The organism is Ponticoccus sp. (in: a-proteobacteria) (genome assembly GCF_048381735.1).
Genome location: NZ_JBLXGL010000002.1, coordinates 564,932 through 607,820 on the forward strand (window position 1 = coordinate 564,932; position 42,889 = coordinate 607,820).

The 42,889-nt window shown below is 67.0% G+C and carries 37 protein-coding genes (1 of these 37 only partly in view); 13 read left to right on the forward strand and 24 right to left on the reverse strand.

The features are described 5' to 3' along the window. Positions 1-884, forward strand: the 3' portion of a protein-coding gene (locus ACN5KJ_RS06875) for a phytanoyl-CoA dioxygenase family protein (RefSeq protein ID WP_418592866.1). Its footprint begins 7 nt before the window's first position; the window shows 884 of its 891 coding nt (coding positions 8-891); the start codon falls outside the window, past its left edge; it ends in the stop codon at positions 882-884. A 263-nt stretch (positions 885-1,147) separates the two neighbouring features. Here the strand turns inward: ACN5KJ_RS06875 and ACN5KJ_RS06880 are convergent, their stop codons facing one another. From ACN5KJ_RS06880 to ACN5KJ_RS06895, 4 genes are read right to left on the reverse strand one after another with little or no spacing between them, the layout of a single operon-like run. Then, positions 1,148-1,840: an RraA family protein gene (locus ACN5KJ_RS06880; protein WP_418592868.1), complete on the reverse strand. Its 693-nt coding sequence runs from the start codon at positions 1,838-1,840 to the stop codon at positions 1,148-1,150. Positions 1,841-1,853: 13 nt separating this feature from the next. Beyond that, positions 1,854-2,183 carry an AzlD domain-containing protein gene (locus ACN5KJ_RS06885; protein ID WP_418592869.1) on the reverse strand — a complete coding sequence of 110 codons (330 nt, stop codon included), beginning with the start codon at positions 2,181-2,183 and terminating at the stop codon, positions 1,854-1,856. Then, on the reverse strand, positions 2,180-2,893 hold the full coding sequence (locus ACN5KJ_RS06890; RefSeq protein WP_418592871.1) for an AzlC family ABC transporter permease: 714 nt from the start codon (positions 2,891-2,893) through the stop codon (positions 2,180-2,182). Before ACN5KJ_RS06890 ends, ACN5KJ_RS06885 begins: the two co-directional genes overlap by 4 nt. Continuing rightward, entirely contained in the window at positions 2,894-3,358 is a 465-nt protein-coding gene (locus ACN5KJ_RS06895; protein ID WP_418592873.1) for a hypothetical protein, read from the reverse strand. Positions 3,359-3,464: 106 nt separating this feature from the next. Between ACN5KJ_RS06895 and ACN5KJ_RS06900 the strand changes: the two genes are divergently transcribed. Continuing rightward, positions 3,465-5,246, forward strand: coding sequence for an IlvD/Edd family dehydratase (locus ACN5KJ_RS06900; RefSeq protein ID WP_418592874.1), 1,782 nt, complete (start codon positions 3,465-3,467; stop codon positions 5,244-5,246). A 108-nt stretch (positions 5,247-5,354) separates the two neighbouring features. Then, on the forward strand, positions 5,355-6,092 hold the full coding sequence (locus ACN5KJ_RS06905; RefSeq protein WP_418592876.1) for an SDR family oxidoreductase: 738 nt from the start codon (positions 5,355-5,357) through the stop codon (positions 6,090-6,092). A 51-nt stretch (positions 6,093-6,143) separates the two neighbouring features. Here the strand turns inward: ACN5KJ_RS06905 and ACN5KJ_RS06910 are convergent, their stop codons facing one another. The 9 genes from ACN5KJ_RS06910 to ACN5KJ_RS06950 all read right to left on the reverse strand — a co-directional run bounded on the left by ACN5KJ_RS06910 (position 6,144) and on the right by ACN5KJ_RS06950 (position 16,660). Next, entirely contained in the window at positions 6,144-7,058 is a 915-nt protein-coding gene (locus ACN5KJ_RS06910) for a DMT family transporter (protein ID WP_418592878.1), read from the reverse strand. A gap of 81 nt (positions 7,059-7,139) precedes the next feature. Next, positions 7,140-7,865, reverse strand: a complete 726-nt coding sequence (locus ACN5KJ_RS06915) for an SDR family oxidoreductase (protein WP_418592880.1) — start codon at positions 7,863-7,865, stop codon at positions 7,140-7,142. Next, entirely contained in the window at positions 7,862-8,752 is an 891-nt protein-coding gene (locus tag ACN5KJ_RS06920; protein ID WP_418592882.1) for an NAD(P)-dependent oxidoreductase, read from the reverse strand. The genes ACN5KJ_RS06915 and ACN5KJ_RS06920 overlap by 4 nt, the downstream gene beginning before the upstream one ends. Before the next feature lie 12 nt (positions 8,753-8,764). Continuing rightward, complete coding sequence (locus tag ACN5KJ_RS06925; protein WP_418592883.1) at positions 8,765-9,826, reverse strand: Gfo/Idh/MocA family protein; 1,062 nt, start codon at positions 9,824-9,826, stop codon at positions 8,765-8,767. 180 nt (positions 9,827-10,006) lie between these two features. Further along, on the reverse strand, positions 10,007-11,497 hold the full coding sequence (locus ACN5KJ_RS06930; protein WP_418592885.1) for a UxaA family hydrolase: 1,491 nt from the start codon (positions 11,495-11,497) through the stop codon (positions 10,007-10,009). A 121-nt stretch (positions 11,498-11,618) separates the two neighbouring features. Beyond that, positions 11,619-12,569: a phytanoyl-CoA dioxygenase family protein gene (locus ACN5KJ_RS06935; protein ID WP_347166496.1), complete on the reverse strand. Its 951-nt coding sequence runs from the start codon at positions 12,567-12,569 to the stop codon at positions 11,619-11,621. A gap of 556 nt (positions 12,570-13,125) precedes the next feature. Next, positions 13,126-14,721: a TRAP transporter large permease gene (locus ACN5KJ_RS06940; protein ID WP_418592887.1), complete on the reverse strand. Its 1,596-nt coding sequence runs from the start codon at positions 14,719-14,721 to the stop codon at positions 13,126-13,128. Beyond that, positions 14,721-15,536 (reverse strand): TRAP transporter small permease subunit, encoded by an 816-nt coding sequence (locus ACN5KJ_RS06945; protein ID WP_418592889.1) that lies wholly within the window; start codon positions 15,534-15,536, stop codon positions 14,721-14,723. The genes ACN5KJ_RS06940 and ACN5KJ_RS06945 overlap by 1 nt, the downstream gene beginning before the upstream one ends. Positions 15,537-15,646: 110 nt before the next feature. Next, complete coding sequence (locus ACN5KJ_RS06950) at positions 15,647-16,660, reverse strand: TRAP transporter substrate-binding protein (protein WP_418592891.1); 1,014 nt, start codon at positions 16,658-16,660, stop codon at positions 15,647-15,649. 193 nt (positions 16,661-16,853) lie between these two features. Between ACN5KJ_RS06950 and ACN5KJ_RS06955 the strand changes: the two genes are divergently transcribed. Continuing rightward, positions 16,854-17,525: a GntR family transcriptional regulator gene (locus ACN5KJ_RS06955; protein WP_347166499.1), complete on the forward strand. Its 672-nt coding sequence runs from the start codon at positions 16,854-16,856 to the stop codon at positions 17,523-17,525. A 57-nt stretch (positions 17,526-17,582) separates the two neighbouring features. After that, positions 17,583-18,428: a fumarylacetoacetate hydrolase family protein gene (locus tag ACN5KJ_RS06960; RefSeq protein WP_418592893.1), complete on the forward strand. Its 846-nt coding sequence runs from the start codon at positions 17,583-17,585 to the stop codon at positions 18,426-18,428. Positions 18,429-18,562: 134 nt separating this feature from the next. Here the strand turns inward: ACN5KJ_RS06960 and ACN5KJ_RS06965 are convergent, their stop codons facing one another. From ACN5KJ_RS06965 to ACN5KJ_RS06975, 3 genes are all read right to left on the reverse strand, one after another. Next, positions 18,563-19,318: an SDR family NAD(P)-dependent oxidoreductase gene (locus tag ACN5KJ_RS06965; RefSeq protein WP_418592895.1), complete on the reverse strand. Its 756-nt coding sequence runs from the start codon at positions 19,316-19,318 to the stop codon at positions 18,563-18,565. A gap of 100 nt (positions 19,319-19,418) precedes the next feature. Next, a complete protein-coding gene (locus ACN5KJ_RS06970) occupies positions 19,419-20,465 on the reverse strand; it encodes a transketolase family protein (RefSeq protein WP_418592897.1) in 1,047 nt (348 codons plus the stop codon). A gap of 86 nt (positions 20,466-20,551) precedes the next feature. After that, complete coding sequence (locus ACN5KJ_RS06975; protein ID WP_418592899.1) at positions 20,552-21,403, reverse strand: transketolase; 852 nt, start codon at positions 21,401-21,403, stop codon at positions 20,552-20,554. A 159-nt stretch (positions 21,404-21,562) separates the two neighbouring features. On the opposite strand from ACN5KJ_RS06975, the gene ACN5KJ_RS06980 reads away from it, so the two are divergent. The 3 genes from ACN5KJ_RS06980 (at position 21,563) to ACN5KJ_RS06990 (ending at position 26,130) form a co-directional block, all read left to right on the forward strand. Continuing rightward, complete coding sequence (locus tag ACN5KJ_RS06980) at positions 21,563-22,903, forward strand: NAD(P)H-dependent oxidoreductase (protein ID WP_418592900.1); 1,341 nt, start codon at positions 21,563-21,565, stop codon at positions 22,901-22,903. Positions 22,904-23,088: 185 nt separating this feature from the next. Beyond that, positions 23,089-24,072: a LysR family transcriptional regulator gene (locus ACN5KJ_RS06985; protein ID WP_347166503.1), complete on the forward strand. Its 984-nt coding sequence runs from the start codon at positions 23,089-23,091 to the stop codon at positions 24,070-24,072. Positions 24,073-24,171: 99 nt separating this feature from the next. Continuing rightward, the gene (locus ACN5KJ_RS06990; RefSeq protein ID WP_418592902.1) at positions 24,172-26,130 is read left to right on the forward strand and encodes a transketolase family protein; all 1,959 of its coding nucleotides are present in this window, start codon (positions 24,172-24,174) and stop codon (positions 26,128-26,130) included. A 2-nt stretch (positions 26,131-26,132) separates the two neighbouring features. Here ACN5KJ_RS06990 and ACN5KJ_RS06995 read toward each other — a convergent pair whose 3' ends face one another. Beyond that, positions 26,133-27,104, reverse strand: coding sequence for a GGDEF domain-containing protein (locus tag ACN5KJ_RS06995; RefSeq protein ID WP_418592904.1), 972 nt, complete (start codon positions 27,102-27,104; stop codon positions 26,133-26,135). A gap of 381 nt (positions 27,105-27,485) precedes the next feature. Here ACN5KJ_RS06995 and ACN5KJ_RS07000 point away from each other — a divergent pair, with 381 nt between their 5' ends. From ACN5KJ_RS07000 to ACN5KJ_RS07010, 3 genes are all read left to right on the forward strand, one after another. Further along, on the forward strand, positions 27,486-29,690 hold the full coding sequence (locus tag ACN5KJ_RS07000) for an NADP-dependent isocitrate dehydrogenase (protein WP_418592905.1): 2,205 nt from the start codon (positions 27,486-27,488) through the stop codon (positions 29,688-29,690). 548 nt (positions 29,691-30,238) lie between these two features. After that, the gene (locus ACN5KJ_RS07005) at positions 30,239-31,330 is read left to right on the forward strand and encodes a carboxynorspermidine decarboxylase (protein WP_418592907.1); all 1,092 of its coding nucleotides are present in this window, start codon (positions 30,239-30,241) and stop codon (positions 31,328-31,330) included. Positions 31,331-31,380: 50 nt separating this feature from the next. Continuing rightward, positions 31,381-32,628, forward strand: coding sequence for a saccharopine dehydrogenase NADP-binding domain-containing protein (locus ACN5KJ_RS07010; protein WP_418592909.1), 1,248 nt, complete (start codon positions 31,381-31,383; stop codon positions 32,626-32,628). A 218-nt stretch (positions 32,629-32,846) separates the two neighbouring features. Here ACN5KJ_RS07010 and ACN5KJ_RS07015 read toward each other — a convergent pair whose 3' ends face one another. From ACN5KJ_RS07015 to glpD, 7 genes are all read right to left on the reverse strand, one after another. Continuing rightward, positions 32,847-34,568: an ABC transporter substrate-binding protein gene (locus ACN5KJ_RS07015; protein ID WP_347166510.1), complete on the reverse strand. Its 1,722-nt coding sequence runs from the start codon at positions 34,566-34,568 to the stop codon at positions 32,847-32,849. A 69-nt stretch (positions 34,569-34,637) separates the two neighbouring features. Then, positions 34,638-34,913 (reverse strand): DUF2160 domain-containing protein, encoded by a 276-nt coding sequence (locus ACN5KJ_RS07020; RefSeq protein ID WP_418592911.1) that lies wholly within the window; start codon positions 34,911-34,913, stop codon positions 34,638-34,640. Between the two features lie 223 nt (positions 34,914-35,136). After that, the gene (locus ACN5KJ_RS07025) at positions 35,137-35,994 is read right to left on the reverse strand and encodes a carbohydrate ABC transporter permease (protein ID WP_418592912.1); all 858 of its coding nucleotides are present in this window, start codon (positions 35,992-35,994) and stop codon (positions 35,137-35,139) included. Between the two features lies 1 nt (position 35,995). Continuing rightward, on the reverse strand, positions 35,996-36,865 hold the full coding sequence (locus ACN5KJ_RS07030) for a sugar ABC transporter permease (RefSeq protein ID WP_347166512.1): 870 nt from the start codon (positions 36,863-36,865) through the stop codon (positions 35,996-35,998). Positions 36,866-37,193: 328 nt separating this feature from the next. Beyond that, complete coding sequence (locus tag ACN5KJ_RS07035) at positions 37,194-38,270, reverse strand: ABC transporter ATP-binding protein (protein WP_418592913.1); 1,077 nt, start codon at positions 38,268-38,270, stop codon at positions 37,194-37,196. Between the two features lie 10 nt (positions 38,271-38,280). After that, positions 38,281-39,369: an ABC transporter ATP-binding protein gene (locus ACN5KJ_RS07040; protein WP_418592915.1), complete on the reverse strand. Its 1,089-nt coding sequence runs from the start codon at positions 39,367-39,369 to the stop codon at positions 38,281-38,283. Positions 39,370-39,382: 13 nt separating this feature from the next. Continuing rightward, a complete protein-coding gene (gene glpD, locus ACN5KJ_RS07045; RefSeq protein ID WP_418592916.1) occupies positions 39,383-40,975 on the reverse strand; it encodes a glycerol-3-phosphate dehydrogenase in 1,593 nt (530 codons plus the stop codon). Positions 40,976-41,206: 231 nt separating this feature from the next. On the opposite strand from glpD, the gene ACN5KJ_RS07050 reads away from it, so the two are divergent. Together ACN5KJ_RS07050 and tsaA are read left to right on the forward strand one after the other, a co-directional pair. Beyond that, positions 41,207-41,971, forward strand: a complete 765-nt coding sequence (locus ACN5KJ_RS07050) for a DeoR family transcriptional regulator (protein ID WP_206563038.1) — start codon at positions 41,207-41,209, stop codon at positions 41,969-41,971. Between the two features lie 443 nt (positions 41,972-42,414). Continuing rightward, positions 42,415-42,889, forward strand: a 475-nt coding sequence (gene tsaA / locus ACN5KJ_RS07055; protein ID WP_418592918.1) for a tRNA (N6-threonylcarbamoyladenosine(37)-N6)-methyltransferase TrmO, incomplete at its 3' end; no start/stop codon positions are given.

Sequence of the window (42,889 nt, forward strand, 5' to 3'; positions counted from 1 at the left end):
CGCAGGACCAGAAAGACTTCTACGCGGAAAACGGCTATCTCAAGGTCGAGGGCGCGGTGACCGGCGCATTGCTCTCGCGCCTTCAGGAGGTGACGAACCGGCTGATCGAGGCCTCGCGCGAGGTGACCGACAGCAACGATGTCTACGATCTCGACACCGGCCATACGGCAGAGGCGCCACGCCTGACCCGGATCAAGCTGCCGCACAAGCAGGACCCGGTGTTCTGGGAGGCGCTGACCCAGTCGGGCGTGACCGAGGTGCTGACCGATCTCCTGGGGCCGGACACCTATATCAACACCTCGAAGCTGAACACCAAGGCGCCGGGCGGCGGGGCGGCGGTGGAATGGCACCAGGACTGGGCCTTCTACCCGCATACCAACGACGACCTGCTGGCCTTCGGCCTGATGCTGGAGGATGTGGACGAGGCCAACGGCCCGCTGAAGGTGATCCCCGGCACCCACAAGGGCCCGGTGCTGTCGCACCACGCGGGCGGCGTGTTCTGCGGAGCGGTCGACCCGGAGGATCCGCTGTTCGAACAGGACAAGGCGGTGACCCTGACCGGCAAGGCGGGCGACATGACCATCCACCACGTCCGCACGCTGCACGGCTCTGCGCCGAATCGGTCCGACCGGGCACGCAAGATCCTGTTCTACGAACTGGCCCGCGCCGACGCCTGGCCGATCCTCGGAGCCTCGAGCTATATCCATGCCCTGGGGCAGCGTGGCTTCTGGGCCGACCTGCAGGACCGTGTCGTGACCGGCGCCCCCTGCCTGACGCTACGGCTGGCAAACGTGCCGGTCACGATGCCGCTGCCGCCCGCCAAGGACAACACCTCGATCTTCAAGACCCAGGCCTCGGGTGGGGCCCGAAGCGCCTTTGCCTGAACCGGGTGCCGGGAGGCGCGGTTGGCCGGGGTGAGGATCTGGACAGGGAAGAAGGCAGAGGCGCGCGCTCGGGGACACTGCCCTGAGAACAGATGCAAGTACGGCCGGGGGCGCGCCTTTTCGACGGTGCCACGTTTGGCGCGCATGTCTTTAAGGTATTTGGGCCAAGAAGAAACCCGGGTCTGTGCGAAAGAGCCGGCTTGGGTTTCTTCTTGGAGATAAATACCTGAGAGCGCCGGCGGTCACCGGCGCCCGGGGTCTGTTCAGGCTTTCACGGCGCGGCCTTCGGCCAGCATCTTCTGGATGTCCACCGGGGTGCAGAAGCCTTCGTTGCGGACCTTTGCCTCGAGCCCGTCTTCCAGCGCCTTCACCTCTGCCACGCGGGCGATGACCGCGTCGATGCGGGCATGGGGGATGACCACGACGCCGTTGCGGTCGGCGACGATCAGGTCTCCGCTGCTGACGCTGACGCCGCCCACCACGGCGGTGCCGCCGACCGTACCCGGGCCGCTGCCGTAGGGCGAGTTCGGGTTCAGCCCGGTGCACCATGCCGGCAGGCCGACCTCGACGATGCCTTCGTAGTCGCGCATCGGGCCGTCGGTGACGAAACCCGCGGCGCCGCGGTTCTTCAGCATGCCCATGACCTGATCGCCGGAGGCGGAGCAGCCCTGGTGGCCCGCGACCGAGGCAACCACGATGTCGCCCGCCTGCGCGACCTCGATGGCGGCGAGGGTGGCGAGGATATCGGCGGCGCCGTTGTCCGCGACCAGCGCCGGGCCCACGGCCACGCAGTCGATGTCGGGGCCGATGGGGGCGATCTGGGTCGCCAGCGAGCCGAGGCCGTTCATCGCGTCGCAGACAAATCCGGTGGGGATGCCCTTCAGCGCGTCGATCTGGGCCTGGGTCGGGCGCGGGAAGCCCTCGATCAGGGTGAGGACGGGCGGTTCTTCGATCATTGCTGTGGTCCTTTCAGAAAGAGCCTGTGAGAAATTGCAATCCGTAGAGCGCCGCCATCCCCGCGAGGATCGTGGCGATGACATTGCCGCGCAGGCCCACGGCAAAGGCGATCAGTGCGGCCAGCAGGCGGGGCAGGTCGGGGGTGCCGCCCGTCGCCTCGGGCCAGAGCACCAGCGGTGCGACCAGCGCGGGAAAGACCGCGACGCCCACGTATTTCAGGTGCAGCAGTGCCCAGTCCGGCAATTGCCTGCCCCCCAGCAGTCCGAGGAAGGAGAAGCGGATCAGGAAGGTGCCGATCCCCAGCCCGGCGGTCAGCAGCCAGAAGGCGGTATCCGAGATCATGCGACACTCCTTTCAGCCCGGCGCTTCAACCAGAGTTCCGCCTGTGCGCCCGTCACCATGGCCAGCGCCGCCGCGACCAGGAGCCCCAGGCTCCAGGGCACCCAGGCGAAGGCCAGCGCCGCAATGGCCGAAACCCCGGCGGCCAGCATGTGCGGCAGGGTCCGGAGCAGCGGCGCGGCGAGGGCGATGAAGCAGACCGGGACGGCGAAATCCAGCGAGAGGCTGGCCGGGATCGCCTGTCCGACCAGCGCGCCGGTCAGCGTGAAGCCGTACCAGATCGGGCAGATCAGCATCATGCAGCCGAAGTAATAGGCGACCTTGGCCGCTTTGGGCATCTGCGGATTGTCCTCGTAGGTGCGCACCGCCACGGCAAAGGCCTGATCGACCATCAGGTAGGCCATCAGCGCCCGTGTCCCCAGGCGTGCATGGCCCAGATGCGGCACCAGCGCCGCCGAATACATTGCCATGCGCAGGTTGACCGCCAGCGCGGTCAGCAGCGCGATGAAGACCGGGGCCTGATCCTGCAAGAGCGCCAGCGCGGTGAACTGCGAGGCCCCCGCGATGACCAGAACCGCCATGGCCATGGCCTGAAGCACGTCGAGGCCAGCGTCCCGGGCCACGACGCCGAACAGCATCGAGTAGGGGGCCACGATCACGATGAAGGGGGCGCAGTCACGATAGCCGCGCCAGAAAGCCTGTGTTGGGGTCATCTACAGATCCTTTGCGCTGATGAGCAGCCGCACAAAGGTCAGTCCGGTCGCGGCGGCGGCGCAGCGGGCCTTGTCGCGCTGGATCGCCTGCGCATCGCCCTCGCCGATCAGCGCAAGCGCTTCCAGGCGGTCGCATTGCATCAGCTTGCCGAGCAGGTCGTATTTCACCTCGACCGAGGTCAGGGCCGCGATCTGCTGGGATGCCGTCGCGCGGACCTCTGCCATGCGGGCGGCGAGGCCGTCGCCCCAGCCGTCCTGCGCCTTCTGGTAGCAGAGCATGGCAACGGCGGGCATGTCCGAAGGTTCGCTGTCGCAGGCCGACAGGCCTTCTGCCACACAGGCGCCGGGGCGGCTGCCCTGATCGAGCCGTGCCGCGACGCACTCTGTCAACTCCTGTGCCGCGGCGGGCAGGGCCGCGGACAGGACAAACGCCACCAAGGCCGACGCAACCGGGACTGCTTTCATGACCCCTCCTCCCAAAGCGGTATGACTCCTCTTGCATTTGGTATACCAAAATGAAAGTTTGCCACAAGGGCGCAGCCACATCAGCCAAGGCGCCGGAGGAGAAGACATGAGTGACACGCGCGCGAACAAGCGGTTCCGCTCGCAAGAGTGGTTCGACAATCCGAACAACCCGGGGATGACGGCGCTTTACGTCGAACGCTACCAGAACAGCACCTTCACCCGCGAAGAGATCCAGGGCGGGCGGCCGGTCATCGGCATTGCCAACTCGGGCAGCGACATCGCGCCGTGCAACAAGATCCATGTCTTCCTGATGGACCGCATCAAGGCGGGCATCCGCGAGGCCGGCGGCGTGCCGATGGAGTTCCCGGTCCACCCGATCCAGGAGACCGGCAAGCGGCCCACCGCCGCGCTGGACCGCAACCTGACCTATCTCGGCCTCGTCGAGGTGCTGCACGGCTATCCGCTGGACGGCGTCGTGCTGACCACCGGCTGCGACAAGACCACGCCCGCCATGCTGATGGGTGCGGCCACGGTCGACATTCCCGCCATCGCGCTGAACGGCGGCCCGATGCTGGACGGCTGGTGGAAGGGCAAGCGCGCCGGGTCCGGCACCATCGTCTGGGAAAGCCGCCGCCTGCTGGCCGAGGGCAAGATCGACTACGAGGAATTCATGTCCCGGGTCTGTTCCTCGGCGCCCTCGCTGGGGCATTGCAACACCATGGGCACGGCCTCGACGATGAACGCCATGGCCGAGGCGCTGGGGATGTCGCTGACCGGCAACTCGGCCATTCCGGCGCCCTTCCGCGAGCGCATGGCCATGGCCTACGAGACCGGCAAGCGCATCGTGCAGATGGTGCTGGACGACCTGAAGCCCTCGGACATCCTGACCCGCGAGGCCTTCGAGAACGCCATCGTGGTGAACTCTGCCATCGGCGGCTCGACCAACGCGCCGCCGCATCTGCAGGCCGTGGCGCGGCATGCGGGCGTCGAGCTGAACGTCAAGGACTGGGAGACCATCGGCTTCGACGTGCCGCTGCTGGTGAACATGCAGCCCGCGGGTGAGTACCTGGGCGAATCCTTCTTCCGCGCCGGCGGGGTGCCCGCGGTCATGGGCGAACTGATGAAGGCGGGGCACATCCGCGAGGGCGCGATGACGGCGACCGGCAACAGCATGGGCGCGAACCTGGCCGGCTGCGAGAGCATGGACGAGGACGTGGTCAAGACCTGTGCCGCGCCGATGCGCCGGAACGCGGGCTTCAAGGTCCTGTCCGGCAACCTCTTCGATTCGGCGCTGATGAAGACCAGCGTGATCTCGGAGGATTTCCAGAAACGCTTCCTGTCGCAGCCCGGCAACGAGGGCGTGCTGGAGGCGCGGGCCGTGGTCTTCGAAGGCCCCGAGGATTACCACGACCGGATCAACGATCCCGATCTGAAGATCGACGAACACTGCATCCTGTTCATCCGCAACGTCGGCTGCGTCGGCTATCCCGGTTCCGCCGAGGTGGTGAACATGCAGCCGCCGGATGCGCTGATCAGGCAGGGCATCGCCCATCTGCCCACCGTGGGCGACGGGCGGCAGTCCGGCACCTCGGAATCGCCGTCGATCCTGAACGCCTCTCCCGAGGCGGTGGTCGGTGGCGGGCTGGCCTATCTGCAGACCGGGGACACCGTGCGTCTGGACCTGAACGCCAGCCGCATGGACGCTCTGGTCGACGAGGCCGAGTGGGCCGCCCGCCAGGAGGCCTGGGAGGCGCCCGAGATCGTCAACCAGACCCCGTGGCAGGAGATCTACCGCCGCCACGTGGGCCAGCTGGGCGAGGGCGGTTGCCTGGAACTGGCGACGGCCTACCAGAAGGTCGCCCGCGTGCTGCCGCGCGACAACCACTGACGGCACCTGTCGGGGGGCGTTTCAGGGGGCTCTGCCCCCGCGCTGCGCGCCCCCCGGGATATTTGAGGACAGAAGAACCATCGGGCGCTTGCCCGGGATGGAGGGGACATGACACAGACAATCATCATCACCGGCGGCGCGCGCGGGATCGGCAAGGCCTGCGCCGAGGCCTTCCTTGCGGCGGGCTGGAAGGTCGGCATCGTCGGCCGCACCGAGGCGACGGTGGCCGAGATGGCCGACAGCCACGAGAACGCGCTGGCGCTGCCCTGCGACGTGGTCAACGAGGCCGAGGTCGACGCCGCCTTCGACAAGGCGCTGGCCGAGTGGGGGCGGATCGACTGCCTGTTCAACAATGCCGGGATCTCGGTCATGGGCGGCACCATCGACGAGCTGTCGGTGGAGGACTGGCGCCGCTGCATGGACATCAACACCACCGGGTCGTTCATCTGCGCGCGCGCGGCCTTTGCCCGGATGCGGGCACAGGACCCGCAGGGCGGGCGGATCATCAACAACGGCTCTGTCTCGTCGGATGTGCCGCGCTGGGGCTCTGCTGCCTATACGGCGTCGAAACACGCGGTGACGGGGCTGACGCGGTCCATTTCGCTGGACGGACGGCCCTACAACATCGCCTGCGGGCAGATCAACATCGGCAACGCGCTGACCGACATGGCGGCGAAGATGACCACGGGTGTGCCGCAGGCCGACGGTTCCATCGCGGTCGAGCCGGTCATGGACGTGGCGCATGTGGCCTCTTCGGTGCTGCACATGGCCTCGTTGCCGCTGGAGGCGAACGTGCAGTTCATCACCGTGATGGCCAGCGCGATGCCCTATATCGGGCGCGGCTGAGCGGGTTCGGCATTGTGGAAAAGGGGCGCGGGAGACCGCGCCCCTTTTGCGTCAGCGGGTGGCGGGCACCGGCTTGCGCACGCCCCCCTTGCGGACCATGCGCTCGCGTTGCCAGATGTAGAGGCCCGAGGCGATGATGATGCTGCCCCCGGCCAGCGTCCAGAGCGTCGGCCATGTATCGAAAAGCAGGATGCTGGCGATGGCGGCCAGGAAGAGCTGGATGTAGATCACCGGCGCCAGGATCGAGGCATCGGCCCAGCGGTGCGCCGTGGTCGCGGCGATATGGCCGAGCGCGCCGAAGCAGCCGATCAGCAGGAAGGCGATCCAGTCGACGCCGCTGGGCCATGTCCAGCCCTTGAGCACGAAGGGAAAGAGCGCCGCCGCCGCGATGCCGGCGGACCAGATCTGCGAGACCGCGTTGCCTTCGACCCCCGCGAGCAGGCGGGTCATGATGAAATACATCGAGGCCATGCAGAGCGCGCCGAGCGTCAGCAGCATGGCCGGGTGGAATTCGGCGCCCCAGGGCTGCATCACCACCAGCACGCCCACGAAGCCCACGCAGACGGCGACGATGCGGCGCAGGCCGACCTGTTCTCCAAGGATCGGGATCGCCAGCAGGGTCACCACGATGGGGCCCGCGAACATGATCGTCGTCGTCACCGTGATCGGCAGGTATTGCAGCGCGGTGAAGTTGAGCGTTGTGCTGCCCAGCAGGAACAGCGACCGCAAGAGCTGCTTGAACGGCGCGTTGGAGCGGAAGGCCGCAAGCCCCTCTTGCGGGGCAAAGGTGGCGATGGCCACCAGCGTGTGCCCGAGGTAGCGGACAAAGACCACCTGCAGCGCCGGGATGCCGCCGAGGATCAGCCATTTGGCGGAACTGTCGATGCAGGTGAACCATGTGACGGCGAGCGCCATCAGCAGCACGCCTGCACCGGTGCGGTCTTCCCTGGGTTTTGTATCTGACACGGGTGTTCTCCTTCAGGCGATGGCGCATTCCGGCACGGAATGCGGGCCGGTTTCTTTCGAAGAAACCGGCCCTCTCCGGGATCAGCCGACCGCCCAGCCGCCGTCGATCACATGTGCCTGTCCGGTGGTGAAGGCGCTTTCCTCGGACCCGAGGTAGACCGCGAGATGCGCGATCTCTTCCGCCGTGCCGATCCGGCCCATGGGCTGGCGCGCCTCGAAGGCGCGGCGGGCCTCGTCGTAGTCGCCCATGGCCCGAAGCCGGTCATGCAGCGAGGGGCTGTCCACCGTGCCCGGGCAGATGCAGTTCACGCGGATGCCCTTGGTCACGAAGTCCAGCGCCACCGACTTGGTCAGCCCGATCACCGCCGCCTTGGACGCCCCGTAGATGCAGCGGTTGGGGGCCGCCACGATGCTGCCCGCCACCGAGGCGATATTGACGATGGAGCCGCCGCCGCGTTCGATCATGCCGGGCAGGGCGGCCTGCATGGTGTGGAACTGCGACCGGACGTTCAGGGTGAAGGCAAAGTCGAAGTCCGCGTCCGTGGCCTCCAGAATGGTGCCGCCGTGCACGAAGCCCGCGCAGTTGACCAGCACGTCAGGCGCGGCACTCTGGATCGCTTCCGTCACCGCGTCCTTGTCGGTCACGTCCAGCGCAAAGCAGGTCGCGCCCTCCAGCCCCTCCAGCAGCTCCGCCTTCAGGTCGGTCGCCGTGACCGTGGCGCCCTCGCGCAGGTAGGCCTCGGCGATGGCGCGGCCGATGCCCTGACCCGCCGCCGTCACGAAGGCCGACTTGCCCTCCAGCCTCATGCCATGTCTCCGAGGTGTTTCGTCATCCAGTCGACCATTTCGGGGATCATCAGCCCGCCGTCGCCGGTGCCCTTGGCCTCTTCCAGAACCGCCACGGTGCTTCGGGACATGCGGCTGTCGCGGCCCAGATCGTCCGCCATGGTGCCGTAGTAGCCCACGTCCTTGGCGCCGTTCTCGACCGAGAAGGCAAGGTCGATCTTGCCGTCGACGGCGTAGTTGCGGATGAATTCCATCATGCCGGAGCGGTTCGGCCCCGCCGCCATCACGTCAAACAGCGCGGTGCGGTCGATCCCCGCCGCATCGGCCATGGCAAAGGCCTCGGACATCGCCATCGCGGTGGTCATGGCGAAGAAGTTGTTGATCAGCTTGATCGTGTGGCCATTACCCGTCTTGCCAAGGTGAAAGACGTTCTCGCCCAGCACGTCGAGCACCGGCTTGACCTTCTGGTAGGCCGCCTCGTCCCCGGCGCACATGATGTTCAGCTTGCCTTCCTTGGCATGCGCGGGCGTGCGGCCCAGCGGCGCGTCGAGGTAGATCGCGCCCTTCGCCGCCATGTCAGCGGCGATCTTCTGGGTCGAGCCGGGCAAAGAGGTGCCGAAGTCGATCACCACGGTGCCGTCCGTCACACCGGCCAGCACGCCGTCGTCGCCGTAGATGCGCCCCTCGACCTGCGCCGAGGTCGAGACGCAGAGCATCACGATATCGCTGGCCTCGGCCAGCGCCCTGGCGCTCGCGGCCTCGGTGCCACCGCGCGCGACGGCCTCCTCGACGCCGGTGCGGTCGCGGTTGCCGAGGACGGTCAGGCTGTAGCCCGCGTCCTGCAGGCAGCCCACCATGGCGCGGCCCATCAGGCCCAGTCCGATGAATCCGATACGGGGTTTGGTCATGGTCTTCTCCTCTCAGGAACCGTTGAAATCGCCGGGCAGGGCACCGCGCGCCACCGGCTTGCCGGTCCGCGCCGAGAGCGCGGCGGCCAAAGTCATCTCCAGCGCCGCAAGCCCCTGCGCGCCGGTGCAGAGCACGTCGTCGCTGCCGCCTTCGACGACTGCGGCAAAGCGGTCGATCTGCACCCGCAGGGGGTCCACGCGGTCGAAGGGCGCTCCGGGCACCCGGGCAAGCGGCTTCGACCACTCGATCTCACCGGGCTGGCCGGCCTGCCAGAGCGTCAGCGACGGGAAAGCCAGCGCCCCTTTGGTGCCGGTGAAGCGCATGTAGTCCTCGGTCGACGGCGCGATGGCCGGGTTCTCGCCGGTCGCCGCCTCGAAGGCCCAGGGCGAGGCGCCCGCGTCCGAAATCAGGATCGACCCGAGCGCGCCGCTCTCGAAGCGCAGCGCCAGCGCGGCGCTGTCCTCGATGGCCAGGCCGCGCACGGCGGAAGAGGTCAAGGCCGTGACCTCGATGGCCTCGCCGTAGAAGAAGGACAAGAGGTCGATCTCGTGGCTGAGGTTGGTCATCAGCGGCCCGGCCCCGGGCGACCGCCGCCACTCGGGTCCGTAATAGCTGTCGTGCTTGCGCAGGGACCACAGGGCCTGCACCCCCACGGGGGCGCCGATCCGCTGCAGGGCCGCGCGCGCGGCGGTGGAAAAGGGATGGCAACGCCGGTGATGGCCGCAATAGAGCGGCAGCCCTTTCGCCTCGGCAAAGGCCAGCAGCGCCCGGCCCTCGTCCAGCGTGCCGGTCAGGGGCTTTTCGACCAGCACCGCCCAACCCCGTTCAAGTGCGGCCCGCGCGGCGGGCGCATGGGACGGGGTGGGCGTTGCCACCACGGCGGCGCGCACATGGCCCGGCACCTCCGAGACATCGGCCACCATCGGCAGCCCCCGCGCCGCCAAAGCCGTCCGCAGGCCCTCGTCCGGCTCCACGACCGCGACCAGTTCCACCCGCTCCGAGAGCCCCGCCACCTCGATATGGCGCTGCCCGATGGACCCGGCGCCCACGATACAGATCGGCAGCGCCGTCATGCCCTGTCGCCCTCAGGCGTCCCACGTCGATCCGTCATACCGTCCCCTTGGTCTTCTTCTGTCTTCAAATATCCCGGGGTCGTCATTGTCGCGCCATTGGTCCGAGAGACAATGACGACGGCAGAGCCCCGGTCCGCCGGTTGTTCAGGGCGTCCCGCGTCACCGCGGATCGCCCGCCCGTCACATCACCGCGCCGATCTGCCAGGGCACGAACTCGTAGTCGCCAAGACCCTGAAGTTCCGACTTGGTCTTCTCGCCGCTGGCCATGCGCAGCCACATCTCGTAGATCTCGCGGCCGACCTCCTCGACCGTCTTGCCGTCTGACAGGATGGTGCCCGCGTTCACGTCCATGTCCTCGTGAAGCCGCCCGTACATCTCGGAGTTGGTGGCCACTTTCATGCAGGGGCTGGGCTTCGACCCGAAGGCCGACCCGCGCCCGGTGGTGAAGCACACGAGGTTGCATCCGCTCGCGATCATGCCCGTGACCGAGGCCGGGTCGTAGCCCGGGCTGTCCATGAAGACGAAGCCCCTGGCGGTCACCGGTTCGGCATATTTGAAGACGCCCATCAGCGGTGTCGTGCCCCCCTTGGCGGAGGCGCCCAGCGATTTTTCGAGGATCGTGGTCAGCCCGCCCTTCTTGTTGCCGGGCGAGGGGTTGTTGTCCATCGAGCCGCCCGCATTGGCGGTATAGCGCTCCCACCAGTGGATCAGATCGATCAGCTTGTCGCCGACCTCGCGCGAGGCGGCGCGGGCCGTCAGCATGTGCTCGGCGCCGTAGATCTCGGGGGTTTCGGACAGCACCCCGGTGCCGCCCTGCGCCACCAGCAGGTCGCAGGCATAGCCCACGGCGGGGTTGGCGGTGATGCCCGACCAGGCGTCGGAGCCGCCGCATTCGAGACCCACCATCAGCTCCGAGGCGGGGCATTCCTCGCGCTGCGCCTCGTTGACCAGGGGCAGCATCTTCTCGATCTTCGCGATGCCCATCTCGACCGTCTTGCGCAGCCCGCCCACGTCCTGGATGTTCATGGTCTGGAAGAGCGGGCCGGGGGTCAGGCCATAGGCCTCGATCAGCCAGTCGATCTGCATCATCTCGCAGCCCAGCCCGGCCATCAGCACGGCGCCGACATTGGGATTGCGGGCATAGCCCCAGAGCGTGCGCTGCAACAGTTCGAAGCCGGTGCCGTCGCCTCCCATGGCGCAGCCGGTGCCGTGCACGAAGGCGGTCACGCCGTCGACATTGGGATAGGCGGCAAGGCGTTCGGGGGTGAAATGCTCGGCGATCTTGCGCGCGGCGGTGGCCGAGCAGTTCACGCTGGTCAGCACGGCGATGGTGTTGCGCGTGCCAACGCGCCCGGTGGGGCGGCGATAGCCCATGAAGGTGTCGCGGGTCGTGGCCTTGGGGGCCTCGCGCAGGTTGGTGCCGAACTCGTAGGCGGTATCGACGTTGCGGAACTCGAGGTTGTGGGTGTGGACATGCGCGCCCTCGGCGATGTTCTCGGCGGCGTAGCCGATGACCTGCGCGTATTTGCGCACGGCCTCGCCCTTGGCGATGGGCTGGCTGGCCATCTTGTGGCCGCGCGGGATCAGCTGGGTGGCGCCGTCCTGCCCGATCTCGAGCGGGCGGATGGCTGTGACGACATTGTCGGCGTCGGAAAGGCGGACTGTGTTCATGGCGTGCCTGTCTGGTCTGGCTCGGGGGTGGTTGCGTCGGAGGGGGCTCTGCCCCCGCTCCTTCGGAGCCCCCCGGGATATTTCCGGACAGAAGAAACCAGGGGGCATCGGGGTGGAAGGGTCAGGCGCAGGCGGGGCTGTCGCCTTTCCAGCGGTGAATGGGGATGTGGTCCTTCGGGGCGAGGGCGGCGCGGGTTTCTTCCCATTGCCGCTTCCAGTGCTGCCAGTCGCGGAACTCGCTGTCGGGGTTGGCGCGGGAGCGGGCGACGAAGTCGGGGAAATGGGCGCGGCCCGTGGGCTGGCCGGTGACGTTGTAGCGAATGTCGAAGCTCCAGCGGAAGCTGTCGGAGGTGTTGTCGAAGGAGCAATGCGGAGTCAGCGGGTGGAAGAGCACCGCGCCGCCGGCCTTGACCGGCAGGGCGACCGCTTTCGTCTCGTCGAGGCAGCCCGCGGCGATGGAGGTCTGGCGCTGCGGGCAATGCGGGTACATCTGCGGCTTGCCGGGGATCACCTTGAGGCAGCCGTTTTCCGGGGTGGCGTCGCCGATGGCGAGCCAGACGGTGACGATCTGCGTATCGTCGCCCTCTTCATGGGCGACGGCGCGGTCCTGATGCCAGTCGGTGGCCTGGATATGGGCCGTTGCCTCGCCGGCGCGCAGGGTGCGGCTGGGGGGCTTCAGCCGGACATGCTGGATCGGGTTCGAGGTGAGTTCCGGGCCGATCAGATCCTCGACCATGTCCAGAAGGCGCGGATCGGTCAGCATCTGCATCACCGCCGGGCCGATGTGGAAGGGGGTGTCGGCCTCGATCTTCGAGCCGGGCAGGGTGATGTCCATGGGCTGGAACCACTCGCAGCCTGCCGCATAGGCGGCGAGCAGCTTTTGCCAGAAATCCAGGTCGGTGCCGTCGGGCACGCGGCCCTCGGCCTGCCATCCGGCGTAGAGCCGGTCCATGACGGCGCCGTATTCGGCCCTGATCGCCGTCAGGGTGTCGGCGGAGAGCACGTTCTCGACGACGAGATAGCCTTCGGTCTCGAAGAACTCGACCTGTTCCGGGGTTAGCATGCGCGTCATTGACGGACCTCCTTCAGTCTGTCGCGGTGGAAGGCGCTGCCCGGACCGGGCCTTTCGGGCGCGGGGGCCATGCCTTCGGAAAGGGGCGGGGGCGTTTCGAGGCCGCGCCCGAGGCCCCGTGGCGCCCTGTGGCTGCGCGTCGGGGGCGCGGCTGGCGGGTGCACGGCGGCATCATGCGCCGCTTGCGCGGCGGGGGGAAGGGGACATGGCCGGGCCGGATGGGGGAGCCTCGGAAAGGGCGCGATGGGGGCGCCGCGGAGGGGGGCGCCGGTGCCTGTGGCGCTCTCGCCCTGGGGCGAGGCCTCTTGCATCGAGACCGCGACGGCTGTGTCGGGCGGGATGCGCATGCGGTCGGGCTGAAGGCGGTCGGAGATGGGCATGGCGGCCTCTGGCTGGGGGCTGCCGTCGCCATTGTCTTTCGGGCCAATGGCGCGACAAGGATGAGCCCCGGAGGTATTTGGGCCAAGAAGAAGCCCGGGTTCGGGGAGAAAGAGGGGCGTTCGTCCGGGATGAGAGGGAGGCCGGGGCGCCTTTTCGGCGTCCCGGCCCGGGCGATCTAGAGGAAGATCGTGATGATGGGGGGCCAGGCCAGCAGCACCATCAGTGCCAGCAGTTGCAGGCAGATGAACGGCAGGAAGCCCTTGAAGATGTCGGTCAGCGAGATATGCGCCGGGGCCACGGACTTCAGGTAGAAGGCGGCGGGGCCGAAGGGCGGCGAGAGGAAGCTGACCTGCATGTTCATACAGAAGACCACGCCGAACCAGATCGGGATGAAGCGCGGGTCGATGCTGCCGAACCAGCCGATCTCTTCCGGGGGCAGGCGGATGACGATGGGCAGGAAGACCGGCATGATCAGCAGCACGATGCCGATCCAGTCCATGAACATCCCCATGATGAGGAAGATCAGCATCATCAGCAGGATCACCCCCATGGTGGGCAGGTCGGAGTTGACGATCATGTTGGCCACGTAGGTCGGGCCGCCCGCCAGCGTGTAGGCCGCCGCGAGGGCTGCCGCGCCGATGGTCACCCAGATGATCGTGCCGGTCGACCGCAGGGTGCGCATCAGGCTGTCCCAGACGATGTCGAAGGTCATCTCGCGCCGGAGCAGGCCGATGACGAAGACCGCCACGACGCCCATGCCCGCCGCTTCGGTGATGCCGGTGATGCCCATGTAGATGGAGCCCAGCACCACGCCGATGACGATGATCGGGGCGACGAGGCCCTTGCCCATGTCCCAGCCCTTCGCCGTGCGCTCGCGTCCGATGATCACGAAGACCAGCAGGGCGGCGATGGCGAAGGCGCCGATGATCCAGGGGATGTCCGAGACCATGCCCAGCACGATCGGGTCCACGCCCTCGCGCACGACGTTGTCGCCGGTCACCGTGAAGAACAGCGCCCGGAGCAGCAGGAAGCCGGTGAAGTACATGGTGAACTTGGCGAGGAAGCCGAGGAACATCATGCCCTTCTCGCCACCCTTGGGGGCGTCGGGGTCTTCGGGCGGCAGCGGCGCCAGCGCGGGATTCATCTGCGTGCGCACGATGATGTAGATCAGGAAGAAGGTCGCCAGCATGAAGCCCGGCAGGAAGGAGGCGGTGAACAGCGCCTTGATCGAGGTCTCGGTCACCAGCCCGTAGAAGATCAGGACGATCGAGGGCGGGATCATGGTGCCCAGCGAGCCGGAGGCGCAGATCGTGCCGATGGCAAGGTTCTGATCGTAGTTCAGGCGCAGCATCTGCGGCAGGGCGATCAGGCCCAGCAGAACCACCTCGCCGCCGATGATCCCCGACATCGCCGCCATGATGACGGCCATGATCGAGGTCACGATGGCGATGCCGCCGCGGACGCGGCTGAGCCAGACGTTCAGCGAGTTGTACATGTCCCGCGCGATGCCGGATCGTTCCAGCAGCGCCGCCATGAAGATGAACAGGGGCACCGATATGAGGACGTAGTTCGTCATCTGCCGGTAGACCGCCTGCCCAAGGACCGACAGCGGTCCCTGTCCGAAGGTGCGGAACAGGATGTCGACGTCGAATTTCAGGACCAGCGTCACCACGGCAAGGAAGGCCGAGGCAAAGCCCAGCGGCATCCCGATGGCGAGCAATGCGAACATCGCCAAGAGGACGATCAGGGAGAGTGTGCCGACGTCGACCATTACGTGTTGTCCTCTTCCAGCGTGCGGCGGATGTTCTCGATCTCGTGTTCGTCGATGTCATCGGCGCTGTGATGTTCGGGCGCCTTGTTCCAGTCGGCGATCAGGTTGGAAATTGCCTGGATCGTCACCAGGCCGATGGCCACCAGGATCGCCATCTTCACGGTGCCCGGCAGCGGTGGGTCCCAGGCGGTGCCGAAGGTCTCCATCCGCATCAGGCGGCGGATGGCGTCGTTCCAGCCACCCCAGACGAGGGCGAAGAAGAACAGGACGATCAGCAGGACCGAGATCACGTCAGAGGTCTTCTGCATCCAGCGGGGCATCATGTCGTAGATCACGTAGATGCGGATATGGCTGCGCTGCTGCATGGCGTATTGCCCGGCCAGCAGGAAGACGATGGCGGCGATCCAGAGCGACAGCTCGTTCGCCCAGAGCGTCGGCGCCGAGAAGACGTAGCGCGCGACGACCTCGTAGAACATCACGATCACGATGATTGCGACCGAAATCATCGCCAGCCGCGAGATCACCAGGCTGACCATGTCGAAGAAGCCGTCCGGCTCGGCCTCGATGGCGCCCTTGAAGTCCGCAAGATAGAGCGAGGCGAAGAGCAGCGCCCCGGTCATGGCCACAAGCATCAGCACCACGATGGGGCCACCCTCGGCGGGGCGGATCATCTGGTGCATGCCGATGGCGTCGGCGGAAAAGATCGCGTTCACGACGAGCCAGGCGTAGATGAGCAGCGTCACAGCCGTGAAAGCGATCATCGCCAGCTTCACGGGACGCCTCATAGAGCCCAGAAACAGGCTTTTGTCCTGCATGGTTCAGCCCCCTGCCTTGATTTTGGGTGTAAAAAAGCGAGCCCCTGAAACAAGGGGCCCGCCATGGTCCTCCATGCGGCCCGGCGCGTGGTCGCGTCGGGCCAGCCGGATCACTCGATCAGGCCCAGCTTGGTCATGTATTCCTTGTGGCTGGCCAGGATCGCGCCTGCCTCGGGCGACCGGGTGCCCCAGTCTTCCCAGGCGACCTGGGCGGCGCGCCGGAATTCCGCGCGGTCTTCCGGCGACCAGTCGTAGAGGGTCACGCCCTGCTCGACCAGCGCGGCGGCGGCTTCGGCATTGGCCTTCTCGTTCGCAAGCGCGATCTGGAAGGACAGCTTCTGCCACGCGGTGTCGATGATGCGGCGGTGCGCGTCGCTCAGACCGTCCCAGACGGCCTTGTTGCAGGCCAGGTGGTCCGAAGGCATCGAGTGGAAGCCGGGGTAGGTGGCATGCTTGACGATGTCGTAGAGGCCAAGACCGACGTTGTTGGCCAGACCGGAGGCGTCGGCGCCGTCGATGATGCCGGTTTCAAGCGCGGTGAAGATCTCGGTGAAGTCCATCACGATGGGCGAGGCGCCCAGCTCTTCGAAGATCTCGGTTTCCATGCCCGGGGGCGACCGGAACTTCCAGCCCTTGATGTCTTCGAAACCGTTCAGCGGCTTGGAGGAGGAGAGCGATTCCTGACCGTAGATCGACCAGCCGATCAGCTGCATGTCGTTGGCGTTGTACAGTTCCTGGGCGGCGTCGTAGCCACCGCCGTGGTACAGCCAGCTGTACTGCTGCCAGGGGGTCTCGTAGCCGCCCATGATGTCGCCGACGAACTGGAACGCCGGGTTCTTGCCGGTCTGGTAGGCGCCGCCGGTGGCATCGCAGTCGACGATGCCGTTGATGGCCGCGTCGAAGGTTTCGGTCGTGGCGACCACGGACGAGCTGTAGAACATCTCGATGGCGATGGCGCCGTCGGACATGGTCTGCACGTCGTCGATGAAGGTGGCCAGCATCTGGCCGGTCGGGTGCTCGGTTGCGTAATGGGTCTGCATGCGCAGGGTGACGTCCTGCGCAAAGGCCGGAACGGCCACGACCGAGGCCATCGCCGCGGTTTTCAGAATCGAGACAAGCTTCATCAGTATCCTCCCAGAGGGGGCCGGAGCCCCGGAAAAGTTGCGCGTCCTCCACGCGCAGATGGTATACCATCGGGTTAGAACGCTAGCGAAAGCCGCCTCGACAATCAACCATTTTTGGTATACCAAATTTCGGAAATTGCTCTGCGTGGAAGAAAAAGCGACATTCCCGCAGGGTCGAAGGACTGGGGGGAGCATGGCGGACAAGACTCTGCCCGAGACGATCGCGCACCAGTTGCGCCGCGAGATCCTGCGCGGGAAACTGGCGCCGGGGGATTCGATCAAGGAACGCGACAACGCCGCAGAGATGGGGGTCAGCCGGACCCCCATGCGCGAGGCGATCCGCATCCTTGCCAAGGAGGGGCTGGTGATCCTGCGCCCCTCGCGCAGCCCGATCGTGGCCAATCCCTCGTTGCAGGAAATCTGCGACAACATAGAGGTTCTGGCCACGCTGGAACTGAAGTCGGCGGAACTCGCCTGCGAACGGGCGACGGATGCGGAAATCGCGGGCATTCGCGAGATCCAGGAATACATGGAGAAGGTCTATGACGACCTCGATGCCGTGGATGTCTTCGAGATCGACATGAGGTTCCACGTCGCCATCGCCCAGGCCTCGCACAACGCTTCCATGGCCGAAGCCCACAACGCCTATCTCTCGCGGCTCTGGCGCGCACGCTTCCTGTCGGCGGCGCGCAAGCGGTCCCGCGACCGGGTGCTGAACCAGCACCGCGCCATCGTCGAGGGGCTGGTGGCCCGCGATGCCGCCCGCGTCGCCCGCGAGATCGGCGGCCACCTGGAACACCTGTCGATCAACGTCCGGCACCGCTTCGAGGAAGACGCGCTGGCGCTCACCGAGGCGCGCACGTAAACCACGGGCCGGGGGTCGTTACAGGACACCCGAAGTTCTAAGGAGGAAGAACGCACCATGAAACTGTTGCGATTTGGGCCCGCGGGCTCTGAAAAGACCGGGATGCTGGATGCCGAAGGCAAGGTTCGCGATCTGTCGGCCCATCTGCCGGTTCTGGCCGGCGCGGCGCTGACGCCGGACTCGCTGGATCGCATCCGCGCGCTGGACCCGGCCTCGCTGCCGCTGGTCGAAGAGCCGGGCCGCATCGGCGCCTGCCTCGCCTCGGTGCCGAACTTCTTCTGTATCGGTCTGAACTACGCCAAGCACGCGGCAGAGACCGGCGCCAAGAACCCGAAAGAGCCGATTCTCTTCTCGAAGGCCACCTCGTCGCTGTCCGGTCCCTTCGACCCGGTGGTGATCCCGCGCACCTCGGAAAAATCCGACTGGGAGGTCGAGCTGGGCGTGATCATCGGCCGCGAGACGCTCTATGTCTCGGAGGAGGACGCGCTGGATCACGTGGCGGGCTACTGCGTGATCAACGACGTGTCCGAGCGCGCCTTCCAGGCGGAACGCAGCGGCCAGTGGATCAAGGGCAAGTCGGCGCCGACCTTCGGGCCCTGCGGCCCCTACCTGGTGACCGCGGACGAGGTGCCGGACCCGCAGGCGCTGGAGCTGTCTCTGGACCTGAACGGCGAGCGCGTGCAGGACAGCGACACCTCGGACATGATCTTCTCGGTGCGCGAGATCGTCAGCTACATGAGCCAGTTCATGAAGCTGATGCCGGGCGACATCATCGCCACCGGCACGCCCTCGGGCGTGGGTCTGGGCATGAACCCCCAGCGCTTCCTGAAGCCGGGTGATGTCATGGAGCTGCGCGTCGCGGGCCTTGGCGAGCAGCGCCAGGAAGTGGTCGCCGCCGGGTAAGCCGCGCGACCCGACAAGGGTCCGAAAAAGGGGCGCCGCGGTCGAAACCCCGGCGCCCTGTTTCTTCTGTCCGAAAATATCCCGGGGAGCGCGAGGGGCTGGCCCCTCGCATGGCCGCCGCCGGATCGAACGGCTCAGTGGATCAGCGATCCGCCGTTCACGTCCACCTCGGAGCCGGTGACATAGGCGGAAAGATCCGAGGCGAGGAAGAGGCAGCAGCCCGCCACGTCCGAGGCCTCTCCGGCGCGGCCCATGGGGATGCCGTCGAGGATCATCTCCATCATTTCGGGCGTCAGTTTGCCTCCGGTGATGTCGGTGGCGATGAAGCCGGGACAGACCGCGTTCGAGCGGATGCCGTCGGGCGCCAGTTCGCGGGCCATGGCCTTGGTCAGGCCCAGCACACCCGCCTTCGCCGCCGAGTAGTGCGGCCCGCCGAAGATGCCGCCGCCGCGTTGTGCCGAGACCGACGAGATGTTGACGATCGAGCCGCTCCTGCGCTCACGCATGTGCGGGATGATCGCCTGGCTCATGTAGAGGGTGCCGCGCAGGTTCACGTCGGTCACCGCGTCGTAGTTCTCGGGCTCGATCTGCATCAGCTTCAGCGGTTGGGTGATGCCCGCGTTGTTCACGAGGATGTCGGCCTGACCGAAGGCTTCCAGCACCGCCGCGGCGGCGTCGATGCAGGCCCATTTGTCGGTGACGTTGCAGGCCAGACCGATGTGGCCCGCGCCGGGCAGGTCGGCGGCGGCGGCCTTGGCCGCGTCGAGGTCGAGGTCGAGCACGGCGATCTTCGCACCGTGTTCGGCGAAGAGCGTCGCGGTGGCCTTGCCGAGGCCGCGCGCCGAGGCGGCGCCGGTGATGATGGCGGTCTTGCCGTCGAGAAGTGTCATGCGGTGTGCTCCATGTTGGCGGGGGAGGGGGGCAGGTGGGGGCTCTGCCCCCGGCGCCTTGCGCCTCCCCCGGGATATTTTCGGACAGAAGAAGCTGGGGTCAGAGCCAGGATTTGACCGAGGCGCAGATGGCCTCGACCGAGATCCCGTATTGGTGGTGCAGGGTGGGCAGGGCGCCCGCGTCGAGGAATTCGTCCGGCAGGCCGATCATGCGGAAGCTCGGGTGGATGCCGCCGGTCAGCAGCGCGGTGGCGACGGCTTCGCCGAGGCCGCCGATCAGGCTGTGGTTTTCGGCAGTGACGACGAGGCGGCCGGATTTCGCGGCCGCGGCGCGGATGGTCTCGGTGTCGAGCGGTTTGATCGTGGGCACGTGCAGGACGGCGCAATCGGTACCGTCCTTGGCCAGCTGGGCGGCGGCGTCGAGGGTGCGCATGGTCATGAAGCCCGAGGAGATGAAGAGCACGTCGCGGCCCTCGCGGATCACCTGTGCCTTGCCCGGTTTGAACTGGTAGCCGTAGTCGCCCAGCACGTCGGGCACCTTGCCGCGCAGGAGGCGCATGTAGACGGGGCCGTCGATGGTCCCCATGGCGTGGGTGGCCTGCGCGGTCTCGGTGGCGTCACAGGGGTCGATGATCGTCAGGTTGGGCATGCCGCGGAAGATCGCGAGGTCCTCTGTCGCCTGATGGCTGGGGCCGTAGCCGGTGGTCAGGCCCGGCAGGGCGCAGCAGATGCGCACGGGCAGGTTTTCCTCGGCGATGGCCATGGCGATGAAGTCATAGGCGCGGCGCGAGGCGAAGACCGCGTAGGTGGTGGCGAAGGGCATGAAGCCCTCGCGCGCCAGCCCGGCGGCGGCGGAGATCAGCACCTGTTCGGCCATGCCCATCTGGTAGAAGCGGTCGGGGTATTCCTTCGCGAAGATGTGCATGTCGGTGTATTTCGACAGGTCGGCGGAGAGGCCGACCACATCGTCGCGCTGCGCTGCCAGTTCGCAGAGCGCGGTGCCGAAGGGGGTGGCGATGGTCTCGCGCCCCTCCGCATCCAGAGAGGCGATCATGGCGGAGGTGCGGGCGCCCTCGGCGCCCGGTGCGGTGCGCGGGGCGTATTTGGACTTGCGGCGGGAGTTCGGGCCGAAGGGAACGTCGGTCATGTGGGGCTCCTGTCTGGGGGTGAAGGGGCTCTGCCCCCGGCGCTGCGCGCCTCCCCCGAGGTATTTCGGGACCAGAGAAGGGCGGATCAGGCGGGCTTGTTGGCGTCGTGGATCGCCAGCGCCTTTTGCCATTCTTCCGGCTCGACGCGGACGAAGTGGGTGATCTCGCGCTCTTCGAGGAAGGGGATGCCCTTGCACATCCTGGTGTTGCAGATGATTACGCGGGGCTTGGCGTCTTTCAGCGTCCGGGCGGTGTCGAAGGCTTGCACCAGCGCGTCCATGTCGTTGCCGTCGACCTCCTGGGCGTGCCAGCCGAAAGCCTCCCACTTGGGGGCCTCGGGCGTCTGGGCCAGCGCGTCGCGGGTCGGACCGTCGGCCTGCTGGTTGTTGAAGTCGACGATGGCGATCAGGTTGTCGAGCTTCCACTGGGTCGCGGACATCACCGCCTCCCATGTCGAGCCTTCGCCCAATTCGCCGTCCGAGAGCAGGTTGTAGACGAAGCGGTCCGAGCCCTTGCGCTTCAGCCCCATGGCGGCACCCACCGCGATGCCGAGGCCGTGGCCGAGCGAGCCGCCGGTGATTTCCATCCCCGGCGTGTAGCTGGCCATGCCGGACATGGGCAGGCGCGAGTCGTCCATGCCGTAGGTGGCGATTTCGTCCTCGGGCAGGATGCCGGCCTCGATCATCGCGGCATAGAGCGCGATCGCGTAGTGGCCGATCGACAGGTAGAAGCGGTCGCGGCCCTCCCACTCGGGGTCGCCGGGGCGGTAGTCCATGGCGTGGAAGTAGCTGACCGCAAGCAGGTCGGCGGCGCCGAGCGCCTGGCCAATGTAGCCCTGCCCCTGCACCTCGCCCATCAGAAGCGCATTGCGGCGGATCGCCCAGGCGCGCTGTGCAAGGCTGGTGTTGGAGCCGGGTTTGCCGGTGTCGGTGGTCATGGGGCCTGCCTCCCTGCGGATCGTGTCGGCGCGATCACTGGCGCGCAGGGGGCGCATTTTCAATCGGGTTTTCTTAAGCATTTCGTTAGCGGATCTAAATGGAAGGCCCTGGCGTGCTGCCGCATGGTCGCCGCGACCCATTGCAGGAGGAGAGAGACCATGAACCTGTCGCGCATGCTGGCAGAACGCACCGCCGAGGGCCGCCCGGTGCGGGTGGGGCTGATCGGGGCCGGGAAATTCGGCTCGATGATCCTGGCGCAGGCGAAGTGCATTCCGGGCTATCACATCGTCGGCATCGCCGATCTGGACCCGGTGAAGGCGCGCGGATCTTTGGCGCGGGTCGGCTGGTCCGAGGACCGCTATGCGGCGACCTCCTTCGGCGACGCCATGGACAACGGCACGGCCTTCCTGACACAGGACGCCAGGGCGCTTTGCGAGGCCGAGGGGATCGAGTGCATCATCGAGGCCACCGGCCACCCCATCGCCGGGCTGCGGCATGCCATGGCCGCCATCGACGCGGGCAAGCATGTGGTCATGGTCAACGTCGAGGCGGACGTCCTGTGCGGCGCGCTGCTGGCGGAGCGGGCGCGGCAGAAGGGCGTGGTCTATTCCATGGCCTACGGCGACCAGCCCGCGGCGATTTGCGAGCTGGTGGACTGGGTGCATGCCTGCGGCTTCGAACTGATGGCGGCGGGCAAGGGCATGAACTTCGCCCCCGCCTACCGCTATTCGACGCCGGACACGGTCTGGGGCTACTTCGGCTGGAGCGAGGAAGAGGTCGCGGCAGGCGACTTTAACCCGAAGATGTACAACTCCTTCACCGACGGCACCAAGGCGGCGATCGAGATGGCCGCCGTCGCCAATGCCACCGGGCTCGACTGCCCCTCGGACGGGCTGACCTTTCCGCCCTCGGGCCTGCAGGACCTCGCAGAGGTCTTCAAGCCGGTCAGCGCGGGCGGGCGGCTGGAGAAACCCGGCATCGTCGATATTGCCGCCAGCCGCGAGCCGGACGGGCGCATGGTGTTGAACAACATCCAGTACGGCATGTTCGTGACCTTCAAGGCGCCCGACGAATACACCCGCGCCTGTTTCCAGCAATACGGCCTGCTGACCGACAAGTCGGGCTGGTACGGGTCCATGTGGCGGCCCTTCCACCTGATCGGGCTGGAGACCTCGGTCTCGGTGCTCTCCGCCGTGCTGCGGGGCGAGGCGACGGGGTCCTCGACGCGCTACCGCGCCGATGCGGTTGCGACCTCCAAGGGCAGCTTTCAGGCGGGCGAGTTCCTTGACGGCGAGGGCGGCTACAAGGTCTGGGCCAAGGCGATCCCGGCCACGCAATCGGTGCAGAAGAACGCCCTGCCCATCGGGCTGGCGCATCACGTCAAGCTGAAGCGCGCCATCGAGAAGGATCAGGTGGTCAGCTTCGACGACGTCGAGATCGTGGAGGATCTGGACATCGTGCAGATGCGGGAGGAGCAGAAGGCGCTGCTGGACGGCTGAGGGCTGGCGCAGGATGGGGCGGGGCCCATCCTGCCAGTCCGACCGGGGTGGGCCCGGGCGCGCCGTCTCCCAACAGGCGGGGTTTGGTCGCACGGAGACAGGGCAAGGTCAAGACCTGCAAGGGCTGGGAAAGCCCCGGCTTTCCGCGCTATCAAGCGGGTGCCGCCACGGGGAGGGCGGCATCCATGCGCGACATCAACCTCAAGGCGACGGAATACTTCGAGGCGGTGGCCCGTCTGGGCACCGTGACCCGCGCCGCCGGAGAGCTTGGCGTTTCGCCCTCTGCCGTCAGCCAGCAGATCCGCCTTTTGGAGACGCAGCTTGGCATCCGCCTGTTCCGGCGCGAGAAGCGGCGGCTGGTGCTGACGCAGGACGGCGACCGGCTGTTTCAGGTCACCACGCAGGCCTTCGGCGCACTCAGGAACGCGCGCAATGCCATCGGGCGGCAGCGCGACATGCGGTCCCTGTCGCTGCGGGTCAGCCCGACCTTCGGGGTGCGCTGGCTGGGCACCCGCATCGCCCGCTTTGCCGAGTTGCACCCGGACTGGGCGATCCGCGTCGACGCCACCCCCGACTATTCCAGTTTCGAGACCGAGGCCATCGACCTCGACCTGCGCTACGGGCAGGGCGACTGGGCGGGGCTGACGGTGGAACCGCTGATGCATGACCTCGTGCTGCCCATGGCCAGCCCGGCCTACCGCGACCGGCTGGTGGCCGAGGTGGGCGCGGACCCGGCCGAGCTTCTGACGGCGGCGCGGCTGATCGACAGCGTCAAATCGCTCTTGCGCTGGGATCTCTGGCTGGCGGCCACCGGCGTGACGCTGGCGCTGCCGCAGTACCCCTTCCGCTTCGACCGCTCCTCGATGGCGCTGGAAATGGCGCGCGAGGGCGGCGGCGTGGCACTGGACAGCGCGGCGCTCTGCCTGCCGCAACTGGCCGAGGGGTCGCTGGTGCCGCTGTTCCCCACGCTGCCGGTCATCGAGTTCCCGGCCTATTGGTTTGTCTGCCCGCCGCGCCACCTGAACCGCCGTATCGTCGGGCGCTTTCACGGCTGGATCGAGGGCGCCGCGAAGGAGCACGAGGCCGAGACCCGCGCCTGTCTGACCGCGCTGGGATGTTCCTTCGCGCCGCCGGTGCCGCAGGCCGGATTTGACCCCGATACCCTGTAGTCCGTGACACATCCTTGTTAGGAGAACTTCAAAGGCAGCCGGTGCAAAACCGGGTAAGGCCTGTCGCCAGACGACCCCAAGGCCCCCGGGAGAAGACCCATGACCGATATCCAGAGCATGGCCAACGCCATCCGCTTTCTTGCGCTCGACACCATCCTGAACGCGGGCGAGGGGCATCAGGGCGTGCCACTGGGCATGGCAGAGATCGCCGCGACGCTTTACGCCAACCACCTGAAGGCCGCGCCCGCCGACCCGCTCTGGCCCGACCGCGACCGGGTGGTTCTGTCGAACGGCCATGGCTCGACGCTGCTCTATTCGCTGCTGCATCTGGCGGGCTATGACGCGGTCTCGCTGGACGCGCTGAAGACCTTCCGCCGTCTGGGTTCGACCTGCGCGGGCCACCCCGAGATCGAGCAGCACGCGGGCATCGAGATCACCACCGGCCTTCTGGGGCAGGGCATCGCCTGCGCCGTCGGCATGGCGGTGGCCGAGGCGCGGCTGAACGCGGAATTCGGCGGCGATCTGGTGGATCACCGGACGTGGGCCTTTGTCGGCGACGGCTGCCTGCAAGAGGGCGTCGGCCAAGAGGCGGTGTCGCTGGCGGGGCACCTGCGGCTGGGCAAGCTGACCTTCCTCTGGGACGACAACCACATCACCGACGACGGCGACACGCTGCTGTCGATCTCCGAGGACGTGCCCGCACGCTTCCGCGCCGCCGGGTGGCATGTGCAGGAACTGGACGGCCACGACATCGCCGCCGTCGATGCAGCGCTGGCGGCGGCGAAGGACGACCCGCGCCCCTCGCTGCTGGCCTGCCGCACGACCATCGCGCGCGGGCTGCCCCGGCTTCAGGGCCAGCGCGGCGGTCACAGCGCGCCGCTGACGCCGCAGGACCGCGTCGAGGCCTGCACCGAGCTGGACTGGAGCGCCGGGTCCTTCGAGGTGCCCGAGGCGGTCCGCGCCGACTGGGCGCAGGCCATGCAGCGCGCCGCGACGGATCACGGCGACTGGCAGCAGCGCCGCGCGGGCCATGCCGAGCGTGCCGATTTCGACCGCTGGATCTCGGGCGCGCTGCCCGACGACTGGGCCGGGACGGCCAACCGCCTGCGCGCGCAGGCCGCGCTGGAGCCGCGCGCCACGATCCTGTCCTCGGGCGACGTCTGCGACGCGCTGGCCGAGGCCCTGCCCGAAACGCTGGTGCTCTGCGCCGACCTCGAGGCACCGACGAACCACAAGCGCGGCCGCCATGCGCTGACGGCGCAGGACCGCAGCGGGTCATACGTGCATTGCGGCGTGCGAGAGCACCTGATGGGCGCCATGACCGACGGCATTGCCGCCCATGGCGGGCTGCGACCGGTCAACGTCACCTATCTGGCCTTCGCCGATTACGAACGCCCCGCCATGCGCATGGCCGCGCTGATGGGGCTGCCGGGCCTGTTTGTCTTCAGCCACGATTCCATCGGTGTCGGCTCGAACGGGCCGACCCACCAGCCGGTCGAGATCCTCGCCAGCTACCGCGCCATGCCGAACTTTCGCGTCTTCCGCCCCGCCGACGCCATCGAGACCGCCGAGGCCTGGGAGATCTGCATGGAAAGCCGCCGCACGCCCGCGCTGCTGGCCCTGTCGAAGCAGGAGGCGCTGCCGGTGCGCCGGGACGGGTCGCGGAACCTCAGCCGCCGGGGCGCCTATGTGCTGCCGGGGCACGAGGGCGCGCGTGACGTGACGCTGCTGGCCACCGGGACAGAAGTCGCGCTGGCCGTCGAGGCCCGCGCCCTGCTGGCCAAAGAGGGCATCCGCGCCGCCGTCGTGTCGATGCCCTGCTGGGAGCTGTTCGACGAACAGGACGCGGCCTACCAGTCCGACGTCCTTGGCACCGCGCCGCGCGTCGGGGTCGAGGCGGCGATGGAATTCGGCTGGCAGCGCTGGCTGGATCGCGGCGACGCCTTTGTCGGGATGACGGGCTTCGGCGCATCGGATCGGACAGAGGCGCTGTACCGGCATTTCGGCATCACGGCAGAGCGGATCGCCGAAGAGGCACGGGGTCTTCTGGGGCGCTGACCTCAGGCGCGGCTGCGGCTTTCGGGGCGGTCCCGGCGGGTCTCGGGCTTGTCGGCGTACATGCGGTGATCGGCGGTGGCCAGAAGATCCTCGTAGCGGCGCCCGTCCGCGGGCCAGACCGCCGCGCCGATGGCCGCGCCGCCATGCGGCAGCAGCACCGTCACGCCCGGCTGCCGTTCCCAGGTGATCGGCTGCGCCAGCGCCGCGCGCAGATCGGCCAGCCGGTCCGGCAGGCTTTCCGCATCGGCGCCGCGCAGCCATAGCCCGAACTCGTCGCCGCCAAGGCGCCCGACCAGATCGCCCTCGCCCAGGGCGGCGCGCAGGGTGCGGGCCACCAGCCGCAGCACATGATCACCGGCGGCGTGACCGAAACGGTCGTTCACCGGCTTGAAGCCGTTCAGGTCGACGAAAAGCAGGGCGCCGTCCAGATCGCCCCGCGCAAGGCCGCTGGCGCAGCGCAGGCGGAAGGCATGGGCGTTCAGCAGGCCGGTCAGCATGTCGGTCTTGGCGATGGTGTCCAGTTGCGCTGCCGTGCGGCGCAGGCGCTGCCGCTCTTCCTCGGCGATGGCCAGCCGTTCCTCGGCTTCGGCATGGGCGGCGGTGAGGCTGCGCAGCCGCGCCGCCGCGCCGGGCGCGGGGTCGGCCTTCAGCATGACCATGCCGTGTTTCTCGCCGGGCAGCGGATCGACCCGCCAGGCCTGAAAGGCCTGCGTCGTGCTGCCGAAACTCAGCTTCATCGGGATGGCCCGGGTGCCGCACAGCGCCTGGGCCAGGCCCCGGGCGATCCCGCAGCTGTCAGAGGTCGCAACGGCGGGCAATAGGGCGCGGGTGGTCAGCCCGTGCAGCCTGCGCGCCTCGCGGTTGGCCAGCAGGATGCGCCAGGAGCAGTCGAGCAGGATCGCCGCCTGCGGCGAACGCTCTATCGACTGGGCGATCAGGCTCAGCGCGAAGGCGGTGCCGGATTGCTGTGACATTCTCCGCGACCCCTTGTCTTGCCTCAGATCGCGGCGCAGCGGCAAGGGCGCGGCACGGCGGGCGCAGCCGGTCCCCGCCTCTGCAAGGGTGTGGTGGGGGACGCAGGCAAGGGGCATCCGGTAGGGCGTGGTCCCGCCGGTCCGTGCAGTCTGTGGCTCATGGTCGTCCCCCGGACAAAAAAACCGCTCAATAAGTCTCTTAGGAGCCGAGTCCCTAATGATCGGTTAATGCCCGCGGGAAAGCGGCGAGGGGTCGGCAAGGATCCTCTCATGGGCGGGGGGTGCCCGGCTCGCGCTGCGGCAATGTATACGGCTGCATACTGTGGACCTGTGCCCAAGTTTGGCCTATGGGTGGCCAGACTCGAACGAAGGGAATTCTTCATGTCCGATCAGACCACGCCTGACATCATCTACACCAAGGTCGACGAGGCGCCCGAGCTGGCCTCGGCCTCTTTCCTGCCGATCATCCAGAAATTCGCCTCTGCCGCCGGCGTGACCGTCGGCACGAAGGACATCAGCCTCGCCGGGCGCATCATCGCAACCTTCCCCGAGGCGCTGACCGAAGAGCAGCGTATCCCCGACGACCTCGCGATCCTCGGCGAACTGGTCAAGACGCCCGAGGCCAACGTGATCAAGCTGCCGAACATCTCGGCCTCGGTCCCGCAGCTGGTCGCCGCGATCAAGGAGCTTCAGGCGCAGGGCTACGCGCTGCCCGATTACCCCGAGGCGCCCGCGACCGACGCGGAAAAAGCCGCGCGGGCCAAGTACGACACCATCAAGGGCTCTGCCGTGAACCCGGTCCTGCGCGAGGGCAACTCTGACCGCCGCGCCGCCGCTGCGGTGAAGAAATTCGCGCAGAACAACCCGCACCGGATGGGCGCGTGGACCGCGGACAGCAAGACCCGCGTCGCCTCCATGTCGGGCGGCGACTTCTTCTCGAACGAAGTCTCCGCGACCCTCGACAAACCCGCGACCGCGAAGATCGTGCTGGAAACCGCCGCTGGCGAGACGGTCCTCAAGGACGGCGTGTCCTACCCCGCAGGCACCGTTGTCGACGCGACCTACATGTCGGCCAAGGCTCTGGATGCCTTCCTCGCCGACGAGATCGCCAAGACCAAGGACGAGGGCACGCTCTTCTCGCTGCACATGAAGGCCACGATGATGAAGGTCTCTGACCCGATCATCTTCGGCCACGCGGTGACGCAGTGGCTGAAGCCGGTCTTCGACCAGTATGGCGACCGCATGAAGGAACTGGGCGTCGACCCCAACGGCGGCCTGGGCTCGCTGCTGGAGAAGGTGAAGGACGAGGCCGACATCATGGCCGCCATCGACGCGGTGCGCGACACCCGTCCGCCGATGTACATGGTGAACTCGGACAAGGGCATCACCAACCTGCACGTCCCGTCCGACGTGATCATCGACGCCTCGATGCCGGCGCTGATCCGCGCGGGCGGCAAGGGCTGGGGCCCTGACGGCAAGGAACACGACACCAACTGCGTGATCCCCGACAACAGCTATGCGCCGGTCTATGAGGCCTCCATCGCGTTCTTCAAAGAGAACGGCGCGCTGAATCCGGCCACCGCGGGCACGGTCCAGAACCTTGGCCTGATGGCGCAGAAGGCGGAAGAATACGGCAGCCACCCGACCACCTTCGAAATCCCCGAGGACGGCACCGTGAAGATGGTGCTGGACGACGGCACCGTGCTGCATTCGCACAAGGTCGAAGCGGGCGACATCTGGCGCTCTGCCTCGGCCCGCAAGGCACCCATCGAGGACTGGGTGAACCTGGCCATCGAGCGGCAGAAGGCCACCGGCTACCGGTCGATCTTCTGGCTGGACGCGAACCGCGCCCATGACGCCCAGCTGATCGCCATGGTCAAGCCGATCCTCGAAGCCAAGGGCGTGGCCGACAAGTTCGAGATCATGGCGCCCCGCGAGGCGACCATTGCCTCGCTGGAGACCATCACCAAGGGCGAGAACACCATTGCCATCACCGGCAACGTGCTGCGCGACTACCTGACCGACCTCTTCCCGATCCTCGAACTGGCGACCTCGGCCAAGATGCTGTCCATCGTGAAGCTGATGCAGGGCGGCGGGTTGTTTGAAACCGGCGCCGGCGGCTCTGCCCCCAAGCACGTCCAGCAGCTGCAGGAAGAGAACCACCTGCGCTGGGACAGCCTGGGCGAGTTCTGCGCGCTGGGGGAATCGTTCAAGTTCCTCGCCGACCAGAAGGGCAACGCCAAGGCGCGGGTGCTGGGTGACGCGGTAGAGGCCGCGACGCAGGGCATCCTCGACCACGACCGCTCGCCCTCGCGCAAGGTCGGAGAGCCGGACAACCGCGACAGCCACTACTGGTTCGCCCGCTACTGGGCCGAGGCCCTGGCCGCGCAGTCCGACGACGCCGAACTGGCGGCGCATTTCGCGCCCATCGCCAAGGCGCTGGCCGATGGCGAGGCGGCGATCACCGGCGAGCTTGCGGCAGCGCAGGGCAAACCGGCGGATCTGGGTGGCTACTACCACAGCGACCCGGCCAAGACGGCGGCGGTGATGCGTCCCAGCCAGACGCTGAACGAAATCATCGGCTGATCGGACAACCGAGTGCTGACGAGATCGGGCGTCCCCTGCCGGGGGCGCCCTTTTTCATGGGCGGCGCGGCCTGCCGAGGCGCCGAAGTCTTGCAAAGACTTCGGGCCGTTTTCTTTGAAAGAAAACGGTCCCCCGGCGATGTCGGAAGTACGTCCGCGCCCAAGAGGCAGGCCCTCCGGTCCCCGGCGCTGCGCGACAGGGCGTGAAGCTCCTGCAGCACCATGCGGCGGCTCTCGCCGCGATCCGGCCTGTCGCCCAGGCAGGCCAGCCGCGCGGTCGGATGCGCAAGGCGGTCCTGCCGGTCCAGCATGTGCCGCAGCCATGCGGGGCGCCGAGGGCAGGGAAGGGCGATTCCGGCTCCGGCGGGCTGTCGAAGCAGGCCCTGCCGGGACGGCGGAACAGGCGCGGGAAAAGCCACATACCATGGAGACAGGCGCTTGGTCGCGCCGGGCAAAACCGCATTTCCCGGCGCTCCGGGCCCAACATGCCATTGCCCTTCGGGGTCTGCCCCACTAGGTCGGGACGTAACCCGCGCGGAGGACAGGACCATGCAGACTCCCTATTACCTGATCGACAAGGCCCGCCTGCTGCCGAACATGGAAAAGATCGCCTGGCTGCGCGAACACTCGGGCGCCAAGGCCCTGCTGGCGCTGAAATGCTTCGCCACCTGGTCGGTCTTCGACATGATGAGCGAGTACATGGACGGCACCACATCTTCCTCGCTCTTCGAGGTCAAGCTGGGCCGCGAGAAATTCCCCGGCGAGACCCACGCCTATTCCGTGGCCTGGGCGCCGGACGAGATCGACGAGGTGCTGGCCTCCTCCGACAAGATCATCTTCAACACCGCCCAGCAGCTGACCCGCTTCGAAGAGGTGTCGCGGGGCCATACCCGCGGGTTGCGCGTGAACCCCGGCGTCTCCACCAGCGGCTTCGACCTTGCCGACCCGGCGCGCCCCTTCTCGCGCCTCGGCGAACACGCGCCCGAGGACATCGCACCGGTGGCCGACCTGATCAGCGGCTTCATGTTCCACAACAACTGCGAGAACGCGGATTTCGAACGCTTCGACGCCATGCTGGGCATGATCGAGCAGCGCTTCGGCCATCTGATCCGCCGCATGGACTGGATCAGCCTCGGCGGCGGCATCCACTTCACCGGCGAGGGCTATCCGCTGGACAGGCTGGCAGAACGGCTGAAGCGCTTCGCCGGCACCAACGAGGTGCAGGTCTACCTGGAACCGGGCGAGGCCGCGATCACCAAGTCGACGACGCTCGAGGTCACGGTGCTCGACACGCTCTACAACGGCAAGAACCTCGCCATCGTCGACAGCTCGATCGAGGCGCATATGCTCGACCTGCTGATCTACCGCGAAAGCGCCAGGATGGCCGAGTCGGGCGAACAGGAATGGATGATCTGCGGCAAGAGCTGCCTTGCGGGCGATATCTTCGGAGAGTTCCGCTTCCCGGCGCCGCTGAAGCCCGGCGACCGTTTGTCCATCGACGACGCCGCCGGTTACACAATGGTCAAGAAGAACTGGTTCAACGGGGTGCAGATGCCGTCCATCGCGATCCGGGAACTTGACGGAACCGAACGCCTCGTGCGCTCTTTCGATTACCAGGATTTCGCGGCGGCCCTGTCGTGATGCAGCCGCGCCCCCCGGGGCGCATGACTTACAGCCAAGGAGGGACCGGCATGAAAAAGACCGTTCTCATCATCGGCGCCGGTGGCGTCGCTCAGGTGGTCGCGCATAAATGCGCGCAGAACAACGACGTGCTGGGCGACCTGCATATCGCCAGCCGCACGAAGTCTAAATGCGACGCCATCATCGCCAGCGTGCATGACAAGGGCGCGATGAAGGTGCCGGGCACCTTCGAGGCACATGCGGTGGACGCCACCGACAGCGCCGCCGTCGCCGCGCTGATCCGCCAGACCGGCGCGCAGATCTGCATCAACGTGGGCACCGCCTTCGTGAACATGCACGTGCTCGACGGCTGCATCGAGACCGGCTGCGCCTATATCGACACGGCGATCCACGAAGAGCCCGAAAAGATCTGCGAGACGCCGCCCTGGTACGCCAACTACGAGTGGAAGAAACGCGATCTCTGCGCGGAAAAGGGCGTCACGGCGATCCTCGGCGCGGGCTTCGACCCGGGCGTGGTGAATGCCTTCGCGCGCTTTGCCATCGACCAGATGGACGAGGTCAAAAGCATCGACATCGTCGACATCAACGCCGGCTCGCACGGCAGATATTTCGCCACCAACTTCGACCCCGAGATCAACTTCCGCGAATTCACCGGCGTGGTCTACTACTGGGAAGACAAGCAGTGGAAAGAAACCACCATGTTCGCCTCGGGCCACGAATGGGACCTGCCGGTGGTCGGCCCCTCCAAGGCCTACCAGTCCGGCCATGACGAGGTGCACTCGCTGGCCACCAACTACCCCGACGCGGACGTGCGCTTCTGGATGGGCTTCGGCGACCACTACATCAACGTCTTCACGGTGCTGAAGAACATCGGCCTCCTGTCCGAGCAACCGGTCAAACTGGCCGACGGCGGAGAGGTCGTGCCCCTGAAGGTCGTCAAGGCCTGCCTGCCCGACCCCGCCAGCCTCGCGCCCGACTACACCGGCAAGACCTGCATCGGCGACCTCGTGAAGGGCACGAAGGACGGCCAGCCGGTGGAATACTTCGTCTACAACGTGGCCGACCACAAGGAAGCCTACGAGGAAGTGGGCAGCCAGGGCATCTCCTACACCGCGGGCGTTCCCCCGGTGGCCGCCGCCATGCTGGTGGCCGACGGCACATGGGACGCGAAGACCATGAAGAACGTCGAGGAACTGGACCCCAAGCCCTTCTTCACCCTCCTCGACGCCATCGGCCTGCCGACCCGCGTCCTCGTGGGCGGCCTCAAGGGCGAAGACAAAAGCTGGACCGAGGTCTGACAGCAGAGGGGGCGTGCCCGGACCGGCGCGCCCCCTCTTCTTTGGTCGTCCAAATACCTCGGGGGAGGCCCGTGAGGGCCGGGGGCAGAGCCCCTGTAACCGCGCCTCCCACGAGAGCCTCACCCGCGAAGCGCCCAAAATTCTTCAAGAATTTTGCCCGCGCATGAAAAAGCCGGGGCGCCGCTACAGCGCCCCGGCCATATCCGTTCAAATCCCGCTTACTGCCAGGACTTGATCAGCTCGTCATAGGACACGGTCTTGGGCTCTTCGTCCTCGTTGTCCAGCTTCGCCTTGGGCGAGCCTTCCATCGCAAGCCACTCCTGCGGGTCCTTTTCCTCGTTCAGCTTGGGGCCGATGTCGCCCTGGATGCCGGCACGCTCCAGGCGCTCCATCACCCGCTCCTGGTCGGCACAAAGCGCGTCCAGCGCCTCTTGCGGGGTCTTGGCACCCGACATGGCATCGCCGATGTTCTGCCACCACAGCTGCGCCAGCTTCGGGTAGTCCGGCACGTTGGTGCCCGTGGGCGACCATGCCACCCGCGCGGGCGAGCGGTAGAATTCCACCAGGCCGCCCAGCTTGTCGGCGCGCTCGGTGAAGCTCTCGTGCTGGATCGTCGACTCGCGGATGAAGGTCAGGCCGACATGGGCCTTCTTCACGTCGACGGTCTTCGACGTCACGAACTGCGCATAAAGCCATGCGGCCTTGGCGCGGTCGACGGGGGTGGACTTCATCAGCGTCCAGGAACCCACGTCCTGATAGCCGATCTTGGTGCCCTCTTCCCAGTAGACGCCATGCGGCGAGGGGGCCATGCGCCACTTGGGCGTGCCGTCCTCGTTCATCACCGGCAGGCCGGGCTTCACCGTGTCGGCGGTGAAGGCGGTGTACCAGAACATCTGCTGGGCGACATTGCCCTGCGCCGGGATCGGGCCGGCCTCGGAGAAGGTCATGCCCGCGGCCGCCGGGGGCGTGTATTTCTCCAGCCACTCGATGGCCTTGGTGACGGCATAGACGGCAGCGGGGCCGTTGGTCGCGCCGCCACGGGCCACGCAGGACCCCACCGGCTGCGACTGCTCGTTCACGCGGATGCCCCATTCGTCCACCGGCAGGCCGTTCGGCTCACCCTTGGACCCGGCGCCGGCCATCGACAGCCAGGCATCGGTGTAGCGCCAGCCAAGGCTGGGGTCCTTCTTGCCGTAGTCCATGTTGCCGAAGATTTCGCCATCGACGCCCATGTGCGACAGGTCGCGCCCGGTGAAGAACTCGGCGATGTCCTCGTAGGCCGACCAGTTGACCGGCACACCCAGCTCGTAGCCGTATTTCTCCTGGAAGTCGGCCTTGTTCTTCTCGTCGTTGAACCAGTCGTAGCGGAACCAGTAGAGGTTCGCGAACTGCTGGGTCGGCAACTGGTACAGCTTGCCATCCGGGGCAGTGGTGAAATCCGTGCCGATGAAGTCTTCGATGTCCAGCGTCGGGCTGGTCACGTCGGCGCCTTCGTTGGCCATCCAGTCGGTCAGGTTGCGCACCTGCTGATAGCGCCAGTGGGTGCCGATCAGGTCGCTATCGTTGACATAACCGTCATAGATGTTCTCGCCCGACTGCATCTGCGTCTGCAGCTTCTCGACCACGTCGCCCTCGCCGATCAGGTCGTGGGTGACCTGGATGCCGGTGATCGCGGTGAAGGCGGGCGCCAGCACCTGGCTTTCGTATTCGTGGGTGGTGATGGTCTCGGAAACGACCTTGATTTCCATCCCGGCCATCGGCGCGGCGGCGTCGATGAACCACTGCATCTCGGCTTCCTGCTCTGCGCGGGTCAGGGCGGACATGTCGCCGATCTCCGCGTCGAGGAACTCGGTCGCCGCGGCCATGTCGGCCCAGGCGCCCGAGCCGGTGAGGCTCAGCGCCACCGCAAGCGCGGTGGTCGATTTCAGCATCAAGTTCATTCTTGGATCCTCCCTTATGTGAACTTGTAGTCGCTGCGCCCGCCTCTCCTTGGCGGACGCGGGTTCAGGTCATACCCAGCGGAACACCGCCGCCGCGTAGACAAGACAGGCGGCCAGCGCCCAGGGCTGGGTCTCGGGGCCGATCAGCCCGAGCCACGCGAGGTTGATGAAGGCGCTGCCCAGAAGCGTGATGAACAGCCGGTCGCCGCGCGTGGTCTCGATCCGCAGGATGCCGGTGCGCGGCGTCTCGGGGAACTTGATCGCGAGAACGGTGAAGGTGATCAGGAGGCCTGCGATGACCATGAAGAAGATCGCCGTGGGCCAGGTCCATGCCATCCATGCCATTAGCGGTATCCTCCTGCGACGATTTTGTGGGGTATGCCGTCAACCACCAGAGGGAACCGGCGCGCATGCGCCAAGCCCGCCCTCCCCCCCGGGAGGGCTTTCCCGCGATGCCCCAACCCGAAAGGACGACGGTCCTGTTGAGCACTGTCGTGCCAGCCTGCAGCCGGGCATGCGCCCCCCCGAGGTCGGGCTTGGCGCCTGCGCGCCTCTGTTGTGGCCCTCATCACACCCTCCCCAGGGCAAAGCCCTTGGCGATGTAGTTGCGCACGAACCAGATGACCAAGGCCCCCGGCACGATGGTCAGGATGCCCGCCGCCGCCAGCACGCCCCAGTCGATGCCGCTCGCGCCCTGCGTCCGGGTCATGATCGCCGCGATGGGCTTGGCGTCCACCGTCGTCAGGGTGCGCGACAGCAGCAGTTCCACCCACGAGAACATGAAGCAGAAGAAGGCCGCCACGCCGATGCCCGACGCGATCAGCGGCATGAAGATCTTCACGAAGAAGCCGCCGAAGCTGTAGCCGTCGATATAGGCCGTCTCGTCGATCTCTTTCGGGACGCCGCGCATGAAGCCTTCGAGGATCCAGACCGCCAGCGGCACGTTGAAGAGGCAATGCGCCAGCGCCACCGCGATATGCGTGTCGAAGAGACCCGCCGAGGAATACAGCTGGAAGAAGGGCAGCGCGAAGACCGCTGGCGGCGCCATGCGGTTGGTCAGCAGCCAGAAGAACAGGTGCTTGTCGCCCATGAACGAGTAGCGCGAAAAGGCATAGGCGGCGGGCAGGGCCACGGCCAGCGAGATCGCGGTGTTCATGACCACGTAGATCAGCGAGTTCACGTAGCCCATGTACCACGCCGGGTCCGTCAGGATCGTGCGGTAGTTGTCCAGCGTCGGGTAGGCCGGGATCAGAGTGAAGGTGTTGAGGATCTCGGTGTTGGTCTTGAAGCTCATGTTGAGCAGCCAGTAGATCGGCAAGAGCAGGAACAGCAGGTACAGCGTCATGACCACGGCGCTGCCGTTCACCTTCAGGCGCTTGGCCACGGGTGCGCGGACGGTGACAGAGCCGGATGTTGCGTCGGCCATCTTACATCCCCCTTTTGTCGAGGTTGGTCATGACGGTGTAGAACACCCAGGAAATCAGCAGGATGACGAGGAAGTACATCAGGCTGAAGGCGGCGGCGGGGCCGAGGTCGAACTGCCCCAGAGCCATCTTCACCAGGTCGATGGACAGAAGCGTCGTGGCATTGCCCGGGCCGCCTCCGGTGACGACGAAGGGTTCGGTGTAGATCATGAAGCTGTCCATGAAGCGCAAGAGGATCGCGATCATCAGCACGCCCGCCATCTTGGGCAGCTCGATGTAGCGGAAGACCTTCCAGCGGCTCGCCTGGTCGATCTTGGCGGCCTGGTAATAGGCGTCGGGGATCGACTTCAGGCCCGCGAAGGCCAGCAGTGCCACCAGCGAGGTCCAGTGCCAGACATCCATCACGATGATGGTGATCCAGGCCGCGAGGGTGTCCTGCGTGTAGTTGTAATCGATCCCCAGCTTGTCCAGCGTGTAGCCCAGAAGGCCGATGTCGACCCGCCCGAAGATCTGCCAGATGGTGCCCACCACGTTCCACGGGATCAGCAGCGGCAGCGACATCAGCACAAGGCAGAAGCTGGACCAGAAGCCCGACTTCGGCATGTTCAGCGCCACGAAGATGCCCAGCGGCACCTCGATGGCGAGGATGATGCCCGAGAACAGAAGCTGCCGCCGCAGCGAGTTCCACATGCGGTCGTCGTGCAGCATCTCTTCGAACCACTCGAGGCCCGCCCAGAAGAACTGGTTGTTCCCGAAGGTGTCCTGCACCGAGTAATTGACGACGGTCATCAGCGGGATCACGGCAGAGAAGGCCACGAGCAAGAGCACCGGCAGCACGAGGAACCAGGCTTTCTGGTTGACGGTCTTTTCCATCAGGCGGCTCCTTCTTCGGTCCGAACATGCGGGGCAACAGCGGTCTTGGCCGCAACACGGCGCGCATGCGCCATGCCCGACCTCCCCCCCGGGAGGGCATCCTTCCAGCGAGTGACGCGCGCGCTGCGGCCTTGGGTCTGAGAAGCGACCGAAGCACCCGGCAGCACGGCCCTCCCGAGGTCGGGCATGGCGCATGCGCGCCTCCCGATGCGCTTGGACACCTCGAAGCGCCCCCCCGATACGCAGCCGATGACCATGCACGTTTCGGCTGTGGACATGGTTGACGGTCGAGAAAGCGACGCTGCGCGAAAACCGGATCGGGAAAGCCTCATGCCGCCGCCCCCCGCACAAGCCAGTCGTCGTTGTAGACGTTCACATGCCCCGGGTCGAAGCGGACGCGGGTCATGTCGCTGCCCACGGGTTCGTCCTCTGCGGCGATGATGTTGATGTCGTGGCCGAAGAACTCGGCGCGGATGATCTTGTGGCGGCCCACGTCCTCGACACGGCGGACCTTGACCGGCAGCCCTTCGGAGGCCGACAGCCGCGCGAACTCGGGCCGGACGCCGATCTCGACCTTGCCGGACAGCGGCCCGTATCCGGCGGCCAGCGGCAGTTCCGTCCCGTCGATATAGGCGCGGTTGCCCTCGACCCTGGCGGGGATGACGTTCATGCCCGGCGAGCCGATGAAATAGCCCACGAAGGTATGCTCGGGCCGTTCGAACAGCTCTTCGGGGGTGCCGATCTGGACGACGCGGCCGTCGTACATCACCACCACCTTGTCGGCGAAGGTCAGCGCCTCTGTCTGGTCGTGGGTCACGTAGATCATCGTGTGGCCGAAATCGTGGTGCAGCTTCTTCAGCTGGGTGCGCAGCTCCCACTTCATGTGCGGGTCGATCACCGTCAGCGGCTCGTCGAAGAGCAGCGCGTTCACGTCCTTGCGGACCATGCCGCGGCCCAGGCTGATCTTCTGCTTGGCATCCGCCGTCAGCCCGCGGGCCTTGCGGTCAAGCCAGTCCTCCATGCCGATCATGCGCGCGATTTCCTGCACGCGCTCGGCGACATAGGTCTCGTCGCGGCCCCGGTTGCGCAGCGGGAAGGCGAGGTTGTCGCGCACGGTCATGGTGTCGTAGACCACCGGGAACTGGAAGACCTGCGCGATATTGCGTTCCGCCGTCGCGGCATGGGTCACGTCCTGGCCGTCAAACAGGATGCGCCCCTGCGAGGGCATCAGCAGCCCCGAAATGATGTTCAGAAGCGTGGACTTGCCGCAGCCCGAGGCGCCCAGCAGCGCGTAGGCGGCGCCGTCCTCCCAGTCGTGGTTCAGCTCCTTCAGCGCATAATCGTCCTCGGATGCGGGGGCCTTGAGGTAGCTGTGGGCGAGGTTGTCCAGCGTGATCCGTGCCATGTCGTCCCCCTCAGGCTGCCAGCGCGTAAGAGGCCGGGGCGACCAGCGCGCCCTCCTCGGAAAAGATGTAGACGTGGCGCGGGTCCAGGTAGACCTTCAGGGCCTCGCCCGCGCCAAGCTCGTGCACGCCATGCACCAGCCCGACCCAGCGCTCGCCGTGGTGGTCGAGGTGCACGAAGGTCTCGGACCCGGTCAGTTCCGTCACCGTCAGGGTGCAGGTGAACTCTACCGCCTCGGGGGAATGCCGCCCGATTTCCAGATGGTTGGGCCGGAAGCCCGCCGTGTAGCGCCCGTCGGGCAGGTCGGCCAGCGGGCCGGTTGCGGCGGCGGTGGCGCCCTTGCCGAACATCAGCTTGCCGCCGGTCTTGGAGACCTGCAGGAAGTTCATCGGCGGATCGCTGAAGACCCGCGCGGTCGTGGCATCGACCGGCTTGCGGTAGACATCCGGCGTGGGGCCGAACTGGGTCACGCGCCCCTCCCAGAGCGTCGCGGTGTTGCCGCCCAGAAGCAGCGCCTCTTCGGGTTCGGTGGTGGCATAGACGAAGATGCTGCCCGAGGCCTCGAAGATGCGCGGGATCTCGGCCCGCAGCTCTTCGCGCAGCTTGTAATCGAGGTTCGCCAGCGGTTCGTCCAGCAGCACCAGCCCGGCGTTCTTGACCAGCGCGCGGGCCAGCGCGCAGCGCTGCTGCTGGCCGCCGGACAGTTCCAGCGGCTTGCGGGTCAGCATCGGCGTCAGCTGCATCATCTCGGCGGTCTCGCGCACGCGGCGGTCGATCTCGGCCTTGTCGACCCCCATCAGCTTCATTGGAGAGGCGATGTTGTCGTAGACGCTCATCGAGGGGTAGTTGATGAACTGCTGGTAGACCATGGCGACCTTGCGATCCTGCACGCGCTGGCCGGTCACGTCCTCGCCCTGCCAGAAGACCTTGCCGGTGGCGGGCTGATCCAGACCGGCCATCAGCCGCATCAGGGATGTCTTGCCCGACAGCGTCGGCCCCAGCAGCACGTTCATCGTGCCCTTTTCCAGCGTCAGGTCGGTGGGGTGGATGTGGGTCTGGCCCTCCACCTCTTTCGACACGCCTTTCAGTTCCAGCGTCACGCCGTGCTCCTCCTTATTCCGCCGCGCGGGCGCGGGACGGGCGGTCTGCCATCCACGCGTCCAGAGCGGCGATCTGGTCCGCGTCCATGCGCAGCCCCAGCTTGTTGCGGCGCCACACCACGTCCTCGGCGGTGCGCGCGAATTCCTTGTCCATCAGCCAGCGGACCTCTGCCTCTGTCAGGGTCGCGCCGAAGTCGCGCCCCATGTCCTCGGCGCAGCGGGCCTGACCCGGGACCTGCGCGGCCTCTGTTCCGTAGGCGCGGCACAGGCGGCGCGCGTGGAAGGGCGTCAGGAAGGGGAAGCGGGCGGTCAGGTCGTCCACCAGCGCCTCGAACCCTTCGACGGGGAAATCCCCGCCGGGCAGCGGTACGCCCGCCGTCCATGGGCCGATGACGCCCGGAAGCTCTGCGCCGATCTTCTCCAGCGCGCTTTCGGCGAGGCGGCGGTAGGTGGTGATCTTGCCGCCGAAGACGTTCAGCAGCGGCGCGCCGCCCGCCTTGTCGACCTTCAGCGTGTAGTCCCGCGTCGCCGCCGTGGCGCTGGAGGCGCCGTCGTCATACAGCGGCCGCACACCCGAGTAGGTCCAGACGATATCCGCGTCCGACAGCCTCTGGCGGAAGTAGGTATTCGCGAAATCCAGCAGGTACTGGCGTTCCGCGGGCGTGCATTCCGGCGTCTGCGCGGGGTCGGCGTGTTCCGCGTCGGTGGTGCCGATCAGGGTGAAGTCGGTCTCGTAGGGGATCGCGAAGATGATCCGCCCGTCGGTGCCCTGAAAGAAATAGCATTTGTCGTGGTCGTAGAGCCGCCGGGTCACGATATGCGAGCCGCGCACCAGCCGCACGCCTTCGCGGGTGTTCACCCGGACCTTGGACTGAAGGATGTCGCCGACCCAGGGCCCGCCCGCGTTCACCAGCATCCGGGCGCTGTGTGTCTGGCGGGCGCCGGTCTCGCGGTCCTCGGTCTCGATCCGCCAAAGCTCTCCGGCGCGCTCTGCCGACAGGACCGCCGTGCGGGTCAGGATCTTGGCGCCGTGGGCCTCGGCGTCGCGGGCGTTCAGCACGACAAGCCGCGAATCCTCGACCCAGCAGTCGGAATATTCATAAGCCTTTTCAAAGTGATCCTGAAGCGGCGCGCCCTCGGCAGCGGTTCTCAGATCAAGGCGCGCGGTGCCCGGCAGGATCTGCCGTCCGCCCAGCGTGTCGTAAAGGAAGAGGCCCAGCCGGATCAGCCAGGCCGGGCGGCGGCCCTTCATCCACGGCATGAACAGGCCCAGAAGCCGCGAGGTCGGCGTTTCGCTGTCGAAGCGCATGTCGCGGTGGTAGGGCAGCACGAAGCGCATCGGCCAGGAGATATGCGGCATGGCGCGCAGAAGCGTCTCGCGTTCGATCAGCGCCTCGCGGACGAGGCGGAACTCGAAATATTCGAGGTAGCGCAGCCCGCCGTGAAACAGCTTTGTCGAGGCAGAGGAGGTGGCCGAGGCGAGGTCGTTCATCTCGGCCAGCGTGACGGTCAGCCCGCGCCCCGCCGCATCGCGCGCGATGCCGCAGCCGTTGATGCCGCCCCCGATCACGAACAGGTCGGTTGTTTTCGGTCGATCCTGATCCACGACGATCCTCCCGATGCTGAAACTGGCGGCAGACGCGCATTTTCGCAACAAGAATTTTTCGTTTTCGTTCCTTTTTGCGGGTCGCTTGTTTTTGCGGGGAAAATTTCTCCCGTCATGGATGCGTATGCAGCAAAAGTGGCGCCGCATGGCAGCAATTTGCGAATCGCGCTTGCACCTGCGCCAGCATCTTCGCATGATCCGCGCAAAACCGAACATTTTCGAAAGCCGGGCATGTCGCAGACCTTTCGCCATCCGGAAATCCTCGAGATCGCGCGGCGTGACGGCAGGGTCACGGTCGAAGGGCTGGCCGCGCATTTCGGCGTGACCCATCAGACCATCCGCCGCGACCTGACCGATCTGGCCGAGGCCGGGCGGCTGGACCGGGTCCATGGCGGCGCGGTGCTGCCCTCGGGCACGATGAACATCGGCTACGAAGAGCGCCGCGCCCTGAACCCCGGCGCCAAGGCGGCCATTGCGCAGGCCTGCGCCGCGCGCATTCCCAACGACATCTCGCTTTTCCTGAACATCGGCACCAGCACAGAGGCGGTCGCCCGCGAGCTTCTGCACCACGACGGGCTGATGGTGGTGACCAACAATATCAACGTGGCCACGATCCTTGCGGCCAATGCCTCTTGCGAGGTGGTGGTGACCGGCGGCCACCTGCGCCGCGCCGATGGCGGGTTGATCGGCAGCCTTGCCACCGACACGATCCGCAAGTTCAAGTTCGACCTCGCGGTGATCGGATGCTCGGCGCTGGACCGCGACGGCGATCTTCTGGATTTCGACATACAGGAGGTCGGCGTCAGCCAGTCGATCCTGCAGCAGTCCCGGCGGACCTTCCTTGTCGCCGACCATTCCAAGTTCAAGCGCAGCGCCCCGGCGCGGATCTGTTCGCTGGGCGAGGTCGATGTCTTCTTTACCGACCGCTCGCCGGGGGCGGGCCTTGCCGCCGCCTGCCGCGACTGGGGCACAGAGGTCTCGGTCACCCCGGGGTGACGGTTTCGTGGCAGGGCCGGTGCGGCCTGAAGGCGGCGCGGTTCGGGGCGCCAGCCCGCCCCGGTAGGGTGGCGGGCTTCTGTGACGGTGCGCCGGTCCCCGCGATGCGCCGACCGGTCTTCCGCGCGATGGCGCCGCGCGTCGTCCCGGCCTGGCCGGCATCGGAGCGGGGAAACTTTTTTGCCATGCGGGTCCGGGCCTTTCGGGTCGAAACGGCAGGTCGCTGACCTTGGTGTCCCCAACGGGTTCGGTTTTCTGTCCGATGCGCTGCAAAATCATGCATTGCCTTGTATTCTGTCCCAGAGGTGACACCGCCCCGGGTGGCAGGCGTCCAAGATGCCTGCTGGCATCTCCGGTTTTTTGTGGGCATTCTTTCTGAAAGCCGAGAAACATGCCGATCCTCTGCTCATGTTCAACTGCACAAATTACAGGAGGCGGCGCCCATGTCCGATGATCTCCGCGAGAATGAAAGAACCGTCCCGGTTGCGCCGCCCTCGGATGGCGCGCTGCGCTTCATCGGCCGGATTCGCACACCCTGGCACGACCGGGCGGACTGCCCCCGGCAGGGCCGCATCGACGGGCCGGAATGCAGGATCGAGCTTGATCCGCTCTGGCTGGACGCGCTCGAGGGGCTGGAGGCCTATGACAGCATCGAGGTGCTGTACTGGCTGGACCAAAGCCGCCGCGACCTGACGCGGCAAAGCCCGCGCAGTGACGGCAGCACCGTGGGCACCTTTGCCCTGCGCTCGCCCGCGCGGCCCAACCCGATCGGCACGTCGATGGTGCGGCTGCTGCGGATCGAGGGGCCCGTGCTGCATGTGCAGGGACTCGATTGCGTCGACGGCACGCCGTTGCTCGACCTCAAGCCGGACCGCTGCGCCTTTACCCCGAAGGCGCCCCCGCAGCCCGGCGACAGCC

Coding starts and splice junctions, on each gene's coding strand:
- ACN5KJ_RS06880 (WP_418592868.1), bottom strand. CDS start 1,840: ATGATCGAAGAACCGCCCGTCCTCACCCTGATCGAGGGCTTCCCGCGC.
- ACN5KJ_RS06885 (WP_418592869.1), bottom strand. CDS start 2,183: ATGATCTCGGATACCGCCTTCTGGCTGCTGACCGCCGGGCTGGGGATC.
- ACN5KJ_RS06890 (WP_418592871.1), bottom strand. CDS start 2,893: ATGACCCCAACACAGGCTTTCTGGCGCGGCTATCGTGACTGCGCCCCC.
- ACN5KJ_RS06895 (WP_418592873.1), bottom strand. CDS start 3,358: ATGAAAGCAGTCCCGGTTGCGTCGGCCTTGGTGGCGTTTGTCCTGTCC.
- ACN5KJ_RS06900 (WP_418592874.1), top strand. CDS start 3,465: ATGAGTGACACGCGCGCGAACAAGCGGTTCCGCTCGCAAGAGTGGTTC.
- ACN5KJ_RS06905 (WP_418592876.1), top strand. CDS start 5,355: ATGACACAGACAATCATCATCACCGGCGGCGCGCGCGGGATCGGCAAG.
- ACN5KJ_RS06915 (WP_418592880.1), bottom strand. CDS start 7,865: ATGAGGCTGGAGGGCAAGTCGGCCTTCGTGACGGCGGCGGGTCAGGGC.
- ACN5KJ_RS06920 (WP_418592882.1), bottom strand. CDS start 8,752: ATGACCAAACCCCGTATCGGATTCATCGGACTGGGCCTGATGGGCCGC.
- ACN5KJ_RS06925 (WP_418592883.1), bottom strand. CDS start 9,826: ATGACGGCGCTGCCGATCTGTATCGTGGGCGCCGGGTCCATCGGGCAG.
- ACN5KJ_RS06930 (WP_418592885.1), bottom strand. CDS start 11,497: ATGAACACAGTCCGCCTTTCCGACGCCGACAATGTCGTCACAGCCATC.
- ACN5KJ_RS06935 (WP_347166496.1), bottom strand. CDS start 12,569: ATGACGCGCATGCTAACCCCGGAACAGGTCGAGTTCTTCGAGACCGAA.
- ACN5KJ_RS06940 (WP_418592887.1), bottom strand. CDS start 14,721: ATGGTCGACGTCGGCACACTCTCCCTGATCGTCCTCTTGGCGATGTTC.
- ACN5KJ_RS06945 (WP_418592889.1), bottom strand. CDS start 15,536: ATGCAGGACAAAAGCCTGTTTCTGGGCTCTATGAGGCGTCCCGTGAAG.
- ACN5KJ_RS06950 (WP_418592891.1), bottom strand. CDS start 16,660: ATGAAGCTTGTCTCGATTCTGAAAACCGCGGCGATGGCCTCGGTCGTG.
- ACN5KJ_RS06955 (WP_347166499.1), top strand. CDS start 16,854: ATGGCGGACAAGACTCTGCCCGAGACGATCGCGCACCAGTTGCGCCGC.
- ACN5KJ_RS06960 (WP_418592893.1), top strand. CDS start 17,583: ATGAAACTGTTGCGATTTGGGCCCGCGGGCTCTGAAAAGACCGGGATG.
- ACN5KJ_RS06965 (WP_418592895.1), bottom strand. CDS start 19,318: ATGACACTTCTCGACGGCAAGACCGCCATCATCACCGGCGCCGCCTCG.
- ACN5KJ_RS06970 (WP_418592897.1), bottom strand. CDS start 20,465: ATGACCGACGTTCCCTTCGGCCCGAACTCCCGCCGCAAGTCCAAATAC.
- ACN5KJ_RS06975 (WP_418592899.1), bottom strand. CDS start 21,403: ATGACCACCGACACCGGCAAACCCGGCTCCAACACCAGCCTTGCACAG.
- ACN5KJ_RS06980 (WP_418592900.1), top strand. CDS start 21,563: ATGAACCTGTCGCGCATGCTGGCAGAACGCACCGCCGAGGGCCGCCCG.
- ACN5KJ_RS06985 (WP_347166503.1), top strand. CDS start 23,089: ATGCGCGACATCAACCTCAAGGCGACGGAATACTTCGAGGCGGTGGCC.
- ACN5KJ_RS06990 (WP_418592902.1), top strand. CDS start 24,172: ATGACCGATATCCAGAGCATGGCCAACGCCATCCGCTTTCTTGCGCTC.
- ACN5KJ_RS06995 (WP_418592904.1), bottom strand. CDS start 27,104: ATGTCACAGCAATCCGGCACCGCCTTCGCGCTGAGCCTGATCGCCCAG.
- ACN5KJ_RS07000 (WP_418592905.1), top strand. CDS start 27,486: ATGTCCGATCAGACCACGCCTGACATCATCTACACCAAGGTCGACGAG.
- ACN5KJ_RS07005 (WP_418592907.1), top strand. CDS start 30,239: ATGCAGACTCCCTATTACCTGATCGACAAGGCCCGCCTGCTGCCGAAC.
- ACN5KJ_RS07010 (WP_418592909.1), top strand. CDS start 31,381: ATGAAAAAGACCGTTCTCATCATCGGCGCCGGTGGCGTCGCTCAGGTG.
- ACN5KJ_RS07015 (WP_347166510.1), bottom strand. CDS start 34,568: ATGAACTTGATGCTGAAATCGACCACCGCGCTTGCGGTGGCGCTGAGC.
- ACN5KJ_RS07020 (WP_418592911.1), bottom strand. CDS start 34,913: ATGGCATGGATGGCATGGACCTGGCCCACGGCGATCTTCTTCATGGTC.
- ACN5KJ_RS07025 (WP_418592912.1), bottom strand. CDS start 35,994: ATGGCCGACGCAACATCCGGCTCTGTCACCGTCCGCGCACCCGTGGCC.
- ACN5KJ_RS07030 (WP_347166512.1), bottom strand. CDS start 36,865: ATGGAAAAGACCGTCAACCAGAAAGCCTGGTTCCTCGTGCTGCCGGTG.
- ACN5KJ_RS07035 (WP_418592913.1), bottom strand. CDS start 38,270: ATGGCACGGATCACGCTGGACAACCTCGCCCACAGCTACCTCAAGGCC.
- ACN5KJ_RS07050 (WP_206563038.1), top strand. CDS start 41,207: ATGTCGCAGACCTTTCGCCATCCGGAAATCCTCGAGATCGCGCGGCGT.